This window comes from Glycomyces dulcitolivorans (genome assembly GCF_003265355.1).
In the GTDB taxonomy this organism is placed as follows: Bacteria; Actinomycetota; Actinomycetes; order Mycobacteriales; family Micromonosporaceae; genus Glycomyces; species Glycomyces dulcitolivorans.
The window spans coordinates 1-56,223 of record NZ_QFRW01000330.1; the positions used below are offsets into that span (position 1 = coordinate 1).

Annotated in this window: 55 protein-coding genes (1 of these 55 only partly in view); 31 read left to right on the forward strand and 24 right to left on the reverse strand. The window is 68.6% G+C overall.

The window, feature by feature from the left end; translation table 11 throughout:
* Positions 1-67: 67 nt before the first annotated feature.
* Positions 68-1,918 (reverse strand): ABC transporter ATP-binding protein, encoded by a 1,851-nt coding sequence (locus DI269_RS25855; protein ID WP_232822909.1) that lies wholly within the window; start codon positions 1,916-1,918, stop codon positions 68-70.
* A 2-nt stretch (positions 1,919-1,920) separates the two neighbouring features.
* Positions 1,921-3,729, reverse strand: a complete 1,809-nt coding sequence (locus DI269_RS25860; RefSeq protein ID WP_112141413.1) for an ABC transporter ATP-binding protein — start codon at positions 3,727-3,729, stop codon at positions 1,921-1,923.
* A gap of 93 nt (positions 3,730-3,822) precedes the next feature.
* On the opposite strand from DI269_RS25860, the gene DI269_RS25865 reads away from it, so the two are divergent.
* Positions 3,823-4,614, forward strand: coding sequence for a TetR/AcrR family transcriptional regulator (locus tag DI269_RS25865; protein WP_112141415.1), 792 nt, complete (start codon positions 3,823-3,825; stop codon positions 4,612-4,614).
* Positions 4,615-4,675: 61 nt separating this feature from the next.
* On the forward strand, positions 4,676-5,296 hold the full coding sequence (locus DI269_RS25870) for a VOC family protein (RefSeq protein ID WP_112141417.1): 621 nt from the start codon (positions 4,676-4,678) through the stop codon (positions 5,294-5,296).
* A 51-nt stretch (positions 5,297-5,347) separates the two neighbouring features.
* Here DI269_RS25870 and DI269_RS25875 read toward each other — a convergent pair whose 3' ends face one another.
* From DI269_RS25875 to DI269_RS25885, 3 genes are all read right to left on the reverse strand, one after another.
* Entirely contained in the window at positions 5,348-6,298 is a 951-nt protein-coding gene (locus tag DI269_RS25875; protein WP_112141530.1) for an intradiol ring-cleavage dioxygenase, read from the reverse strand.
* 133 nt (positions 6,299-6,431) lie between these two features.
* Complete coding sequence (locus tag DI269_RS25880) at positions 6,432-7,250, reverse strand: class I SAM-dependent methyltransferase (protein WP_112141419.1); 819 nt, start codon at positions 7,248-7,250, stop codon at positions 6,432-6,434.
* 40 nt (positions 7,251-7,290) lie between these two features.
* Positions 7,291-7,944: a GNAT family N-acetyltransferase gene (locus DI269_RS25885; protein ID WP_198667758.1), complete on the reverse strand. Its 654-nt coding sequence runs from the start codon at positions 7,942-7,944 to the stop codon at positions 7,291-7,293.
* A gap of 155 nt (positions 7,945-8,099) precedes the next feature.
* On the opposite strand from DI269_RS25885, the gene DI269_RS25890 reads away from it, so the two are divergent.
* Entirely contained in the window at positions 8,100-8,675 is a 576-nt protein-coding gene (locus tag DI269_RS25890; protein ID WP_112141421.1) for a DNA-3-methyladenine glycosylase I, read from the forward strand.
* Here DI269_RS25890 and DI269_RS25895 read toward each other — a convergent pair.
* On the reverse strand, positions 8,672-11,932 hold the full coding sequence (locus tag DI269_RS25895; RefSeq protein ID WP_157975213.1) for a phosphodiester glycosidase family protein: 3,261 nt from the start codon (positions 11,930-11,932) through the stop codon (positions 8,672-8,674). The two genes, DI269_RS25890 and DI269_RS25895, sit on opposite strands and share 4 nt — an antisense overlap.
* 271 nt (positions 11,933-12,203) lie before the next feature.
* Between DI269_RS25895 and DI269_RS25900 the strand changes: the two genes are divergently transcribed.
* From DI269_RS25900 to DI269_RS25910, 3 genes are read left to right on the forward strand one after another with little or no spacing between them, the layout of a single operon-like run.
* Positions 12,204-12,461 carry a hypothetical protein gene (locus tag DI269_RS25900; protein WP_112141425.1) on the forward strand — a complete coding sequence of 86 codons (258 nt, stop codon included), beginning with the start codon at positions 12,204-12,206 and terminating at the stop codon, positions 12,459-12,461.
* Between the two features lie 5 nt (positions 12,462-12,466).
* Complete coding sequence (locus DI269_RS25905; RefSeq protein ID WP_112141427.1) at positions 12,467-13,153, forward strand: hypothetical protein; 687 nt, start codon at positions 12,467-12,469, stop codon at positions 13,151-13,153.
* The gene (locus tag DI269_RS25910) at positions 13,150-13,638 is read left to right on the forward strand and encodes a hypothetical protein (RefSeq protein ID WP_112141429.1); all 489 of its coding nucleotides are present in this window, start codon (positions 13,150-13,152) and stop codon (positions 13,636-13,638) included. The genes DI269_RS25905 and DI269_RS25910 overlap by 4 nt, the downstream gene beginning before the upstream one ends.
* Here DI269_RS25910 and DI269_RS25915 read toward each other — a convergent pair.
* A complete protein-coding gene (locus tag DI269_RS25915; protein WP_157975214.1) occupies positions 13,616-14,731 on the reverse strand; it encodes a low temperature requirement protein A in 1,116 nt (371 codons plus the stop codon). The two genes, DI269_RS25910 and DI269_RS25915, sit on opposite strands and share 23 nt — an antisense overlap.
* An 11-nt stretch (positions 14,732-14,742) precedes the next feature.
* Positions 14,743-15,522 (reverse strand): TetR/AcrR family transcriptional regulator, encoded by a 780-nt coding sequence (locus DI269_RS25920; protein WP_232822907.1) that lies wholly within the window; start codon positions 15,520-15,522, stop codon positions 14,743-14,745.
* Positions 15,523-15,643: 121 nt separating this feature from the next.
* Here DI269_RS25920 and DI269_RS25925 point away from each other — a divergent pair, with 121 nt between their 5' ends.
* Positions 15,644-16,528 carry an NmrA family NAD(P)-binding protein gene (locus DI269_RS25925; RefSeq protein ID WP_112141433.1) on the forward strand — a complete coding sequence of 295 codons (885 nt, stop codon included), beginning with the start codon at positions 15,644-15,646 and terminating at the stop codon, positions 16,526-16,528.
* A gap of 19 nt (positions 16,529-16,547) precedes the next feature.
* Here DI269_RS25925 and DI269_RS25930 read toward each other — a convergent pair whose 3' ends face one another.
* Complete coding sequence (locus DI269_RS25930) at positions 16,548-17,576, reverse strand: LacI family DNA-binding transcriptional regulator (protein WP_198667759.1); 1,029 nt, start codon at positions 17,574-17,576, stop codon at positions 16,548-16,550.
* A gap of 257 nt (positions 17,577-17,833) precedes the next feature.
* Here DI269_RS25930 and DI269_RS25935 point away from each other — a divergent pair, with 257 nt between their 5' ends.
* From DI269_RS25935 to DI269_RS25970, 8 genes are all read left to right on the forward strand, one after another.
* Positions 17,834-21,478 carry a discoidin domain-containing protein gene (locus DI269_RS25935; protein ID WP_112141437.1) on the forward strand — a complete coding sequence of 1,215 codons (3,645 nt, stop codon included), beginning with the start codon at positions 17,834-17,836 and terminating at the stop codon, positions 21,476-21,478.
* A 26-nt stretch (positions 21,479-21,504) separates the two neighbouring features.
* Complete coding sequence (locus DI269_RS25940; protein ID WP_198667760.1) at positions 21,505-22,962, forward strand: family 43 glycosylhydrolase; 1,458 nt, start codon at positions 21,505-21,507, stop codon at positions 22,960-22,962.
* Between the two features lie 47 nt (positions 22,963-23,009).
* Positions 23,010-24,290 carry an ABC transporter substrate-binding protein gene (locus DI269_RS25945; RefSeq protein ID WP_112141439.1) on the forward strand — a complete coding sequence of 427 codons (1,281 nt, stop codon included), beginning with the start codon at positions 23,010-23,012 and terminating at the stop codon, positions 24,288-24,290.
* A gap of 13 nt (positions 24,291-24,303) precedes the next feature.
* Positions 24,304-25,167 (forward strand): carbohydrate ABC transporter permease, encoded by an 864-nt coding sequence (locus DI269_RS25950; protein WP_112141441.1) that lies wholly within the window; start codon positions 24,304-24,306, stop codon positions 25,165-25,167.
* Positions 25,167-25,985, forward strand: coding sequence for a carbohydrate ABC transporter permease (locus DI269_RS25955; RefSeq protein WP_198667761.1), 819 nt, complete (start codon positions 25,167-25,169; stop codon positions 25,983-25,985). The genes DI269_RS25950 and DI269_RS25955 overlap by 1 nt, the downstream gene beginning before the upstream one ends.
* Positions 25,982-27,871, forward strand: a complete 1,890-nt coding sequence (locus DI269_RS25960; RefSeq protein WP_112141445.1) for a glycoside hydrolase family 127 protein — start codon at positions 25,982-25,984, stop codon at positions 27,869-27,871. The genes DI269_RS25955 and DI269_RS25960 overlap by 4 nt, the downstream gene beginning before the upstream one ends.
* Before the next feature lie 181 nt (positions 27,872-28,052).
* Complete coding sequence (locus tag DI269_RS25965; RefSeq protein WP_112141447.1) at positions 28,053-28,841, forward strand: inositol monophosphatase family protein; 789 nt, start codon at positions 28,053-28,055, stop codon at positions 28,839-28,841.
* 164 nt (positions 28,842-29,005) lie between these two features.
* On the forward strand, positions 29,006-29,935 hold the full coding sequence (locus DI269_RS25970) for a hypothetical protein (protein WP_157975215.1): 930 nt from the start codon (positions 29,006-29,008) through the stop codon (positions 29,933-29,935).
* 68 nt (positions 29,936-30,003) lie between these two features.
* On the opposite strand, the gene DI269_RS25975 is transcribed toward DI269_RS25970, so the two are convergent.
* Both DI269_RS25975 and DI269_RS25980 read right to left on the reverse strand, forming a co-directional pair.
* Positions 30,004-30,258: a DUF397 domain-containing protein gene (locus DI269_RS25975; protein ID WP_112141451.1), complete on the reverse strand. Its 255-nt coding sequence runs from the start codon at positions 30,256-30,258 to the stop codon at positions 30,004-30,006.
* On the reverse strand, positions 30,230-31,066 hold the full coding sequence (locus DI269_RS25980; protein WP_157975216.1) for a Scr1 family TA system antitoxin-like transcriptional regulator: 837 nt from the start codon (positions 31,064-31,066) through the stop codon (positions 30,230-30,232). The genes DI269_RS25975 and DI269_RS25980 overlap by 29 nt, the downstream gene beginning before the upstream one ends.
* Positions 31,067-31,395: 329 nt before the next feature.
* Between DI269_RS25980 and DI269_RS27345 the strand changes: the two genes are divergently transcribed.
* From DI269_RS27345 to DI269_RS26010, 6 genes are all read left to right on the forward strand, one after another.
* Positions 31,396-31,722, forward strand: coding sequence for a hypothetical protein (locus tag DI269_RS27345; protein ID WP_157975217.1), 327 nt, complete (start codon positions 31,396-31,398; stop codon positions 31,720-31,722).
* Entirely contained in the window at positions 31,715-32,038 is a 324-nt protein-coding gene (locus DI269_RS25990) for a hypothetical protein (RefSeq protein WP_112141457.1), read from the forward strand. The genes DI269_RS27345 and DI269_RS25990 overlap by 8 nt, the downstream gene beginning before the upstream one ends.
* 217 nt (positions 32,039-32,255) lie before the next feature.
* Complete coding sequence (locus tag DI269_RS25995; RefSeq protein WP_112141459.1) at positions 32,256-32,606, forward strand: hypothetical protein; 351 nt, start codon at positions 32,256-32,258, stop codon at positions 32,604-32,606.
* Between the two features lie 102 nt (positions 32,607-32,708).
* On the forward strand, positions 32,709-34,052 hold the full coding sequence (locus tag DI269_RS27350; protein WP_157975218.1) for an RICIN domain-containing protein: 1,344 nt from the start codon (positions 32,709-32,711) through the stop codon (positions 34,050-34,052).
* A gap of 129 nt (positions 34,053-34,181) precedes the next feature.
* Positions 34,182-35,171, forward strand: coding sequence for a trypsin-like serine peptidase (locus DI269_RS26005; protein ID WP_157975219.1), 990 nt, complete (start codon positions 34,182-34,184; stop codon positions 35,169-35,171).
* Between the two features lie 162 nt (positions 35,172-35,333).
* Positions 35,334-38,375: an NACHT domain-containing protein gene (locus DI269_RS26010; RefSeq protein ID WP_112141465.1), complete on the forward strand. Its 3,042-nt coding sequence runs from the start codon at positions 35,334-35,336 to the stop codon at positions 38,373-38,375.
* On the opposite strand, the gene DI269_RS26015 is transcribed toward DI269_RS26010, so the two are convergent.
* Together DI269_RS26015 and DI269_RS26020 are read right to left on the reverse strand one after the other, a co-directional pair.
* Entirely contained in the window at positions 38,356-39,774 is a 1,419-nt protein-coding gene (locus DI269_RS26015; RefSeq protein WP_232822908.1) for a pentapeptide repeat-containing protein, read from the reverse strand. The genes DI269_RS26010 and DI269_RS26015 overlap by 20 nt on opposite strands.
* Before the next feature lie 154 nt (positions 39,775-39,928).
* Entirely contained in the window at positions 39,929-40,324 is a 396-nt protein-coding gene (locus DI269_RS26020; RefSeq protein WP_112141469.1) for a RidA family protein, read from the reverse strand.
* A 100-nt stretch (positions 40,325-40,424) separates the two neighbouring features.
* Here DI269_RS26020 and DI269_RS26025 point away from each other — a divergent pair, with 100 nt between their 5' ends.
* The 3 genes from DI269_RS26025 (at position 40,425) to DI269_RS26035 (ending at position 43,088) form a co-directional block, all read left to right on the forward strand.
* On the forward strand, positions 40,425-41,399 hold the full coding sequence (locus DI269_RS26025; protein ID WP_112141471.1) for a helix-turn-helix transcriptional regulator: 975 nt from the start codon (positions 40,425-40,427) through the stop codon (positions 41,397-41,399).
* Between the two features lie 164 nt (positions 41,400-41,563).
* Complete coding sequence (locus DI269_RS26030) at positions 41,564-42,331, forward strand: SDR family NAD(P)-dependent oxidoreductase (RefSeq protein ID WP_112141473.1); 768 nt, start codon at positions 41,564-41,566, stop codon at positions 42,329-42,331.
* Positions 42,332-42,623: 292 nt separating this feature from the next.
* Positions 42,624-43,088, forward strand: a complete 465-nt coding sequence (locus DI269_RS26035) for a hypothetical protein (RefSeq protein ID WP_112141475.1) — start codon at positions 42,624-42,626, stop codon at positions 43,086-43,088.
* On the opposite strand, the gene DI269_RS27355 is transcribed toward DI269_RS26035, so the two are convergent.
* Positions 43,085-43,297 (reverse strand): hypothetical protein, encoded by a 213-nt coding sequence (locus tag DI269_RS27355; protein ID WP_157975221.1) that lies wholly within the window; start codon positions 43,295-43,297, stop codon positions 43,085-43,087. The genes DI269_RS26035 and DI269_RS27355 overlap by 4 nt on opposite strands.
* A 60-nt stretch (positions 43,298-43,357) precedes the next feature.
* On the opposite strand from DI269_RS27355, the gene DI269_RS27360 reads away from it, so the two are divergent.
* The 3 genes from DI269_RS27360 (at position 43,358) to DI269_RS28745 (ending at position 47,339) form a co-directional block, all read left to right on the forward strand.
* Positions 43,358-43,672, forward strand: a complete 315-nt coding sequence (locus DI269_RS27360; RefSeq protein WP_157975222.1) for a hypothetical protein — start codon at positions 43,358-43,360, stop codon at positions 43,670-43,672.
* 211 nt (positions 43,673-43,883) lie between these two features.
* Entirely contained in the window at positions 43,884-45,257 is a 1,374-nt protein-coding gene (locus DI269_RS26045) for a hypothetical protein (protein WP_112141479.1), read from the forward strand.
* Between the two features lie 108 nt (positions 45,258-45,365).
* Positions 45,366-47,339, forward strand: coding sequence for a hypothetical protein (locus tag DI269_RS28745; RefSeq protein WP_157975223.1), 1,974 nt, complete (start codon positions 45,366-45,368; stop codon positions 47,337-47,339).
* Positions 47,340-47,466: 127 nt separating this feature from the next.
* Here the strand turns inward: DI269_RS28745 and DI269_RS26060 are convergent, their stop codons facing one another.
* On the reverse strand, positions 47,467-47,907 hold the full coding sequence (locus DI269_RS26060) for a VOC family protein (protein ID WP_112141481.1): 441 nt from the start codon (positions 47,905-47,907) through the stop codon (positions 47,467-47,469).
* Positions 47,908-48,083: 176 nt separating this feature from the next.
* Between DI269_RS26060 and DI269_RS26065 the strand changes: the two genes are divergently transcribed.
* Positions 48,084-48,845 carry a hypothetical protein gene (locus tag DI269_RS26065; protein WP_157975224.1) on the forward strand — a complete coding sequence of 254 codons (762 nt, stop codon included), beginning with the start codon at positions 48,084-48,086 and terminating at the stop codon, positions 48,843-48,845.
* A gap of 58 nt (positions 48,846-48,903) precedes the next feature.
* Here the strand turns inward: DI269_RS26065 and DI269_RS26070 are convergent, their stop codons facing one another.
* The 5 genes from DI269_RS26070 to DI269_RS26090 form a co-directional block, all read right to left on the reverse strand.
* Positions 48,904-49,422 (reverse strand): hypothetical protein, encoded by a 519-nt coding sequence (locus DI269_RS26070; protein WP_198667765.1) that lies wholly within the window; start codon positions 49,420-49,422, stop codon positions 48,904-48,906.
* Between the two features lie 65 nt (positions 49,423-49,487).
* A complete protein-coding gene (locus DI269_RS26075) occupies positions 49,488-50,045 on the reverse strand; it encodes an AfsR/SARP family transcriptional regulator (RefSeq protein WP_112141487.1) in 558 nt (185 codons plus the stop codon).
* Positions 50,046-50,165: 120 nt separating this feature from the next.
* The gene (locus DI269_RS26080) at positions 50,166-50,747 is read right to left on the reverse strand and encodes a TetR/AcrR family transcriptional regulator (protein ID WP_112141489.1); all 582 of its coding nucleotides are present in this window, start codon (positions 50,745-50,747) and stop codon (positions 50,166-50,168) included.
* A gap of 15 nt (positions 50,748-50,762) precedes the next feature.
* Positions 50,763-51,209 (reverse strand): VOC family protein, encoded by a 447-nt coding sequence (locus DI269_RS26085; RefSeq protein WP_112141490.1) that lies wholly within the window; start codon positions 51,207-51,209, stop codon positions 50,763-50,765.
* Positions 51,202-51,600, reverse strand: a complete 399-nt coding sequence (locus DI269_RS26090) for a VOC family protein (protein WP_112141492.1) — start codon at positions 51,598-51,600, stop codon at positions 51,202-51,204. The genes DI269_RS26085 and DI269_RS26090 overlap by 8 nt, the downstream gene beginning before the upstream one ends.
* Positions 51,601-51,624: 24 nt before the next feature.
* Here DI269_RS26090 and DI269_RS26095 point away from each other — a divergent pair, with 24 nt between their 5' ends.
* Entirely contained in the window at positions 51,625-52,293 is a 669-nt protein-coding gene (locus DI269_RS26095) for a hypothetical protein (protein WP_112141494.1), read from the forward strand.
* On the opposite strand, the gene DI269_RS26100 is transcribed toward DI269_RS26095, so the two are convergent.
* Entirely contained in the window at positions 52,290-52,679 is a 390-nt protein-coding gene (locus DI269_RS26100) for a winged helix-turn-helix transcriptional regulator (protein ID WP_112141496.1), read from the reverse strand. The genes DI269_RS26095 and DI269_RS26100 overlap by 4 nt on opposite strands.
* 162 nt (positions 52,680-52,841) lie before the next feature.
* On the opposite strand from DI269_RS26100, the gene DI269_RS26105 reads away from it, so the two are divergent.
* Positions 52,842-54,293, forward strand: coding sequence for an MFS transporter (locus tag DI269_RS26105; protein ID WP_112141498.1), 1,452 nt, complete (start codon positions 52,842-52,844; stop codon positions 54,291-54,293).
* Between the two features lie 88 nt (positions 54,294-54,381).
* Positions 54,382-55,056, forward strand: a complete 675-nt coding sequence (locus tag DI269_RS26110) for an NIPSNAP family protein (RefSeq protein WP_112141500.1) — start codon at positions 54,382-54,384, stop codon at positions 55,054-55,056.
* Here DI269_RS26110 and DI269_RS26115 read toward each other — a convergent pair whose 3' ends face one another.
* The 3 genes in view from DI269_RS26115 to DI269_RS26125 are tightly spaced (at most 56 nt apart) and all read right to left on the reverse strand, a layout consistent with a single transcriptional unit that may run on beyond the window.
* A complete protein-coding gene (locus tag DI269_RS26115; RefSeq protein ID WP_112141502.1) occupies positions 55,057-55,599 on the reverse strand; it encodes an RNA 2'-phosphotransferase in 543 nt (180 codons plus the stop codon).
* Positions 55,600-55,605: 6 nt separating this feature from the next.
* A complete protein-coding gene (locus tag DI269_RS26120) occupies positions 55,606-56,028 on the reverse strand; it encodes a hypothetical protein (protein ID WP_112141504.1) in 423 nt (140 codons plus the stop codon).
* A 56-nt stretch (positions 56,029-56,084) separates the two neighbouring features.
* Positions 56,085-56,223, reverse strand: the 3' end of a protein-coding gene (locus DI269_RS26125) for a DUF1304 domain-containing protein (protein ID WP_112141537.1). 242 nt of this gene lie beyond the right edge of the window; 139 of the gene's 381 nt are visible here — the last part of the coding sequence; its start codon lies beyond the right edge, outside the window — the gene reads right to left on this strand; the stop codon is at positions 56,085-56,087.

The following is a 56,223-nucleotide window of genomic DNA, read 5'->3' on the forward strand; positions in this document are numbered from 1 at the left end:
CCGGAGCCTTTCGGCTCCGGGCGCCGCCGTGTTTCTCGGGGCCTGGTTTCCTAGTTCCTCGCTCCGATCAACGGGTACGTCCTGCGCGCGCCGGCACCGCCGTCGCCGCTTCCTCCTCGATCGCGGGCTGCGCGAACTGGGCCTCGTACAGCCGCGCATACGCGCCGCCCGAAGCCAGCAGCTTCTCGTGCGGGCCCTGCTCGACCACGGTCCCGTGCTCCATCACCACGATCACGTCGGCGTCGCGGATCGTCGAGAGCCGGTGGGCGATCACGAAACTCGTGCGCCCCTGCCGCAGCGCCACCATCCCCTGCTGGACGAGCATCTCGGTGCGGGTGTCCACCGAACTGGTCGCCTCGTCGAGGATGAGGATCGACGGGTCGATCAAGAACGCCCGCGCGATCGTCACCAGCTGACGCTCGCCCGCGCTCAACCCGCCCTCATCGGAGTCCACGACCGTGTCGTAGCCGTCCGGCAGCGTCCGGATGAAGTGGTCCGCGTGCGCCGCCTGCGCCGCCGCGCAGACCTCCTCGCGCGTCGCATCCGGCCGCCCGTAGGCGATGTTCTCCGCGATGGTGCCCTCGAACAGCCACGTGTCCTGCAAGACCATGCCGATCCGCCGCCGCAGCCGCTCACGCTCCACCGTGGACACGTCCACGCCGTCGACGGTGATCCGGCCCGCGTCCAGGTCGTAGAACCGCATCAGCAGGTTCACCAGCGTCGTCTTCCCCGCGCCCGTCGGCCCAACGATCGCGACCGTCTGGCCCGGCTCGGCCTCCAGCCACAGGTGCTCGATGAGCGGCTCGTCCTCCAAGTACCGGAACGACACGTCCTCGAACGCCACCCGGCCCTCGACCGACGCCAGCTCCGTCTCGGCCGCGGCCGACTCCGGCGACTGCTCCTCGGCGTCGAGCAGCTCGAACACCCGCTCGCCCGAGGCCACCGCCGACTGCACCTGGCCGAACATCGCCGCCAGCATGTTCAACGGGTTCGAGAACTGGCCCGTGTACTGGATGAACGCCTGGATCTGCCCGAAGGACAGCGCCCCCGCGGCCACCTGGAGCCCGCCGACCACGGCCACGAGCACATAGGTCACCAGCCCCAGGAACGCCATCGCCGGACCCAGCAGCGCCGAGACCCACTGCGCCCGGACCGTGTTCTCGTACAGGTCCTCGTTGTGCCGCTTGAACACCGCCGCGCCCTCGGCCCGGCGCCCGAACAGCGTCACCAGCTGGTGCCCGGTGATCATCTCCTCGACGTGCCCGTTGAGCTTCCCGGTGGTCGCCCACTGCCGCGCGAACCGCGGCTGGCTCCGCTTGCCGATGAGCCGCGCCGCCAGGACCGTCAGCGGCAGCGTCAGCACCACGATGAGCGTCAGCAGCGGCGAGATCGTCAGCATCATGATCGGCACGCCGATCAGGAACAGCAGGCCCTGCACGATCCGCTGGGTCACCTGCCCGACGGTCTGCGTCAGGTTGTCGATGTCGTTGGTGACCCGCGACAGCACCTCGCCCCGCGGCCGCGAGTCGAAGTAGGACAGCGGGAGCGCCGCGACCTTCCGGTCGGCCTCCTCGCGCAGGTTGAACGCCATGTGCTGGGCGAGCTTCGCGATGGTGCGGCCGTTGGAGACCGTGATCCCGAAGGTCACCACCGAGATCGCCACCGCCAGCCCCAGGATGCGCGCCAGGCCCGTGAAGTCGAGGTCGCCCGCGGCCGCCCCCGAGATGACGTGGTCGGTCGCGCGGCCCAGGACCGTGGGGACGGCGAGCATCCCGGCGACCATCAGCAGGCCGAAGCCGATCACGGACGCGAGGCGCAGCCGGTCGCGGCGCATGAGGGAGATGATGCGGCGGGTGGTGCCGCGGAAGTCGTCGGCCTTCTTCAGGACCGGTCCCGAGCCCATGCCGGGTCCACGCATGGTCACAGCGCCTCCTGAAGGGTGAGTTGGGAGTTGACGATCTCGGCGTACACCGGGTTGGCCTCCAGCAGCTCCTCGTGCGTGCCGGTGCCCACGACGCGCCCGGCGTCGAGGACGACGATCCGGTCGGCGTCGCGGATGGTCGAGACCCGCTGGGCCACGATCACCTGCGCTGCGTCGGCGATGTCCGTGGCGAGCGCGGCCCGCAGGGCCGCGTCGGTCGCCGTGTCCAGTGCGGAGAACGAGTCGTCGAACAGGTAGATCCGCGGGTTCGCCACGATCGTGCGGGCGATGGCCAGGCGCTGGCGCTGGCCGCCGGAGACGGTGGTGCCGCCCTGGCCGATGACGGTGTCGAGCCCGTCGGGCATGGCCTGGACGAAGTCCGCGGCCTGCGCGGTCGTCAATGCGCGCCACAGGGTCTCGTCGTCGGCGTCGGGGTTCCCGTAGCGCAGGTTCGAGGCGATGGTGCCCGAGAACAGGTAGGCGCGCTGGGGGACCAGGCCGATGGTGCGGGCGATGAGGGCCCGGTCCATGTCCCGCACGTCGACGCCGTCGACGCGGATCGCGCCGTCGCCGACGTCGAACAGGCGGGGGATCAGGTTGAGGAGCGTGGTCTTGCCGGCTCCGGTGGAGCCGATGACGGCGGTGGTCTGGCCGGGCCGGGCGATGAGGTCGACGCCGTGCAGGACGGCCTCTTCGGCGCCGTCGTAGCGGAAGACGACGCCCTCGACGTCGAGTTCGCCGCGGCCGGGCAGCTCGTGGACGGCGTCGGCGCGGTCGGCGATGGTCGGCTCGGTGTCGAGGACCTCGCGGATGCGTCCGGCGGCGACCTTCGCGCGCGGGGCCATCATGAACACGCCCATCGACATCATGACCGAGCCGAGGATGAGCCCGGCGTAGGTGAGGAAGGCGATGAGGTCGCCGATCTGCATGGTGCCGTCGGCGATGCGGGCGGCGCCGATCCACACGATCGCGATCGAGGTGAGGTTGGCGCTGATCATCGCGGTGGCGCCGAAGAACGCCTGGACGCGGCCGACTCGCAGCGATGCGTCGGTGAGGCGGGCGTTGGCCTCGTTGAAGCGCTGCTGCTCGTGGTCGTCGCGGACGAACGCGCGGATGACGCGGATGCCGGTGATGTGCTCGCGCATGACCTGGTTGATGCCGTCGATCGAGCGCTGCATGGCGCGGCCGGCGGGGATCATCGAGGTGACGATGAAGTAGATGATCACGGCCATGACGGGGATGGCGGCCAGGAGCACGCCGGTCATGGGGACGTCGAGGGTCAGGGCCAGCGACAGGCCGCCGATCGCGGTGATCGGGGCGACCATGAACAGGGTGAGGCCCATGACGAGCATGGTGACGACCTGGGTGACGTCGTTGGTGGTCCGCGTGATGAGCGAGGGCGCGCCGAAGTGGTCCATCTCGGCGGCGGAGAAGCGCTGGACCTGGGTGAAGAGTTCGGCGCGGAGGTCGCGGCCCAGGCCCATGGCGGCGCGGGCGCCGAAGTAGACGCCGAGGGCGGCGGCCGCGAGCTGGACGACGGTGACGGCGAGCATGAAGGCGCCGTGGCGGAGGACGTAGGCGGTGTCCCCGGCGGCGACGCCGTGGTTGATCAGGTCGGCGTTGAGGGTGGGGACGTAGAGGGACGCGATGGTCTGGACGAGTTGGAAGAAGGTCGCCAGGAGCAGCGGTTTGCGGTGGGGGCGCAGGTAGTCGGCGAGGAGGCGGAGGACTGACGCCTCCGGTACGGCCTCCTCGCCTTCCTGTGGCGCCGTCTTGCGGGGCGTGCCGGCGGGTGGGTTTCCTGTCATGCGGCCGAGCGTAGCACTGAAATTTGACCGGGTACAACTTTTTTCCGGGAACAATTTTTGGCCGGGTCCAGGTTCGTCTGCTAGGGTGGAGCGGTGGAACAACGCAGCGGCCTGCGCGAGCGCAAGAAGAACGCCATGTGGGGGCGCCTGAAGTCGACCGCCCTCCAACTGTTCGAGGAGCGCGGGTACGAGAACGTGTCCGTCGCCGAGATCGCCGCCGCGGCGGAGGTCTCCAAGGCGACCGTGTTCAACTACTTCCCGAGCAAGGAAGACCTCGTCATCGGGGGCATGAAGCACCACATCGAGGACCCGGCCCGGGTCGTGCGCGAGCGCGCCCGCGGCAAGACCCCGCACGCGGCCCTGCGCGACCGCTACCTGGAGCTGCTGGAGCACCGCGCCCCGCAGACGGGCCTGAGCGACAGGCCGCTGTTCCTCCAGGTCCAGCGCCTCATCTCCGCCACGCCCGCGCTCATGGTCAGCGCCATGGACTACCGCCGCCGCTCGGGCGCGCTGCTGGCCCAGACGCTCATGGACGAGGGCCACCCCAAGCTCACCTCGCGCCTGGTCTCCTCGCAGCTGCTGCACACCCAGCACATCCTCGTCGAGGCCAACGTCCACCTGATCCTGGAGGGCCGTCCGGTCTTCGAGGTCGCCTCCATGGCCGCGTCCGCGGCCGAGCACGCGTTCGGGCTGCTGGAGAACGGCATCGGCGACGTCATGCGCCGCGACACCGAACCGCCCGCGCCCGACGCGGCCTTCACCCCCGACGGCTGTCGCGTCGGCTACGAGCCCGGCCGTGCCGAGGCCGAGGAGGCGCTCGAACGGTTCATGGGCGGCCCCGGCGACGAGGTCCTGGAGGCCCTGGTCGACCCGCGCAGAGCCTGAGAAAGGTTCGGATTCAGGACGGCTGATGCGCCTGTGGTGCTTCGCCACTAGAATCCGGCCCATGTCCTCACTCGACCACCTCGTCCTCGCCACGCCCGACCTGGCCGCCACCGTGAAGGAGGTCGCCCGCCTGACCGGGACGCAACCCGTCCCCGGCGGCGTCCACCAGGGCCTGGGCACCCGCAACTACCTGCTCGGCATCGGCGAGGGCGCCTACCTCGAGATCATCGGCCCCGACCCGGACCAGGACGCCCCCGACAAGTGGAGACCCTTCGGCATCGACACCCTCACCGAGGCCCGGCTCGTCACCTGGGCCGTCCGGGTCGAGGACGCCGACGCCGCCGTCGCCGCCTCCCGCGAGGCCGGGTACGACCCGGGCGAGCCGTGGGAGATGTCCCGCCAGACCCCCGCCGGCGACACCCTCACCTGGCGCCTCACCCTCGACCGCGAAGGCCGCCACCGCGGCCCCGTCCCCTTCCTCATCGACTGGGGGACCAGCCCGCACCCCGCCGCCGACCTGCCGGTCGTCCCGCTCGTGGGCCTCGAAGCCGTCCACCCCCACCCCGAGCGCGTCGAACCGCACATCGCGGCCGTCGGCGCGAAGCTCCCGATGAAGGCCGGCAACCGCGGCGCCCTCGCCGCCACGCTCTTCGGCGAATCCGGCCTCGTCGTCCTCATCTGAACGCGCGAAAGGCCCGCGACCGCACTGCGGTCGCGGGCCTTTCCCCTGCTCCTAGCCTTCGGTGGACGAGGACTCGGCGTCACCCGGAGGCGTCCCGCCAGGGGCGCCGCCCTCGCCGCCGCCCTCGGGCATCTCGCCGCCGCCGGAGACGCCGCCCGCGGTCGCCTCGGTCGTGGTGTCGACGCCGACCGCCAGCGAGATCGCGTACCCGCTGGAGACGTCGCCGGTGACCGTGGCCAGCTGCGACTCGCCGCCGTCGTCGCTGAAGATCCCGTCGGTCTCCAGCGAGACCTGCGCGAGGTTCTCGACCGACTGCTCGTAGCCCTCCTCGGCGTACACCGTGTCGCACACGTCCTGCGGGAGCGCGATCTGCGAGGTCGCGATCGCGTTGGCGCTGTCGGTGATCGAGGCCTCGTCGGGGTAGACCTCGAAGTGGATGTGCGGCCAGCGGCCGGAGTAGCAGGCCGGGAAGATGCTCGTGAACTTCACGACCCCGTCGGCGTCGGCGATCTGCACGCCGCGCAGGTAGTTCTCGTTCGCGATGGCTTCGGAGTACATCGAGTACTCGCCCTCGCGGTTGCAGTGCCACAGGTAGATGGCCACGCCCTCGAAGCGGGCGTTGTCGTTCGCCATGTCGTAGACGGTCAGCTCGATGTCCATCTGGACGCCCTCGGCGGTGGTGGTGCTGTCGCCGAAGCTGGAGCGGATGTCGCTGCGGACCACGCCGCTCTCCTCCAGCACGTCCGGGCCGTTCGACCCGTCACCGGGGTACGGCCCGGCCGTCTCCTGGGGGATCTCGGTCAGGTCCTCGGCGGAGGTCGTCGTCCCCGAGCCGGTGCTGCTGCTGTCGCTCGTGTTCGTGCACGCCGCCAGCCCCAGGGCCGCGGCCCCGGCTCCGGCGAAGAGCACGCCGCGGCGGCTCAGCAGGGTCCCGATGTCGAACTGAAGGCCCTGGTCGACCAGTTCCTCGTCGGGCTTGGCGTACGGCCGGCCTTCGTACATCGGCGTGACGTCTTGCTTGGCGCTCACTGATCCACTCCTTCTCACCTCGTGGTTCCGCCATTCTTCGGGCGAAACCTCCCCGCACCGCTGCAAGGAGGATCAGAGATGGATGGGAACTAGCGCGCAACAGCGGTCACATCCGGCTCGCCTTCAGCGAGTACATCATCGGCGCCCGCGGCATCCCCTGCGGCTGCCGGAACCGGCCTTCTGCCTGTTCAAGGGACCCGCAGTGCCGGAACAGCGTCCAGTCCCGCTCGTGCAGGAACTCGATCCGCAGCCCGTTCGCCGCCAGCGCCGACACGACCGCGCCGATCGAGTGGTTCCACTCGAAGCTCAGATTGCTCTGAGTTTCGAGCTCGCCGTCGGTGTAGGTGCCCGCCTTGTCGTAGACCGCGGCCTCGCGGTCGAGGTAGCTGCGTTCGAAGCGGGTGCCGGTGTCCCAGTCGAGGACGTTCGCGATCGGGTGGAACTCGGCGAGGTACAGGAATCCGCCCGGCGCGACCAGCGAGGCGGCGACTTCGGCCCAGGCCTCGATGTCGGGGAGCCAGCACAGGGCGCCGATCCCGGTGTACACGATGTCGAACGTGCGCCCGCCGAGCGCGGTGCGGGCGTCGTAGACGTCGGCGGCGACGAACGAGGCGCGCTCGGCGAGCCCGGTGTCGGCGGCGAGGCCGCGCGCGACCTCGACCGCCGGTTCGGAGAAGTCCAGGCCCACGACCTCGGCGGCGCCGCGCCTCGCCCATGAGAGGGTGTCCTGGCCCATGTGGCACTGGAGGTGGACGAGGCGCTTGCCGGTCACGTCGCCGACCTCTTCGGCCTCGAACGCGTTGACGTCGCCGCCGCCGTTCCGGAAGCCGTCCTGGTCGTAGAAGCGGCTGGCGGCGTGGATGGGGACGCGCTCGTCCCACATCATTCGGTTGGCCTCGCGCCAGTCCTCGGATCGGGTGGTCATGGGCCCACTCTCGCAGCGGCCCCGGTGCCCGGCAACCGATTTAGCCTCGTTTGCTGCGCGCCCCGGGGAAGTCGGAGACGAAGGACCAGCCGAGGTGCTCGTACAGGGCGCGGCCCTCGTCGCTGGCGACGAGGAGGCCGAAGCGCATGCCGAGGGCGTGCGCGGTCCCCGAGAGCGCGCGCATCGCGGTCGAGCCGAGGCCGCGGCGCTGGTGCGCGGGGGCGGTGACGACCTTGTCGAACACGCCGAACCCGCCGTCGCGGCCCAGGCGGGCGGAGGCGGCGAGGTCGCCGTTGGCGTGGAAGATCCGGGCCACCGTCAGCGGCCCGTCGGTCTCGACGACGAGCCGGTACTCGGCGGGGACGCCGTAGGGGGCGGGTTCGAACACCGTGGCCATGAGGTGGCCGCCCTCGTCCATCGTCCACGTCGAGGGCACCGAGGCGCGCAGCAGCTCGGAGGGCCCGGCGATCATGAGCTGGTGCCCGGGGGTGTCGAGCCGCTGCGCGGTCGCGGCGAGGACGTCGGGGGTGTAGGTGTGGAGAACCTGCCGGACCTCGGCGCTGGGCGGGCCGACGGCGACTTCGAAGCCGCCGTCGATCGGCTGGGGCTGGGCGGTGACGCGCGAGTGGGCGCGGCCGCGGCCCCAGGCCATGACGAGGTCGGGGAGGGGGTGGCCGGTGGGCGTGCTGGTCATCAGGGGGCTCCTTCGGGGCGGTCGGACTCGGTCAACTCTATTGCAACTATCTTGCAATAGCCGGCGATTTCTCACGTCGTGAAAAGGCGGAGTGTGGCGGAGACCGGTGATGTCGGTCCCGGCGCGTAGGCTCGCGTCGGCCAAGGAGGAGAGCGATGAGCGATGCGGTGACGTCGGCCGAGGACGGCCTGGCGCGGTGCCCTTGGGGCGCCGACCCCGAGATCTACCGCGACTACCACGACCTGGAGTGGGGCCGCCCGGTCCGCGGCGACGACGCGTTGTTCGAACGCGTCAGCCTGGAGGCCTTCCAGTCCGGCCTGTCCTGGTTGGTGATCCTGCGCAAGCGCGAGGGCTTCCGCGCGGCCTTCGACGACTTCCGCATCGCCAAGGTCGCCGAGTACACCGACGACGACGCCGAACGCCTCCTGGGCGACGCCGGCATCGTCCGCAACCGCCTCAAGATCGCCGCGACCATCGCCAACGCGAAGGCCGCCGCCGAACTCGACGGCGGCCTCACCGACCTCGTCTGGTCCTTCGCCCCCGAACCCCGCGAGCGCCCCAAGCGCCTCGCCGACATCGCCGCCGTCACCCCCGAGTCGACCGCCCTGTCCAAGGCCCTCAAGAAGAAAGGATTCCGCTTCGTCGGCCCCACCACCGCCTATGCCATGATGCAGGCCGTCGGCATGGTCGACGACCACCTGGCCGACTGCCACGTCCCCGAGCTGCTCTAGCGCGTGATGACGACCGTGTCGGTGGCGGCGACGCCGTTGACGGTGGCGGTCAGGGTGACCGTGCCCTTTCGCCATGCGAGCAGTTCGCGGGTGGCGGGGTCGAACCAGGCGTCGAAGCGCAGCCAGTCGAGGAGACTCGGCGGGCGCGATCCGATGTAGACGTTCGTGCCGGACCAGTCGACGCCCATCGGGTAGACGACCGGGATGGTCGAACTCCCTTGGGTCAGTTCGGCTTCCACGGCGACTGTGCCACCGGGTGCGAGGTCCGGAGCGGTCACCGCGAGGGCGTCGAGCTGGGGCCGGACCTGGGCGGTGAGCCATTCCTCGCCGGTGGCGCCGAGGCCGAACTCGGTCCAGCCGATGAAGCCGCCGTCCTCGGGAGTCGTCGAAGGGGCCTTCCCGGAGTTGCCGTTGACCCAGTAGGAGACGCCGTCGACCCGGGAGGCGTCGAAGTAGCCCGCGTGCGCGCCGATGTAGACGGCCTCCTTGCCGCTGCCGGTCTCGAAACCGGTGAGCCACTCCTCGACCACCTCCGCTTCGAGCCGGTCGCTCAGCTGGCTGGCGGCCTGCGGGCTCTTGTCGTTGGGCGGCACGTGCGCGACGACGGCGACCGAGTCGATGTCGGGATCGGCGGCGGCCTCGTCCAACGCGTTGCGCAGCATGAGGATCTGCTCCCAGCCGCCCTTGCCGATGGTCAGGCCCGAGGTGTCGAGCGTGATGAACCGGGTGCTCCCGCGGTCGAAGACCTGGTGCGCGGGACCGAACACCGCCGACCAGTCGGCCACCGAGCAGCCCATCGCCTCGTGGTTGCCCGGCACGTACACCCAGTCGAGCTCGTCGCCGAGCTCCTCGTCCAGGATCTGTTCGGCGAGCGCGAGGTCGTCGCTCTCGCACTCGTCCACCAAGTCCCCGTTGATGATCAGCAGTTCGGCGTCAGAGTCCTTGATCTCGCGCAGTGTGCGCCGGGCCGAGGCGACGATCGCGCTGTCGGGGTTCTCGGCCACGAACTGCGCGTCGGACATGACCGCGAACGTCCAGTCGGCCCCGTCGAGGTCCCCGGCGACCATCGCGTCCGGCGCCGCCTCATCCGCGGGGATCTCGACGTCGGGCGCGGTGTACGCGACGAGGTCGGAGATGGTGACCGCACCCTGGTAGAGCGCGGCGGGCCGGGTCTCGGCGACGTAGAAGCGGTACACCGACACCGGGTAGTTCACGCCGTCGGGCACGTCGAACTCGACCTGCGTCCAGCCCGGCTCGGTGAGGTAGTCCCCGCGCAGGACCAGGTCGGTGCCGTTGGCGTCCTTGAGTTGCAGCGACGGCCATTCGCCGTCGCCCTCGGCGTTCACCCACAGGCTGAAGCGCTGCGGCTGCCCCGCGACGGGGATGTTGGCCGGGGGCCGGGCGTAGGCGGCGCGGGTGGCGGTGGACTGGGTGAAGTCGTAGGTCAGGGCCAGACCCGCGCTGCCGTCGTGTCCGGCGGCGGGCGCCATCGAGCCGGTCGCACGGGCGGTCGAGAAGATCCACTGTGAACCGTTGCTGAAGTCCGCGACGGTCTGCGCTTCGAGCCCGACCGTGACCGCGAGCGCGGTCGTGATCCCGCCGGCGCTCAACTCGATCGTGCCCGACCCGCCGGCCTTCGCGGTGATCGTGAACCCGCCCAGGCCGTCAGCGGCGACGGTGAACAGGTCCTCGTCGTAGGTCAGATCGACGTCGCCCGGATCGATGGGCGCGGTGAACCCGGCCGCATCGGATCCGATCAGCTGGAACCCGGCGGCCGCCCCTGCTTCAGAGAGCGAGACGAGCCGCTGCGAGGGCTCCAGGGCCGCAAGCGAACCGAGCACGGTCAACTCGGTCGAACCCCTGGCGCCGCCGTCCTTGGCCGTCACCTCCACGGTCCCAGAACGACTTCGCGCATGGAAAACACCATCATCGGAGACCCAACCCAGCCGCGAAGGCGAAGTCTTCCAACGAGGATCGCCCTCAGCGGGCCCATACGCCTCATCAAAAGCGTCCACTGAAAGCGGCCGCGTCAGACCAGGAAAGACCCGATCAAAGTCAGCGCCTTCGATCGCGCCGGGGCTGAAGGGCGCCTGCGGCGCGACCGCGAACCCGGCCGGATTGCCGTCGCCGGCCGGGACGGTGAACGCGAGGCCGTTGCCGACCGCGCGTTCGGTCCCGTCCGAGGGCGCATTGACGGTGACCAGGTCGTCAGTGCCCGGCGCGCGGGCGATGAGCGTGGAGGAGCCGCCGCCGTCGAGGTTGAGGGCGCTGTGCGCGCCCATCGCCAGGAGCTCCTCGGCGGTCTCTTCGAGGGTGTACCCGCCGCTCGCCGCCTGACGGCCGTCGACGGTGAGCACGTACAGAGTGCGGCCATCCTCGGAAACGCCCACAGCGGTCCGCGGGTGCCGGGCCTGGTCGGTCTGGTCGACGACCTGCCCATCCGTGATGAGGATCTGACGACCGGAAACGGCGGTCTCGGGCAAGTCCCCGTCGACCACGGCCCCGTACTCGACGGCGACCGAGTCCCCGACCTGCAACGCGCTGAGCGCCTGCGCCCCGGCGTCGCGCCCGACAAGACTGATCGAGCCCTCGGCGATAGCCCCTTCTTGCGGTGCATCGGTCACCGCAGTGACAACCCCATCAACGAGGGTCACCTCGGTTACGGAAGCCCCATCCACGACCCGGGCACGACTGGCCGTCCCCCAAGCGTTGTCGTACACGCCGATACGTCCGCTCGGAAGAGCAGTCGTGTTGAGCCCGTACAGATCCAGAGTCCCCGCATCACTGGTGGCAGTACCATCGAAGCCGATCGACTCGATAGAGGCGGTCCCGTCGGCGTCGAACCCGATCACATTGGACGATCCCGCAGCGGCCGACTTGACCAGCTCACCGTCGGCGATCGCCACGCCCTCGGCCCCGCCGGTGTCGTTGATGTCGAAGAAGTCCGCGTTGAACGCCAGGACCGCGTCCTCCACGCCCTCCAACTGCCCGCGCACCGGCTCGGCCGCGGCGACCGACCCGGGGGACAGGTACTCGGGCCTCGCACCCGCGCCCAGGTCCACGACGGCCGCGTCGCCGCGGATCCATCCCTGGTCCTCCCACCGGTCGAAGGATTCGAGCGTGATGCCCGGAGCGATGACCGCCGAACCCTCGGCGATGGGCACCGCGCTCTCACCGCCCTCTTGAGCACTCGCGGGCGGGACAGTCGCAAGCACGGCCGCCAGCACGGCGGCGGCGATCCACGGGGTCGTTCGCACGATGGGACCTGGCCTTCGGAGGAGCACGATACGGGAACCCGTCCAAGGTCCCATGAAAACAAGTTCCATGCATAGTCCCCAGCATGAAAATAATCGCCAAACTTGCGGCGAACCAAGTGCGCCACTCTCCTAACTGGAGTCACTCGCTACTTCTGAAACCTCAACAATCACGGCATTTCAGTCTGAAGACCATGCACGCCAACGAAATATGCCAAACTGAAATCGACCGGTACCGACCATCCGGTCCCGCACCAGTCCCATGGAGCACCCAATGGCCTCGCTCGACGACCTCATCGCCGCCATCACCGCCAACAAGGACGCCACCGACGAACTGTCCGCGCGCATCGAGAACACCAAGCAGCAAGCCGAGGAATTACTCGGCGCCGTGACGGCCCTCGGCGCCGAAGGCGTCGCCAACGCCGTCATGAGCGTCAAGGACCGCCTCGAACAGTCCGCGTCCCAGAACCACGCCACCGCCCTCCAACTCGAAGAGGCCGTCAACGCCGCCGTGGCTGCCAAGCAGGCCTAGCCGCCATGACCCAGCTCTCCGAACTGGCCGCCTACATCGGCGCCGACAAGAGCGAGGCCGAAGCCCTGGAGTCCTACCTCCTCGGCAGCCGCGACATCGCCAACGACCTCCGCGCCGCCTTCGCCCACCTCGGCGCCGAACGCAAGACCGGCCAACTCGGCACCGTCGCCGACCTCCTCGGCGCCGCCCAGAACTCCCGCTGGCTCACCGTCGGCCACCTCGAAGACGCCCTCCTGATCATCAAGGGCGCCATGACCGGCGACTACTCCGGCAGCGGCGCTCTGACGCCCCGGACGAACCCGGACGGGAGCCGAGTGCTGCTGGGCGACTACGGCGAATCGAGCGTGTCGCTGCGAGTCGTCACGACGCGCCTGCCGCCCAACATCGCCAGACTCCGCGCCCATCTGGGCATGCCGACGACCGCTCCAGAAGCGCTGGACACCACCGGTGATGAGGGCGTGCGGAAACTGGGCCAAGTGGGCCGCAAGGTCATTCGCAACGGCTCCGACCTGCACGCCCAGGCCAAAGAGACAGCAAATACGAACCTCGTCCTCAGCACCCGCGGCGAGCGACCCGCCAACGACACGCCGCACGTTACCCCCGACGGCGTGGCGACCATCGTAATCATTTCGGCGATGACAGTTGACGGGATCACCCGCTTGATAAGAGACTCGCCTCGGAGGACCCCATGAACGAACGCACCGCATTCCGAACCGTCCTGCACGGAGTCGCGTTCGGGCAGCTCGAACCCGCACAGCAGATCAACGACGAACTCGACGAGGACGCTCACGGTCGGCTGTTCGCGCTCTCCACCGCCCTCATGGCCGTCTGCCTCGAACGCCGATTCCGCACTGACGCGTCCCACCAGGCGATCCGGGTCTTCGTCCACGAGATGCGCCTGAGCTACCAGAACGCCGAACCATCGATCCAACCGCTCATGATCGAGGCCATCATCCGCGCCTTCGCCGGCGAGGAGCACCTCATCGACGAGGTCCCGTTCAAGGCGCAGCTGGCCTCCCAGTACCCGATCATCCGGCAGATCTTCGCCGAGGACCCCGAGTTCCTGGCCGATTTCGACGGTGCACTCGACCAAGCCGAGCGGCTGCTGGAGCGCTGGGCCGACGACGAGGAGGACGACGACTACGTCGGGCCCTCTAGGCCGTGGATCGCCGATTGAAGTAGACGACGAAGCCTGCTACCGCCGCTGCCAGGACGAGGACCACCGTCACGGCCGACAGGGCGGAGCCGAAGGCCGCCAGTGCCAGCGGCGCGGCGAGGATCGCGAAGGCCCACCAAGCGCGGTTGGCGAGGGCGCACAAGGCCAGGCACAGGACGAGGGCCGCGCACAAGAGCCAGCGGTGGAGGTTCGGGAGCGGGTCGGTCGCGTGTTCGGCGGCGGTGCCGAGGCCGAAGGCGATCAAGGTGATCGAGACGGCGACGACCAGGTGGGCGGGCAGGAGGATCCGGGGCGGGGTCTGGTTCTCCTCGTCGAAGCCGAAGCGGAAGTTGAGCCACCACAGTCCGATGAGGAGCCCGAAACCGGCGAGGCCGATGCCCACCTGGCTCCAGCCCCACTCGACCTCCCCGATCGCGCCGATCAGTTGGAGGACGGCTTCGCCGAGGACGATGATGATGAACAGGCCCAGCCGCTCGCCCAGGTGCGAAGCGTGCGGGTCCCACGCCTGGAAGACCGGGAGCGGGCGCCCGTGCCGCTCGGCGCGCTCGTCCATGCGCTCCTGGAACTGCCGCATCCGCTCGGGGTCGTTGTTGTCCACGACCATCGCGAAGCACAGCGTCATCGCCACGCCCAGCGCCCACAGAGCGAGCTTCCAGCGCGGGTCGTCGACCCAGAACGCGACGATGAACGGCAGCAGCCCCGCGTTGCGCTGCGCCGCCGACCAGCCCTTGACGATCCGGCCGGTCCGGTTGAGCCCCTGGGAGGCCACCCCGCTCGTGTACAGGTACGCGGCCGCGAAGACCGCCGAGTGCGCGCCCGTCGCCTCCGGGATCGCCGCGGCCATGGCCGCGAGGCCGACCATGCCCAGCAGCATCGTGCGGGTGTGCGTCGCCTCCGAGGCCACATTGGAGTAGATCGTGAACGAGGTCCACACCAGCCAGATCGCGGTGTACAGCACGAAGAACGCCGCCACGTGCACGCCGCTCGGGTGGACCAGCAGGTGCGTCAGCTGGGAGACGGCCGCGACGACGACGAGGTCGAAGAACAGTTCGAGCCAGGTCGCGTGCCGTTCGGAGGTCATCTGTTCGCTCACGAACCGATAAGTTACTCCTGCTCCACCGCTCCCGGCGGCGAGCCCGCGGAACCGAGGACGCGGCGCTGACGGTACGCCTTCTGCCGGCAGGCCGATCCGCAATAGCGCGCCGGACGCCCGGGCCCGGTCCGATCGATCGGAGCTCCACAGGAGGCGCAAGTCGCGTTATGTTTCTCGGCCGAAGGCGGGGTTCCGTAACGGAGATTCGGGTCGCGCAGCGCGTCGATCACCAAAGCGCTCATCGGCGCCAGCACGCCGCGGTCCTCGCGCATCTGCTGGATCGCCACGCACGCGGTGAAGATCGCCGTGACGTCCTCCACGCCGAGTTCGGGCCGCACGGCCCCCGCCCGCTGGGCCGCGCCCAGCAGCGAAGCGAGCGCCTCCGAGAACCGCCGCCCCGAGGCCAGGAGCCCCGCTCGCGGCCAGCCGTCCTTGCCTTGCAGCAGCTCGCACATGTCCCTGTTGCCCGGGGTCGCGACGACCACCTCGGTCACGAACGCGAAGAACGCCGCACCCGGGTCCGGCGACGCCGCGTACCCCTCCGCCAGGCGGCTCAACCGCTCGATCCGCTGCGACAGCACGGCTTCGAGCAGCACCTCCTTGGTCGGGAAGTGCCGGTACACGGTCCCCGCGCCCACCCCCGCCCGGCGCGCGACCTCGCCCAGCGACACCCCGGTGCCCGCCGTCGCGAACGCGGCCTGCGCCGCGGCCAGGACCTTCGCGCGGTTGCGGCGCGCGTCGGCGCGGGACGCCTCGGTGAGGGCGGGAGCGGCGGTGTCGGTGCGCTGCACGTTACGAATCCCCGATTCGACGGCTGGACGGGTCGGCGACCTCAGCTCTACCTTGATCAAGCGGGTCGCTCCACCCGATTCTACCGGCCCGCGCACCACCGATCCACTCTGAGAGGACCTCATGACCGACGGCACGATTCTCGTCACCGGCGCCACCGGCAAGCAGGGCGGCGCCGCCGCCCGCCACCTCCTGCACCACGGCTGGACCGTCCGCGCCCTGGTCCGCGACCCCGGCGCCCCCGCCGCTCAGGCGCTCGCCGCCGCAGGCGCCGAACTCGCCACCGGCGACTTCGAAGACCCCGACTCCCTCGCGGCCGCAGTGAAGGGCGCCCACGGCGTCTTCGGCGTCCCCCCGGCCGCCTACGGCCCCAACGGCTGGGACACCGACCTCGAATACGCGCGCGGCGCCGCCCTCGTCGACGCCGCCGTCCAAGCCGGCGTCGCCCACTTCGTGTTCACCTCGATCGCCACCCTCCCCGGCAAGCAGCTCATGGGCTCGGATGGCAAGCGCCGCATCGAGAACCGCATCGAAGCCAGCGGCATGGCCTGGACCCACCTCCGGCCGGTCCGGTTCATGGAGAACTACCTCCTGCGCGACTCCCCGATCGACGGCATCAACAACGGACTCCACCGCCACCTCTTCCGCCCCGACCACCGCATGCAGGTCATCGCCGTCGACGACATCGGCGCCTTCGCGGCGCTGGCCTTCGCCGACCCCGACCGCCTGGCCGGACAGACCCTGGAACTCGCCGGGGACGAACCGACGCCGCAGGCCGCCGCCGCGGCCATCAGCGCGGCCACCGGCGCCACGGTCGCGTACGAGCAGATCCCGCAGGAGGAGGCCGCCGGCCTCGGTCCGCAGGTCGCCGCCACCTGGGAGCTGATGGCCGAGGGCGCGTCCTGGGACGCCGACATCGCCCACCTGCGCCAGCTCCTGCCGGGCCTGCGGTCCTTCGACATGTGGCTCAAGGAAGGCGGCGCCGACCTGATCGCCGCCCTGCCCTAGGCGCCGGCCGCGCCGGAGCCTACGCCTCCGGCGCGGTGGAGCCCCGCACGACGACCCGGCACTGGACGGTGCGCACGCCCCGTCCGTGCTCGGCGTCGATCGCCTCGAACAGAGCACGAGCGGCGGTGCGGCCCAGCTCCTCCAAGTTCATGTCCACACTGGTCAGTTGCGGGCGGGCACCGGTGGTCATGACCTTCCAGTCGTCGAAGCCCATGACCGCCACGTCCTCGGGGACGCGGCGCCCGCGCTCCCGCAGCGTGTCGAGCACGCCCCGCGCGACCTGGTCGGAGCCGCACAGGACGGCGTCCACGTCCGGCTCGCGGTCCAGGAGCATCGAGGCCGCCGCGCGGCCCCAGCCCTCTTCCCAAGTGCCGTAAGCGACCTGGCCGACCAGGGCGATCCCGGCGTCGTCGAGCGCCGCCAAAGCGCCGGTGACGCGGTCGCGCGCGGCCGAGTAGCCGCGGTCGCCGGAGATGTGCGCGATCCTGGTGCGCCCGCAGGCGATCAGGTGCTCCACGGCCATCCGCCCCGCGCCCACGTTGTCGGGCACGATCGACAGGTCGTCGGGGTTCTCCGAAGGCGCGTAGGCGTACACGACCGGGACGTCCACCGCCGCGGCCAGCGGCGGCCGCGGATCGGTCGAGGAGCCCACCACGATCAGCCCGTCCACGCGGCGGCTCAAGAGCGCCTGCACGTGGTGCCGTTCGCGGATCGCGTCGCCGCGGGCGTCGCACAGGAACACCGACATCTCGCCGGCGCCGAACGCGTCCTCGGCGCCCATGAGGATCGGGAGGCTGAAGCGCCCCACCAGGTCCGAGGTCAGGAGCCCGACCGTCCCGGTCCGCCCGGCGAGGAGCCCGCGCGCGAGCGAGTTGGGGGAGAACGACAGCTGCGCGGCCGCCTCCAGGACCCGCTCGCGGGTGGCGGCGCTGACGTGGTTGCGGCCGTTGAGGGCCTTGGAGGCGGTGGCCACCGAGACGCCCGCCAGCCGCGCCACGTCGGTGAGCGTGGGGGCGCGGGTGCCGCGCGGTGCCGGGGGTCGGGCCACCTGGTCCTCCTTCGGGGTCCCGGCCGCGACCGGCCGGAACGGATCGACTGTAGCCGACGGGCCGAAACATCGCCAAACCCGCTTTCGGTCACAGCGCCGCAGGTCCCGACCCATGCATCGATTCACTTCGATCGATGCATTGACAGGGCCTGGACGGGACCCCTAACATCGTCTCGACGGCGTTCCGAAAAGGTTTTCGGAGGCTTTCGGCACCGGTCCCCCCGACCCGGCACACCTCAAGCGCACGGAGGCGCGCAATGCAGCAACGCCCCCCGTCCACCCGACTCCTCGCCACCGCCGCCGCGACCGCGCTCGCCGCCGGCCTCCTCGTCATCGGCGCGGGGACCGCCCAGGCCCAGCAGACCATCGGCTACCCCGAGTTCACCGGCGGCGACGCCGTCCCCGACGAGCCCGTCCCCTTCGACCTCGACGGCATGATGCCCGCGATGTACGAGGAGGAGCTCGACGGCGGCGCCGGCACCGACTTCTGGATGGACCGCCTCCTCGCCCGCGAAGGCGCCGACCCCTCCGGCGACCAGTGGCTCATGACCCGCGGCCGCGCCCTGCTCATGCGCGTCCACGACCCCGACGTGATCGGCTTCGGCGGCCAGTTCGCCTACTACGACCCGACCTTCGACCGCGCCTCGAACACCGACGGCTTCACGGTCGACATCGGCGAGGGCGGCTTCACCGAGGACGCGGACGCGCGCCGCCAGACCCCCAGCCACTGGACCTCCGTGCACGACAACGGCACCCTCACCGCCGAGGTCCAGAAGTTCATCACCCACAACAACACCGCGGTCGCGAACATCACCGTGACCAACCACGGCACCGTCGCCACCGTCCCACTCCGCGTCGAATCCGACTTCGCCTGGACGGCTGACGGCGACGAGCTCACCGGCGTCCTCGACGTCCAGAACTCCCGCCGAGAGCGCCTCACCACCGTCTTCCCGCGCCTCTCCGGCACCGGCCTCACCCCCGCCGACGGCGCCCTCACCGGCGAACTCGAACTCGCCCAAGGCGAATCGGCGACATTCAAGGTCCAGCTCGGCATGATCGCCGATGAGATCCCCGAATCGGCCACCGAGTACGAGGCCTACCGCGACGCCGCCCCCGCGGCTGCCTTCGCGACCCACGTCCAGACCTACAACAAGTGGTGGGCCGACAACCTCCCCTACTTCGACGTTCCCGACGAGGCCCACAAGAAGTTCATCTACTACCGCTGGTGGCTGATGCGCTACAACTACCTCGACGCCGACATCCCGGGCAACGACTTCCAGTTCCCCACCTCCATCGAGGGCGTCACCGGCTACAACAACGCCATCGCCCTCACCGTCCCGATGTTCATCGACGACCTCAAGTACCTGCGCGACCCCGCGTACTCCTACGGCCCCTGGGTCTCCACCGGCGAGTCCTCCGAGGGCGGCCGCTTCATGGACAACCCCGGCGACCCCGAGAACTGGTCGAACTCCTACGCGCAGTACATCGCCGAGGCCGCCTGGCGCTCCTACCAGATCCACGGTGGACCGACCGAGGTCGCCGAGAATCTCGCCCGCTACGCCGAAGGCGACGTCAAGGGCCAGCTGGAGACCTTCGACTCGAACGGCAACTGGCTCATCGAGTACGACTGGGGCGCCATGACCGGCAACGACGCCGACGCCGTCTCCTTCCACTGGCGCGAAGGCGATCTCGACCGAGCCGAGTCCGCCTACCAGTACTCCGGCGCCCTCGCCGCCGCCGAGGCCTACGAGCTCGCCGGGAACACCGCCAAGGCCGACGAGATGCGCACGATCGCCGAGAACATCCAGGCCGCCATTACCGACGTCCTGTGGAACCCCGACACCCAGCTCTTCGAGCACGTCCACGTCGAATCCGGCGACCACGTGCCGTGGAAGGAGATCAACAACTACTACCCCTTCGCGGTCGGCGCCGTCCCGAACGAGGAGCCCTACACCGACGCGCTGCGCCTGTTCGCCGACCCCGACGAGTACCCCGTGTTCCCTTTCTACACCGCGAACCAGGCCGACAAGGCCGAAGCGGCCGAACAGGGCAACCCCGGCTCCAACAACTTCTCCCAGATCAACTCCACCGTCCAGTTCAGACTCTTCTCGTCGGCCCTGCGCGACTACGACCAGGACGCCATCACCACCGACGACTACAAGAAGCTCCTGTACTGGAACGCCTGGTCCACCTACATCGGCGGCGACACCGCCTGGCCGGACTCCAACGAGTTCTGGGCCGACTGGGACGGCGAGGAGATCGACTACCGCTCCTGGATCCACCACACCACGCTCGGCTCCAGCATCTGGACCTATGTGGAGGACGTCGCGGGCCTGCGACCCCGCTCGGACGATCGAATCGAACTCGCCCCCATCGACATCGGTTGGGACCACTTCACCGTCAACGACCTCCGCTACCGCGACAGCGACCTGACGATCATCTGGGACGAGCCCGGCGACGGCACCGACCACTACCCCGGCGCCCCCGAGGGCTACTCCGTCTACATCGACGGCACCCGCGCCTTCACCCTCGACAGCCTCGTCCCGGCCGTCTGGGACCCCGATACCGGCCGCGTCCAGCTCTCCGAGGGCGGCTGCGTCCTCAAGAGCCGCAAGATGAAGCATCTCTCCGAGCCCCAGGACGTGGAACTCGACGGGCGCGTCGTCGACGTCTTCGCCAAGGCCGGCGCCGACCTCACCGGCGACGCCGAGAACCTCGCCGAAGGCCAGCCCGCCACCGCCTCCTTCACCGCCGAAGGCTCCACCGTGGACGGCGCGGTTGACGGCACCACCGTCAACGCCCCCTACTGGTCCAGCGAAGGCTCCGGCACCGACACCGACTGGTACGAAGTGGACCTCGGCTCCGAGGTGGACATAGACGAACTCCGCCTCTACTTCTACCGCGACAGATCCGTCGACGGCCTCGCCGAACCCGCCGTCTACCAGGTCCAATACCACGACGGCACCGACTGGACCACCGTCGAGGACCAGACCAAGACCCCCGCGATCCCGCGAGCCAACTACAACCAGGTCCAGTTCCCCGAGGTCACCACCGACCGCGTCCGCGTCCTCCTCGACCACCAGGACGGCCACGCCACCGGACTCAAGGAAGTCCAAGTCCTGCACACCGGCCACGACGCCGACCCGCCCGAGAACGTCGCCCCCTACACCCTTGCCAGGCAGGACCTCTCCTACCGCCGGCCCATGCAGGCCCTGCTCACCGGCACGGTCAAAGACGACGGCCTCCCCCTCGACGGCGCGCTGACCGCGTCGTGGGCGGCCGTTGACGGGCCCGGCGCGGTCGTCTTCGAGGACCCGACCGCGTCGAGCACCGTCGCCACCTTCACCGAGCCCGGCGCGTACACGCTCCAGCTCACCGCCACCGACGGCGAAGCCACCACCACCTCCACAGTGGAAATCCAAGTGGCCGAACCGGACGACCGCAACAACGCCGCTCTCTTCGCCACCCCCACGGCCTCCTACACCTCGCCATGGGAGGACACCACCGCTATCAACGATGGGCTGGAACCGCCCAGCTCCAACGACGCCGTGAACCCCCGCTGGGGCACCTGGCCCGAAGAGGGCGAGCAGTGGGTCCGACTCGACTGGGACACACCGGTCCGCGTCAACGCCTCCGACATGTACTTCTTCGACGACGGCGGCGGCGTCCTCGCCCCGGCCGCCTGGAAGATCCAGTACCTCGTCGGCGACCAGTGGACCGACGTCACCGCCCACGGCCTCTACGGCACCGAGACCGACCAGTACAACCAGGTCGCCTTCGACCCCGTCACCACCACCGCCGTCCGCGCCGTCCTCACCAGCGGCGACGCCTCAGTCGGCGTCCTCGAATGGAAGGTCTTCACCGAGACGCCCGAACCGACCCCCACCAACCCCGTCAGCTGACTCCCACCGGCACTAGGAGATTCACCATGCTGCGCAACGCAACCAGACGCCTCCTCGCCATAGCCGCGGCCGCGGCCCTGGCCTGGACCCTCTTCCTCATCGCGACCCCGGCCCAGGCCCAGGCCGTGAACGTCGCCCGCTCGGCGACCCCGACCGCCTCCTACACCTCCTCGTGGGAGTCCATCGCCGCGATCAACGACGGCATCGAGCCGCCCGGCTCCAACGACACCGCCAACCCCCGCTGGGGCACCTGGCCCCAGACCGGCCAGCAGTGGGTCCAGCTCACCTGGCCCAGCGCCGTCACCGTGTCCTCATCGGACATGTACTTCTTCGACGACTCGTTCAACTCCGGCCCCGGCGGTGTCCGCGTCCCCGCCAGCTGGCGCATCGAGTACCTCAACAACGGGACCTGGACCGCCGTGACCGGCGCCAGCGCCTACGGCGTCGCCGCGAACGCCTACAACCACACCAACTTCAACGCCGTCACCACCACGGCCGTCCGCGCGGTCCTCCAGAGCGGCGCCGCCAGCGTCGGCGTCCTCGAATGGAAGGTCTGGGGCACGGGCTCGACCACTCCCTCGGGCAACCCGATCGTGCGCAACATCTACACCGCCGACCCGGCCACGCTCGTCGTCGGCAACACCATGTACATCTTCTCGGGCCGCGACCAGGCCGCCGCCGGCCAGCAGTCGTTCGTCATGAACGAATGGCACGTTTTCTCTTCCACCGCACCGGCGAGCAACCAGTCCGCGTGGACCGCGCACGGCGCGCGCCTCTCGCTCTCCACCTTCGCGTGGGCCGGCGCCAACGCCTGGGCGTCCGAAGTGGTCAGAGGTCCGGACGGCCGCTACTACTGGTTCGTCTCCGTCGACGGCAGCACCGACAACGGCTGGATGAACATCGGCGTCGCGGTCTCGGACAACCCGCTCGGCCCGTACGTCGACGCCATCGGCGGCCCGCTCATCTCCGACTCGACCCCGAACTCCTCGGCGCTCAACATCGACCCGACCGTGTTCATCGACGACGACGGCCAGATCTACCTCTACTGGGGCTCCTACTGGCAGCCGCGCATGGCGAGGCTCAACCAGAACATGACCTCCCTCGCGAGCGCGGTCACCACCCCGACCGGCCTCACCGAGTTCTGGGAGGCGCCGTGGATGTTCAAACGCAATGGCGTCTACTACATGGCCTACGCCTCCAACGGCGGCTCGGGCTGCGTCACCAGCTCCTCCTACGCGTGCATCCGCTACGCGACCGCCTCGAACCCGGCCGGCCCCTGGACGCACCGCGGCGTCGTCCTCGGCCAGGTCACCTCGACCACCAACCACCCCGCGATCGAGCAGTTCAACGGCCAGTGGTGGATGGTCTACCACACCGCCGACGCCCCTGGCGGCGGCAACTTCCGCCGCTCGGTCGCCATCGACCCCTTGTACTTCAACGCCGACGGGACGATCCAGCAGGTCGTCCAGACCCGGGGGACCTGATGCGCCCCAACCCAACCCCTTGACCCCTGTTCAGTGAGGAGTAGGCCATGAGATTCCCGAAACGCCGCGCGGCGGTGGTGCTCGCCGCCGCCACGGCACTGGTCGCCGCCGCCTGCAACGGCGGCGGCGGAGGCGGCGACCAGGAGGTCGTCCTCGAAGGCGTCGACGACGGCACCACGTTGACCATGTGGACCCGCGCCGCCACCGAGGCCCAGTCGCAGGCCCTTGTGGACGCCTACAACGCGGGCCACGAGAACCAGATCGAGCTCACCGTCATCCCCACCGACGACTACCAGACCCGCGTCGGCACCGCCGCGGGCAACCAGGAGCTGCCCGACCTGTTCGCCCTTGACGTGGTCTTCGCCCCGAACTTCACCACGGCCGGGGCCTACCTCGATATCACCGACCGCATCGAGGCCCTCGACTTCGCCGACGCCCTCGCCCCGTCGCACATCGACGTCGGCACCGTGGACGGCGCGAAGTACCTCGTCCCGCACACCCTCGACCTCTCGGTCCTGTTCTACAACAAGGATTTGTACACGCAGGCGCGCCTCGACCCCGAGGCCCCACCGACGACCCTCGCCGAGTTCGCCGAGCACGCTCGCGCGGTCGACGCCCTCGGTGGCGACGTCAACGGCACGTTCTTCGGCGGCAATTGCGGCGGCTGCTTCGTCTTCACCTGGTGGCCCACGATCTGGGCCTCGGGAGCCGAGGTCATGAATGAGGACGGCACGGAATCCCTCCTCGATTCCCCTGAGGCCCTTGAGGTCTACTCGACCTACCGCGGCCTCGTGGAGGACGAGGTCGTCGCGCCCGGCCACGCCGAGGAGACCGGCGCGACCTGGGTGTCGTACTTCCCCGAAGGGAACATCGGGGTCATGCCGATGCCCTCGACGATGCTCGGCCTCATGCCCGAGGACCTGAACGTCGGCGTCGCGCCCATCCCGGGCATCGACGGCGGCGAGTCCACGTTCGTCGGCGGCGACTCCATCGGCATCAGCGCCAACTCCGAGCACGCCAACCAGGCGTGGGACTTCCTGCGCTGGAGCCTCGAAGAGGAGCAGCAGGTCGAGCTCCTCGCCGCCAACGGCGACGTCATGGCCCGCACCGACCTCGCCGACAACGAGTACTACGCCGAGAACCCGAACGCGGTCGTGATGAACGACCTCGTCCAGGTCGGCCGTACCCCCTACTCGCTCAACTTCGGGCAGACGTTCAACGACCCGCAGGGCCCCTGGCTCCCGCTGGTCCGCGAAGCCGTCTACGGCGACCCGGACGCGGACCTGAGCGCGCTCAACGACGACGTGACGGCCTCCCTGGGAAGTTAGGAACGACAACTCAATGCGACATTCGCGCAAGCTGGCCGGCGCCCTCTACGCCGCCCCCGTGGCGGTGTTCGTGCTGGTCTTCTTCGTCGCGCCGCTGCTGCTGGTCGGACGCATGTCCGCGTCCGACTGGCCGCTGCTGGCCGGCGACCGGGGGATCAACCTCCCTCAGAACTATGAGGGGATCGCGGACAACCCGCTGTTCTGGCCCGCGGTCGGGTTCACCCTCAAGTACACCGGGATCGTCGTCGTCATCCTCATCGGACTCTCCCTGCTCCTGGCGGTCATCGTCGCCGACAACCGCAGGGGCTCAGGGTTCTTCCGAAGCGCGTACTTCCTGCCGACCACCCTCGGGCTCGCCTCGGCCTCGCTGCTGTTCTTCGGCTTCTACAGCCCCGCGATCGGCCCCCTCGACCCGCTCCTGGAATGGGTCGGCCTCGAACCGGTCTCGTGGCTCGGCACCCCCAACGCGGCCCTCTGGTCCACAGTGGCGCTGATCGTGTGGAAGTTCGCCGGGTTCTTCATGATCATCCTGCTCGTGGGCCTCCAGGCGATCCCCCCGGACGTCTACGAGGCCGCCCGCCTCGACGGCGCGAACCGCTGGCAGTCGTTCTGGCACGTCACGGTCCCGCTCCTGCGGCCCGCGCTCGGCCTCGTCCTCATCCTCTCGGTCACCGGCTCGCTCCTGGCCTTCGACCAGTTCTTCATCCTCACCAAGGGCGGCCCCGACAACTCCACCGTCACCGTCGTCCAGCTGATCTACCGGGAAGCCTTCCAGCGCTTCGACCTCGGCGCCGCGGCCGCGATCTCCGTGGTCGTCCTCGCCGCGCTCCTGGTCCTCAACATCGTCCAGTTCCGGGCCCTCAGAAGGGACGCGTGATGAGCACCAAGCTCTGGAGCACCTCCTACTACGTCCTGGCCGGGTCCCTCGCCGTCCTCTTCCTGTTCCCGCTCATCTGGACCGGCTACGCCTCGGTCGCCCCGCACGGCGCCACCAACCAGCAGGACGGCTACGGCTTCGGCAACTACGCGAGCCTCCTCGAATACGACGCCGGGCTCCTCCAGTACCTGTGGAACTCCACGTTTGTCTCAGTCCTCACCGTCGCGTTCACCCTCGCGCTCTCGATCGCCGGCGGCTACGCCTTCGCCCGGTTCACCTTCCGCGGCAAGGACACCCTGTTCCTGCTCACCCTCGCGATCCTCATGGTCCCGTACTCGACCCTGCTGATCCCGCTCTACTCGATGCTCGGCGACATCGGTCTGCGCGACTCCCTCATCGGCCTGTCCCTGGTGCTCACCCTCTACCAGCTGCCGTTCGCGGTCTTCATGATGCGCATCAGCTTCGAGGCCGTCCCCAAGGAGATCGAGGAGTCCGCGATGTGCGACGGCGCCGGCACCTTCGGCGTCCTCACCCGCATCATGCTCTTCGCCGTCTGGCCCGGCCTGATCACCGTCGGCCTCTTCTCGTTCCTCGCCGCCTGGAACGACTTCATCGCCCCTCTCATTCTCGTCAGCTCGGCCGACAAGGCCGTGCTGCCGGTGGCCATCGCCAACCTCCGCCAGCAGTCCATGGGCGCCGTCGACTTCGGCGCGACCCAGGCGGGCGTGGTCGTCATGGCGCTGCCGTGCCTCGTGCTCTTCGCACTGCTGCAACGCCACTATGTCCGAGGATTCATGTCAGGAGCTATCAAAGGATGACTGTGAGAACACCCGTAATGCCCTCCACCGGAGCCCTGCGACCCCTGGGGACGGAGGAAGTCCGCCTCACCGGCGGCCACTGGAGCGAACGGCAGGCGGTCAATGCCGAAGCCACCATCCGGCACTGCCTGCACTGGCTCGAAGAGCTCGGCTGGATCGCCAACTTCGACCGCGTCGCCTCCGGCGACCCGGCGGGCAGGCCCTTCGAGCGGGCCGGGCGCGAGTTCTCCGACTCGGAGATCTACAAGCTCGCCGAGGCCATGGCCTGGGAGATCGGCCGTACCGGCGACGAAGCGCTCGAAGAACAGTTCGTCAAACTGACTAACCGAATCGGCGCCGCCCAGCACGAGGACGGCTACCTGTCCACCGCCTTCGGCAACCCCGGCCAGGAACCCCGCTACACCAACCTCGAATGGGGCCACGAGCTCTACTGCTACGGCCACCTCATCCAGGCCGCCGTCGCGCGGCTGCGCAACCACGGCGAGGACGACTTCGTCCGCATCGCCCGCCGCGTCGCCGACCACGTCTGCGACACGTTCGGCCCCGGCGGCATCGAGCGCATCTGCGGCCACGCCGAGATCGAGGTGGCCCTCGCCGAGTTCTCCCGCGCCACCGGCGAGCCCCGCTACCTCGAACAGGCCCGCCTCTTCATCGAGCGCCACGGCCAGAAGACCCTCCGCGAGAACGGCTTCTACTACCAGGACGACGTCGCCGTCCGCGACGCCGACGTCCTGCGCGGCCACGCGGTTCGCGCGCTCTACCTCTCCTCGGGCGCCATCGACGTCGCCGTCGAGACCGGCGACACCGAACTCCTCGAAGCGGTCGAGCGCCAATGGAACCGCACCGTCGCCCGCCGCACCCACCTCACCGGCGGCATGGGCTCCCAGTACGCCGACGAGGCCTTCGGCGGCGACTTCGCCCTCGGCCCCGACCGCGCCTACGCCGAGTCCTGCGCCGGCATCGGCGCGGTCATGACCGCCTGGCGCCTCACCCTCGCCACCGGCGAGGCCCGCCACGGCGACATGATCGAGCGCATCGCCTGGAACGTCCTCTCCGGCGCGGTCGCCCCCGACGGCAGGGCGTTCTTCTACGCCAACCCGCTCCACCAGCGCACCGCCGACCCCGAGCCGCCCACCGACCGCGCCCTCAACCACGTCCGCGCCGGCGGCCACCGCGCCCAGTGGTTCGACGTCTCCTGCTGCCCGACCAACCTCGCCCGCACCTTCGCCCAGTTCGCCGTCTACGTCGCCACCGCGAACGACAGCGGCATCCAGATCCACCAGTTCACGCCCTGCACCATCGACACCGAAGTCGACGGCGCCCGCCTCGCCCTCACCGTCGAGACGAACTACCCCGAGGACGGCCGCATCACGGTCCGCGTCGACGCCAACGAGGGCGGCGACCGCGAGATCACCCTCCGCGTCCCCGCCTGGGCCCAGGGCGCCAAGCTCGTCCACCCCGACGGCAGCGTCCACGACGTCGACCCCGGCGCGGTCTCGGTCGGCCGCATCGCCGACTTCGCGCCCGGCGAGGAGTTCCACCTCGACCTCCCGGTCGCCCCGCGCTGGACCTTCCCCGACCCGCGCGTCGACGCCGTCCGCGGCTGCGCCGCCGTCGAACGCGGCCCGGTCGTCCTGTGTGCCGAATCGGTCGACCTCCCCGGCGGCGACCTCGACGAACTCACCGTCGACACCGCCGCCGCCCCGGTCGAACGCGACGGCCGCGTCTACATCGCCGCCCAGGTCCACGACCGCGCCGAAGGCTGGCCCTACGGGACCGCGACCACCGACGACGACGGCAAAGCAGCCGAACTCGCCCTCCAGCCGTTCAGGCTCCGCGCCACGCGCGGACCCGCCTCGATGCGCGTGTGGCTGCCCATCGGATAAATCGTGAAATGAGTCAGTCGCCTGAGTGATTTGGGCCGGTGCGCGCCGCTTTGCGCGCGCACCGGCCTGCGATTCGTGTGGATTGCCGGGAAAATCGCACTGGGAGTCCAAGAGCCGCTTGGTCTTGCACGTCTAGGATGTGGCACGTCGGGTGGGTTCGGACGAATAGAGGAACCGAATAATGAGCGATCTGCTGGATTTCCTGGGCACGGCCGAGCAAGCGGTCGCGACGGCCGCAGAGGTCATCCGCACCGGGCTCGGACGCGAACGCTCCATCAGCGGCAAGGGCGACCGCGACTACGCCACGGACCTCGACTACGCCGTCGAGGACGCGGTCCGCGAGTTCCTCGCCGCCGAGACCCCCGACATCCCGCTGCTGGGGGAGGAGCGCGGCCGCACCGGCAACACCGACTCCCACTACGAGTGGGTCCTCGACCCGATCGACGGCACCGTCAACTTCGCCCACGGCTCGCCCCTCTACGCCATCTCCCTCGCCCTCACCCAGAACGGCGTCTCCGTGGTCGGCGTCGTCGAGGCCCCCGTCAGCGAAGAGCGCTTCACCGCCGCCCTCGGCCACGGCGCCGCCCTCAACAAGCACCCGCTCGCCGTCCGCGGCCCCGCCAAGCTCTCCGACGCGGTGGTCGCCTTCGGCGACTTCGGCGTCAACCCCGAGTCCGACCGCCGCAACGCCCAGCGCCTGGAGCTGTTCCGCCGCCTCGTCCCCAAGATCCAGCGCGTCCGCATGCTCGGCACGGCCGCCCTCGACATGTGCTGGACCGCCGCCGGCCGCGTCGACGCCGCCTACCACTCCTTCATCAACCCGTGGGACGTCGCCGCCGGCGTGGTCATCGCCCGCGAAGCCGGCGCGCTGGTCACCGACATCGACGGCGTCGACTACGACACCAGCGCCACCTCGATCCTGGCCTGCAACCCGGCCCTCCACAGGGCCCTCCTGGCCGAGATCGCGTAGCGGAGGAGCTCGCGGAACCCGACCGGCCGCCGAGACGGCGGGAGGAGACAACGCTCTGACCTGTCCGGATGACGCACCGGTGTTAGTGTTCACTTTGCGTCCACCTTGAGCGGAGTCCCCAGTATCGTTGCGGCTCAAGGATTCAGACCCTCCTGGAGGTTCATTTGGACGTGTATGCCGCACCGCCGTTCGTGCCGCCTGCAAAGCCAGCCGGGTCGTTCGAGGTGATGTTCCTTCGGGTCGTGCTGATCGTGCACGCCGCGCTCATCCCGTTCACGGCCGTCTTCTTTCTCGTGGTCCTGTACTTCTTCGGCGGTATCGTGCCGGAGCGCCAGATATTCACTCAGGTCGCGATGACCGCACTGGTCGTTCTGGACTGCACGTTCAAGGTGGCCGCGGCCGTCACGGTCAAGTCCGCTCCACCGCGTCTGGCTTGGTATCTAGGCGGTTCGGTGGCCATTTTCGTCGGCTACCTGTCGGTCCTCATCACTCACTTCCAGGCGATCATCCCGTTCGCATACCTGCCGTTGGGAATCGAGATCCTGCTGGTCGTTGAACTGGCGTTCTACTTCTCGATCCGGAGACGGTTCCCGGAACTCCTGAAGTCGCCGCAGCCGCAGCATCGGGCCCGTGCCGACCTCATTCTCCTCGGCTCGGGGGTGGCGGTCGCCTGCCTGCTCGGCTTGCAGCAAGGCGTCCACCTCAGCAACTGGCTTCCCGAGTACACCAGGGACGACGCGGATGGGCTCATCGACGACGCCTATGCCGAGATCGCGGCGGAACTGGAAGAACCTCCGCAGGATTTCAGCGGTTCACCCCAGTCGTGGGAATGCGATGACGAGTTCGTGCTCACTCAGTTCTGGAAGCACTACAAGTTCGAGACCGGCACGTTCGAGGAGATCGCGCCCGAGATGCGCGACATCTGGACCGAGCTCGGATACGACGTCAACGAGTCGATCACCGAGGAGGACGGCGTTCCGTACATGGAGGCCACTCGATCCGACGGTGTCGAGGTCGTGCTGACCATGGGGCACAACGACCAGATTGAGGACAACGTCATCCTGACCGTGAACAGCGGCTGTGTGAACGGCTGAACCGAGAGCAGACGGGAGGAGGGGCGACCGCTCGGCGGTCGCCCCTCCTGCTGTCTGGTCTGTAGTGCTTAGCCCGCGGCCTTCACCAGCGCGGTGAAGTCGGCGGAAGCCAAGTCGAACACCGGGGAATCGGTGTCCAGCTTCGAGTCCCGCAGATGGAAGCCGGCGTCGTCGGCGCAGAAGGCGACCTCGACGCAGTCGGTGTTGTTCCCCGAACCGCTGCGGGTGCTCTTGCGCCAGGCCCGGCGAACTTCAACGCAGTCCGTGTTGTTGCCGCCGCCGCTGCGGGTGCTCTTACGCCAGACGGTAACGCCAGTCGTCATCGTTGTAGACCTCGATCCGGATCGCCTTTTTCCAAAGCATCTTGCGGATCTCATCGTAACCCGTGATACGGGTTTCGTCATCGATGAGCCAGCTGGAGTCGGCGATCTCGGAGTACGCGATCTGGGGACCGGCGAGCTTGCTCTTTCCCGGAAGGTAGGTGCTGAATCCGCTCAGGTGCGCGGGGACCGGACCGCGAAGGATGCGAATGGAGACCCCAGGCTTCCTTGCCCACCTGCGGAGGTGGCGCATCTGGTCCTGGTAGAGCTCCTCCGAGATCATCCGGAGTTGGAGGAGCGCGGTCTCCCCGATGAGGAACTGCATCACCGGCCGATCTGTGCGAGCCTCGACGGCGAGCTGGCGCTCCTCCTTGAAGTCCCAACCGCCGTCCATGAAGTCATCGGTTCCGAACGGCTCCGCCTGGCGGACAACGGTGTAGTGGTACTCCTGGAGCTGAAGCAGCCCTGGGATCATCAGGGCATCGAACTTGAAGAAGATGCCGTAATAGCGCTCGGCCAGAGCGATATACAGCCCGTTGAAGCGCATCTCGGCCTCCAGGGCCTCCCCTTCCTTGCGGCCCAGTGCGGCTCGCGCCATGTACTTGGCCTTCTCCTCGTCGTGGCCGCACGCCTCGGCGAGCGCCTTCATGTTCTTGGCGGGCGGGCTGGATCGGCCCGCCTCGTAGTCGCGGTAGGTATCCGTTGCCATGAACACCTCTTCCGCGATCTCTCGTTGTGTCTTTCCCTTTGCCTGGCGGCCGGTTCTCAGCATCATCTGGATGAACCAGATTCCGGATTCCGTCTTCGCCATGCATGCCCCCAAGGTGGATTGGTTCTTGATGCGAACTCTCACTATCGCATAGTCCACGGCCACTCTGCATCTGTGAGAATCGTTGCGGGGGAGAACGACCGCGGGGATTCCACGGTCAGATCCTCACGCAAAAATTCCCACAGTCTCGTTGGGCCGCAACAATTCTCATCTTGTGACCTGCGGTTTTACCGTCTAGAGTCATGATGTCGCGAGTTCGAAAGTCGTCTCGCGATGTGCGGAGTGGTTCGGCGGATCGCTCCATGTTCGCCCGGAGGTGCGCGACACGCCGGGGAGATGTCAGAAATTTGACAGTCTGAAATGGAGTTACGATGCAAACAAGAAGACTTACGAGTGGAGAGCCCGATCCGGCGGCATCACTCGATCGGGGGACCTTTCAAGACGACTACCGGTCCTACACGGTCCGCGCCTCAAGCGCAGTCGCGCCCGACTCGTTCCAAGTGATCACCGGAGTGCAGCAGAACGACGTCGTCCTGGTCATCTCCGGCCTCAACTCCGGTGACCTCAAAGCGACTTGGGGCCGGTTCTGGAACGGCCTCAAGCCACACGCCAAGGTCTGGCTGGAGGAGCAGGCGTTCCGGATCTTCTACCGCGACCGGCTCGACTCCGCGAAGTTCTTCAGGCACTGCGATGGCTGACGGCACCCGTCCGGACAAGGACCCGTACAACCTGCGCTCCGACGGCAAGCCCGGCGTCGACGGCTACCTGGGCGACTTCCGGCGCGGCCCTGCGACGTTCACGCTCTACTCGCTCGGTTCGCATCCAGCTCGCACGCCCAAGATCATCGACTACCTCCTCGACGTCAACGACGGCGCCGGCGCCCGCGAGTGCTGCCGCTTCACCGACGACCCCGAGGACGTACCCGAATGGTCGGCCGCCTGGGCCGGCGACGAGTGGTGCCCCTGGCTCCTGGAGCAGTGCCGCGCCCTGATCGCCGAACCCGACACCACCTGACCCCCTGACCGCTCCGCGGCCGGAGATTAATTTCCGGACCGGCCGCGGAGCTCCCAGAGGGACGGCGGCGGAGGGCCATCGCCTCCCGCGACAAATGGCCCACACCCGCCGCCGTCCCTCCTCCCGGGGCCGGGCGATCTCTTGGTGGAGGATCGCCCGGCCCTTCTCCTGGCCGTCTACTTTAGGTTGCGCAGGCAATTCGAAGGAGCGTGCCCGCGTGAACGCATGGAGGGCCCGCCTGGTCAGCATCCTGATCACGATCGCCGCGGCCGTCGCGGTCCTGGGGTTCGTACCCCCGGCTGCGGCCGCGGCACCTGGCCTGGACGCCTTCCCCACGGACGGGAGCAGGTTCAGAATCGTCGACATCGGGGGCGGATGTCTGCGCGACCGCACTATGGATGTCATATCGGTGAAATGCGATATGGTCGACGCCGCACAGGAATGGGTTTACGATCCGATCTCCCAGCAGCTCAAGCGGGGCAGTATGTGCCTCAAACTGGCGGCGGCCAAACGCGCCATATCCCTCGAAGGGTGCGGAATCTCCTCTGGCGCAGGCGACCGGAAGTGAGTTACCGATCCCGGGCCGACGCCCGGGACGGTTCGGATCAAAGCGGCTGGCGGCCAGTACTACATCAGTAGCAGCGGACCGGGCTATTGGCCTGGTGCGTACATGAACATCAACTTGCCGGGAAACGTGCTCACCCTTCTGCCCGCGAAGCCGAACGATCTTCCGACCGATGGGAGCACGTTTACCCTTTACAGCCCCTGGTATGCCGCCGCCACCTGCCCTTCCCGAATCGAGGGCCAGGACCGTATCGTGACAGGTTCGTGCAGGGCGGAGAACGCGTGGAACCGGTGGACCTACGACCCAGCGACCAAGCAGTTGACCCTCGGTGGCATGTTGTGTGCTGAAACAGCGGGCAGCCAGGTCAATGTCGCCCACTGCGATTCAAGCAAAGCGGAGCAGCAATGGGCGTCTCAGGGATCTCCGGGCCGAGAGCTCTACGAAGTCCTGATCTTTCAGGAATCAGGAGCCGCTGCGAGGTACTGGACCGCTTCCAAGGACGGCAAGTCGATCTCGCTGGAGGCTCCCGGTGCTGGCGAGAGCGCGAAGGACTGGCAGCGATTTCTGCCCCAGCGGTCTGCGCCGGTGCCGTCCGAAGCGCTCCCCGGGGGCTGGACCACGTTTCAGATCGTGACCGACTCGGGCGAATGCACTTCCCGCGACACGGCCGTGGGCGGACTCCGGCGCGAGGCGTGCGACGACCTGAACGCGAACCAGCAGTGGATCTACGACGATCAGTTGAAGCGCCTTGAGAGCCCCGTCGGGGACTACTGTGCCGAACGCACGACGGGTTCCACGCCGGGCCTCGCCATCAAGGCATGCACCAGCGGGGCCGACCAGCAGTGGGTGGCCGCTCCTGCGGCGACGGGACCGCTCGACGCGATCGCAATCATCAATGCCGATGCGGCACAGCACCAGTACTGGTCCGCGAACGGGTCCGCACTCGCCGTCGCCGACAGCAACACCGCCGCAGGGACCTCGTTCACGATCAAGCCGGTCCCCGGCCTGCCGAGTGACGGCAAGACCGTCTGCGACCCGCCCAGCGGCGACCGGGAACAGGAGACGGAGGATGCGAACTACATGGCCGCCGGCCACGCCTGCGTCAGGCTCAACGGCATAGCCGGCGACTCGACCAACTACCGGCTTGAGATGTCCGCCGTCGCGACTCCGTGGCGCTTCGCCATCGGCTGGTGGCCCGAGCGGAACTACATCGGGCAGCTTTCCTGCTCGGTGTCGAAGAAGGGTGTCAACGGCGCTGCGGACTCCCTGGTCGCTTCGGGCGGGATCGTCAACGTCCAGATGAGCGGGACCGTGACCGCCTGCCAGGAAGTCACGGCCACCATCCCGATCAGGGAGGTCGCGAACTACTACGTCGAGTGGAACTTCGTGAATGCGGCCTCTCCGAGCGGCCCGGGCTCGGGCGTCAACGGGAAGTTCAGCCTCGGATAACGATGGTTCGGGGGTCTCGTCACCGAGGCCCCCGAACTAGTACACAACGGAACTCGGGACCGTGATCTTGTAAGTCGATCGATACGCTGTGCCAGTTCGCCGAAATACCCGAATCACCGGAGGATGTTCATGGCGCACAAGGGCTTCCGCTCCGCAATCCAAGTAGTGATCGCTGCCGTCTTCGCACTCTTGATGTCGGTCGTCGCCGTCCCGTCCAGCGCGAGTGCGGCATCAGAGACCGAATCCGACCCGCGGGACTCGCTGGCGTCCCCCACCGATGCCCCTCTGCTCCAAGCAGACGACCTCGACGCGTTCTGGACGCCCGAGCGCATGGCCGCCGCGACGCCCCCTGAGATCGACGAGCCCGTCCTCGACACCGCCCTGCTCCAGGACCTCGACCTCGGCGAGCCGCGACTGGTCGAACCGGTCGCGCCCGACTCGGCGCCGGCGGCCCCGATGCTCGACCACTCGTACGCGACCGGCCGCATGTTCTACCTCGACGTCCTCGGCGGTTCCCACAGCTGCTCGGCGTCCGCGATCGCGAGCGGCAACCAGAGCCTCGTCCTGACCGCCGCGCACTGCCTCTACGACATCCAATGGAACTTCAATGTCGCCTTCGTCCCCGGATACGACAACGGCTACAAGCCGTACGGGACCTGGTCCGGGATCTACCACACCCAGACCGTCCCGACCTCGTGGATCGAGGATCGCGACTTCCAGCGCGATGTCGGCATGCTCCTCGTGCGCCCCAACTCGAACGGCCAGACTCTCAACCAGGTGGTCGGCGGCCACGGCTTCGCCACCGGGCAAGGCCACGAGGTCGACCTCCACGTCATCGGCTACCCGGAGAACCACGGCGACAACCAGTTCCAGTGGCACTGCTGGGGCCGCAGCGGAGCCACCGGCGTCATCTGGGACGACCGCATCACGATGAACTGCAACTTCACCAAGGGCGCCAGCGGCGGCCCCTGGCTCCTGAACTATTCCGCCACCTTTCCTGGTCTCGGCCTGGCCAACGGCACCCTCAGCACGTTCCGCGACGACGGACTGAATTTCAGCCCCTACTTCGACGACTACGTCTGGAACTTCCAGGAGCAGATGAGCAACCTCGCTCCTTAACCCGAAAGGCCCGGCAGGCCGCCACCCGGCGGCCCGCCGGGACCGCCACCGACGTTTCGCCCGGAACCTCCAGAACCCCTCTTGTCGCCCCGCTCCGCTACCCTCGTCATAACCCTTGGCAGTCCTGCCATGCCATCTCCGTGAGCCCGTAGGAGTCGGCGGATGTCCCTCGCTGGTAAGGCAATCACCACGATCCTCGGCCTGTCGGGGCTCCCGCTCACCTGGCTGCTGATCGACCGGAACCTGGCCGAGACCTGGCTGGCGGTCCTGCTCCTGGTCCTCTACGAGGCGGTCATCGGCTTGGGCGCCATGCTGCTCTCGGTCGCCCAGCAGACCGTCCGCCGCCGCCTCGAACAACTCGCCAACGTCGCCGACCTCGCCTTGGGCCGCAAGGTCTCCCGTTACGCCCGCCACTATCGCCGCTACGTGCTCGAACAGAACGCCCGCATCAACGCCCGGGACCTCGCCCACACCCCGAGCCACATCCCGGAACTCGACGCGGTCTATGTGGACGTCGGCCTGGTCCCGGGGTCTCCCGGTCCGAAGTCGGGCGGCCTGCTGCCGACCTTCAGCGACGTCTCCACCGAGCGCCGATCGATCCACGAACTCCTCGACCAGGAACGGCCCGCGGTCTTCGCCGTCATCGGCGCGCCCGGAAGCGGCAAGTCCACTCTGCTCCGCCACACCGCCCGCCGGTCGGCCTCCAGCGGGAAGGAGCAGCGCCGACGCATCCCGGTCCTGCTCGCGCTCCGGGACCACGCGGAGTCGTTGTCCGCCAATTCCTCCCAGACTCTCGCCGACCTGATTCGCACGGACGTCGGCCGCCTCGCGATCTCAGAGCCGTCCGGCTGGTGGGAGGTCCGGCTCCGCGAGGGCGACTGCCTGATCCTGTTTGACGGCCTCGACGAGGTCGCCCGCAAGGAGGACCGCACGCTCGTCTCCGAGTGGATCGAGAAGCAGATCGCCAAGCACCCGCGCAACGACTTCGTGATCACCTCCCGCCCCCACGGCTACCAGACCGCGGTCATCCCCCAAGCGACCGCGCTTCAGGTGCGGCCCTTCACCACCGAGGAGATCCGCCGGTTCGTCCACGGCTGGTGCCTGGCCAGCGAGCGCCTCGCGACCCAGTCGACCGGGCCCGAGATCGACCGGCGCGCCGCCGAAGAGGCGACTGATCTTCTCGACCAGCTCGCGACGGCTCCAGTGCTTCAGGACCTCGCCGTCAATCCGCTCCTTCTCACCATGATGGTCCTGGTCCACAGGGAGCGCCGGGCGCTTCCGGCAGGCCGTGCAGACCTGTACGGCCAGGTCTGCGACGTGATGCTCTGGCGCCGACAGGAGTCGAAGAAGCTCGAAGTGAAGCCGAACGGCGCGATCAGGCAGCGGATCCTCGCGGCCCTCGCCTACGAGATGATGACCGCGGAGACCCGCGACTTCTCCAGATCTCAGGTCGTCGAGGTCTTCGACGGCCTGCTGAGCGGCCTCGACGTCGACGTCACCGCCGGGATCCTGATGGACAGCATCATCGAGTCGAGCGGCCTCCTCGCCGAGCGCGAGAAGGACCGCTTCGGGTTCGCGCACCACACCATCGGCGAATACCTTGCTTCCGTGCACATCCGCAACAACAACCTCGTGAAGACTCTGATTCGGGAAGTCGACAACCCCTGGTGGCGCGAGACGACGCTCCTCTACATCGCCGACTCCGACGCCGACCGCATCGTCGAGGTCTGCCTCGAACGCAATACCGGGGCCTCACTCTCGCTTGCGTTCGCGTGCATCGCGAACCAGGGTCAGATCCACCGCGACCTCCGGCAGCGGGTCGAGGACCTCAAGGCAGCGGCGTTTGAGGACGACGCCGACCCGCAACTCCGATACCAGGTTGCGTTGGCGCTGGTGGCCGAACATCTGACCAAATTCGTGTCGCTTGACAATGGCACCCTCGTCTGCCCGGATCCGATTCCAGCGGATCTTTATTGGTTGTTCTGCAAGGACTTCGGCAATCTGCAGCCGGACGGGTTCACCAACCCCGTCGGTATCCTTCCGGCCAAGGGGATGTGGGGACACGAAGCCATAGGATTCGTCGAATGGTTCAACAGCGCAGCGACGGTTAAGAACACCGCCACATATCGGCTCGTTACTCCGGAGGAGGTGAGGGCGCTTGTATACCGTGATGCTAAATCGATGACGAGAGACTCGCGAATCGGCCCAGTCTGGACTCTGGGGCCATCTGATGGTGTTGAAGTAAAGGCCTGCTTCGTCGGTTCGCCACCCATGTACCCCGTCGATGAGTTGGGGATCCAGCTGTACCTCACGGAAGATGTTGCTACGAAACGCGTGGTTGCGAACCTGCTTCTCGCAGACGCCATCAGAGTAGCGAAGGTGCTCAAGCGCGATCGCGAGGGTTCCGCTTCGCTCGATACTGACAAGCTACTCGGCCTGATCCATGCGGAGATCTCCGTGGCCACGAAGAGTCTTGGTTTCGACTTCTACGATGCCGCTTCCGCCCACCGGGATCTCGGTCTGGTGGATCTGCTTCGGTCCGCCTTCAGCAGTCAGTTCTTCTCAGGTCCGTCGTTCGAAGTATCCATGATGAACTCGATTTTGGACCCGCTTGTGAGGACGTTCAAGCGCTTCCACAATGCCGAACTAGGCCTGAGCCTTGAAGATCCGTATCCGGATGACACTGGAAGCCAGGATATGCAGCCGCGCTACTTCGGAATCGCCCTTTCGCGTGCGCTGCGTGTCGTTATCTCAGGGCATCGGACAATTGAGCCGGGGGCGCTCATTGAAGTCGGGCATTCGACCGATCTCAACCGAATCTTTGCTAAAGCAATCTGTGCTCAAGCGGAACTCGTGGGCTATCGTGGCTCGGCGGCGCTGAGCAAGCTTTGGGACCATCTTGTTTTCGTCAGGCATGCCGCACTTGGCCAAATTGAAGAGGGGGTGGCCGAGCAGTGGGTTGCCGACGCGACTTTGCGGCTGGTTGACCGGGCTTCGGCGGTCCTGGGGCGAGTGGACTCCGCCCGGCTAGATGTACTCCGGGACATTCGTTTCTCCGCTGCGGTCCTGGCAGCCGAAACAGAGATACTCGGTTATTGGGGAACAGCCGAGCACTTCCGGGAAATCGCCTATGGGGCCGCCCGTCTCCAGGACCGTATCGAAGGCAAAGTACCCCTGGAACAGATCATCCTCGCTCGCGAGTAGCGACCGGTTCCGGTTGGTCGGCCGCTGGGACCGGGCCGGCGGCCGGTTCGGGTTCGCGGACCAGGTAGCGGTAGCGGCTCGGTGAGGGGAGTTTTTCGAGATTCCAGCCGGTCGGGAGTTGCGAGGGGTTGAGGGGCCGCCAGAAGGAGACCAGGTCGAAGATGTCGGGTTCGTGGAGGGCCGTGCCCTCGAAGTTCGCGTCGCCGTTGAAGGTCGATCCCCAGAAGGTGGTCGGGCCCCGGAAGTCGGTGCCTTGGAAGTGGGCGTCCTTCTCGAAGGTGGAGGAGAGGATGGTCGCTCTGCGCTCGAAAACTGTGGCGTCAAAGCGCGCGTCGCCGCGGAACTTCGTGAACTCGAAGGCGGCCGTGCCGGAGAAGACGACCTCATGGAAAGCCGCCCTCTCCCGGAACAGGGCGTGCTCGAACCCCGTGTCGGCATTGAACCGGGTGCCGTGGGCGTTGAATTCGCTTAGGAAGCTGGTCTGTTCGAAGTCCACTGGACTGCGGAATATCGCATGTTGGAACTCCGCCGCCGAGCCGAAGCCTGCCCGGGAGAAGAACGCGATGTCCCCGAACTCGGCGAACTTGAAGTCGGCGCCTGACAAGAAGGTCGAATGGTTGAACTCGGCTGAGCCTTCGAACTTCGTTGCAAGGAATGTGGTGTACCCGTTGAACGAGCTCTCGATGAATGAGGCATCTCCCGCGAACACGGCGCTGAAGAAGTTAGCGGCGACCAGATGGCAGTCACCGAAATCGACACGTTCGAGGTGGGCGCCGCTCAGGTCCAGGCGATCATGGCTCCAGTACTCGCGGGGGCCGAGGGTCCGTTTGAGTTTTCGTTGGAGGATCTCCTGTGCCTTCCGCCGGACCTCGCGCTCGGGGTCTGTGGAGCCGGGATGGTCGTCGGGATCGAAGGGTTGGCGCAGATAGGTGCAGATCTCGTCCAGGACCGAACTCCGCAGCTCCTCGTGCTGCTCGCCGAGCCGTTCGAGCGTCAGGAGTCCGTTCTTGCGGACCGTCGCGTTCTCCGAGGTGAGCTGCTCGACCGCATGGACTCTGAGGTCCATGATGCGCTGCTGGGTGGTGTGAAACTCCTCGTGCTGCTGCTTGCGGAAGCCGAGGACCAGTGCCGCAGCGCCACCCAGGCCCGCTGCCACCGTCAGGGTGCTGCGGATGGCGTCCAGGCGCATCTTAGTGACTTCGAGTTCGGCCTGCGCATCGCCGGGGATCCGCGCCGCCTCGATCTGGCCTGCCTGAACGCGGTAGTAGATCCAAGCGGCGACCGCGATGAGCACCAGCGCGATCGGCAGAATCCGGGTCGGAATCTGCCTCGGCCGCCACGGTGTGCGCGGGGCGCGCTCCAGCCGCTTGAGGCGCAGGCGGAACGGGACCCGCTTCAAGGACCGGAGTCGGTCGTCGATGCTCGTCTTCGCATCGTCGAGAAGCGACTCGATCGCCGGTTTGAGGAGGGGCATGCGACCAGGTTAGGGGAGTGGCGCACCCAAGCGGGCCCCGCTCGTCGAGCGGGACCGGCCTGCCGCCGTTCGTATCCCGCTAGCCGACCGCGGTGCCCTCCAGCTCGATCAGCTGGCCCGGGATCGCCAGGCGGGTGACGCCGAGCATCGTGGTGGCCGGGGCGACTCGGGCGGCGCCGAGTTTGGCGGCTAGGACGCCGTAGTGTTGGAAGAGGAGGTCGACGTCGGTGGTGAAGACGTTGAGCCGCACCAGGTTCGACAGCGACATTCCCGCTTCGGCGAGGACGGCCTCCAGGTTGGCGAGGCTCAGGGCGAGCTGGGCGGCCATGTCGCCCTCGTGCTCGGGCTTGCCGTCCCCGGTCATCGCGGTCTGGCCGGAGCAGTAGAGGGTCCGGGTGTGGCCGGAGACGAGTTCGCCCTGGTTGAAGCCCATCTCGACCGACCAGGTCACCGGGTTGATCGCGGTACGTTCCATCGTCACAGCTGTTCCATTCGTTTCGTCGGGACACTTCCTGCTCATGAGCCTGCCAAGAAATCACGACATCATCGGTCATGATTTTTGATAGATTTTCGGAATGCGCGCGGACAGGCTGGTCTCGCTGGTGCTCCTCCTGCGCCAGCGCGGCAGGTTGACCGCCGAGACGCTGGCCAGCGAGCTGGAGGTCTCCACCCGGACCGTGCTCCGCGACATCGAGGCGCTCTCGGCGGCCGGCGTTCCGGTCTACGCCGAGCGCGGCCGCAACGGCGGGTTCGTGCTGCTGCCGGGGTTCCGGACCGAGCTGACCGGGTTGAACCACGAGGAGGCGCTGGCGCTCTTGACGGCCGGGTCGCAGCGCGGCGAGCAGGTGTTCGGGCTCGGGACGGCGCTGGCGTCGGCGATGCGGAAGGTCGTCGACGCGCTGCCTGAGAGCCATCAGGCGACGGTGAGCGATGCGGCGCAGCGGTTCCTGGTGGAGCCCGAGACCGATCTGCTGTCGCGGCGTCAGGTGACCGAGGACGTTCCGGGCGCTGCGATGGTCGAGGTCCGGCGGGCGGTCCTCGCGGGCCGGAAGCTGCGGATCCGCTATGCAGCAACGGATCAGGAGCCTCGGTGGCGCACGGTCGACCCGATCGGGCTGGTCACGGTCCGGGACCGGGGCTATCTGTTGGCGACGAGGTCGGGTGCGGACCGGACCTACCGGCTTTCGCGTGTCCTGGAGGCCGAGGCGCTGCCGGACCCTGCCGAGCGGCCGGACCGGGTGGACCTGGACCGGATCTGGCGGGAGCGGTCGGCGCAGTTCCTTTCCGGCAGTGCCCATCTGACCGCGCTGGTGCGGGTCGATCCGGCGCGGCGCGAGGAGCTGCTGGACACCGCGCTCGCGGTGCGGGCCGAGGAACCCGGACCCGACGGGTGGCCGCGTCTCGAACTGACCTATCAGGATGCGCGCCATGCCGAGTGGGCCTTGTGGCAGCTGGAGGCCGACGCCGAGGCACTGGCTCCGCCGTCGCTGCGGGCGGCTTTGCGCGACCGCGCGGCGGCGGTCGCCGCCCGCTACCGTGCAGCGGACTGAGCGGGGCCGGGCCGCGGCGGTCCGACGCCCGCTACCGCCCCCGCGAATTGGCCGAGATCGCGCCGAGTCTGCGGTCGCTGCCGGTTGCAGGGCCGCGAACTGACCGCGGTCGGGCCTGGACCGCGATCGCCGTCAGCGACCAACCTTCCCCCTACACTCGGCGCATGAGCATTGACCCACCTCGGCCCACCGCGCTCGTCACCGGCGCCGCTTCGGGAATCGGTGCGGCCCTAGCAAAGCGACTCTCCTCCGCGGGCTATCGGCTCATCCTCGTCGACCGTGATGGCGATCGCCTCCGTCAGAGCGCCGAGTCGCTGCCCGACATCGAACTCCTCACCGCCGACCTCACGGCCGAGGCCGACCTCGCGGGAATCGAGCAGCGCTGCCGCGACGGCGTGGACCTGCTCGTCAACAACGCGGGATTCGGTCACCCGACCGAATTCCTCGCCACCCCGATCGAGGCCGAGATCGCGATGTCGCGGCTGCACATGGAGACCGTGCTGCGACTGACGCATGCCGCGCTGCCGTCAATGCTGAACAACGGCCGCGGGGGAGTGGTCAACACGGCCTCGCTGCTCGGGTTCTTCCCCACCTCGACCTACTCCGCCACGAAAGCGTGGGTGATCAACTTCAGCCAGGCGACGGCCAAGATGGCTCGGCGGGAAGGGGTCACGGTCATGGCGCTGTGCCCCGGCTTCACGCGCACCGGGTTCCACGGCAGCGCAGGCATGGACATGTCGACGATCCCGGATTTCCTGTGGCTCGACCCCGACACCGTCGCCGCCGCAGCCCTGCGCGACTGGCGCAAGGGCAAAGCCCTCAGCGTCCCCGGCTGGCAGTACAAGCTGGTCGCGGCCTTCGGCCGCGCCCTCCCGCCCGGCATCGCCGGTCGCATCCTCTCCGGAACCGACATGCGCGCGAGCGGGCGCTAGACCGCGTTCAGGTATGTCGATGACGGATGGCCCTGGTCGAAGTGATCCCGCCGATCTGCGGCAAGCGCGGTCGGCCTCGAAGGCGCCCGGTCCCGCAACAGGTTTGGAGTTGCGTCGAGGAATCCGGTGTCGGGCGTGACTGGTACTCTCCGCGTCGGGCGCCGACTGCGCCTGTTGGTAGGGAATTGCTTGCGCCGCAGCGGAATTCGCTTGCGCAGCGTCCCGCTCAAGAAGGGATACGCCATTGCATTCGTCGATGATCGGCCGAATCCGTGTCAAGCCTCGACACGCATTGCGCGCAGCGGTGCTCAGCCTGATCGCCGCAGTCGTCGCGGTGTTCGCTGTGCAGTCGCCGAGCTGGGCCGATGAGGACTACCACCAGAGCTGCCCCAACGACTGGGTCACCTGTCAGACCGGCGTCCAGGTCGCCGGGCCCCCCAGCAGCGGCGGTGACTGCGGGACGTCTGGCGCCGATACAGGCCACACGGTCGTCTGCGTCGTCTACGACGGCGACTACGTCTACGTCAAGGACGGTTCGGCGGACGGGATGGCGGCCATGGCGCGGATCGCGTATGAGAACGTCGACGTCGACAGCAAGAACATCCGGTTCTGCCGCAACAACTACGGCAACGGCTCCTGGGCGAGGTGCAACTTCGACTGGAACGAAGGCGTCACCAAGTCCGTCGGTGGAGGCGTCAAGCAGCGTTACGCCGGCTTCATCCTCACCGACCGCCTCTGGACTTTCTCCGGCAACTAGCACCGACTCGCCTCCTGGCGAGGGCAGGTACCGGTGCGGATCGGCGGGGCGGCGGCGAAGACCTCGGCCAGCCAGTCGAAGACGCGCTGGGCTTCGCGGATGCGGTCGGCGCGGGAGGTGTCGGCGCCGAGCGGGTCGAGCCCGGTGGCGGTGACGTCGCGGAAGGAGGCACCATCGGATCGACCGATTGACGGCCCGGCGTCGGACACCGGCGAAATGGTCGGAGCGGCCGTGCCGGCCCCCCTGAACCCGACCCGAAGGCGGTACCGATGTCGATTCCCGAATCCTTCGAACCTGAGATGCACGGCAAGACCCTCGCGCCGCCCGGCTACAGCCTGGTCCTCGCCGAGTGGGAGGCCGAAGGCGCGACCGGCGAACGCCTCGAACAGGCACCGCTCCACCGTCACACCGAGGACGAAGCCTGGTACGTCCTCGAAGGGGCCCTCGGCGTCCGTATCGACGAGGTCGAGGTCCCGTCGGCGGCGCGGCGATCGTCCCCGGCGGCACCGCCCACACCTACTGGAACTCGCGCCCCGAACCCGCCCGGTCTCTTCTCGTCATGGGCGCCAAGACGAACGCGCTGATCAACGCCGTCCACGCCACCGCCAACCGCTCTCCTGAGACGATGCGCTGCCTATTCGAGCAGCACGACGCTGAACTCCTCACCTAGGGTTGCTTAAGCCCGGTGACGACTGCGTTTGCGAACTGCGTTGCGCGCCAATGTGTGCCAAGCTGGAAGTTATGTACCGTTTCGGCCTCGAACCCGACCCGATGACAATTCCTCCCGATCCTCCGGTGCGCGCACGTCGGCGCCGGTGGGTCGGACGTGCCCAGATCCTCAGCGCCGTCCGCACCCGCACGACCCCGCCGCGCTCGACGAAGGCCGTCATCTGGCTCGCCGTCCTCTACATCGCGGCCGGCATCGTGTACGTGGCCGCGACGCTCCCGAACCTGCCTGCAACCGTGGCGGCCGCAGGTGTCGGACCCGGCTACATGACGGCCGCGTTCGAGGCACTCGCGCGAGTGGCGTCGTCATGGGCGGCGACGTTCAAGACGCTCTCGTACGGCGACCTGGGCCGGGGCCTGCTGCAAGCGGCGATGTTCGGCATTCCCGTGCTGTGGCTCGCGGCGGCCGGATGGTCCGCGCGGGCAAGAACCTGGCGGCCCTTCACCATCGTCGTCATCGCGAGTCTCGCCGGTCTGGTCGGCGTCCCGATCGCCATGTGGCTGTACTGGATCCTCCGCTGGCTGTACAGCCTCCTCACCGTCATCGGCGGCTTCATCGGCACCGTCCTGACCTGGGTCCTCACGATCGCGCTGGTCGCAGGCGTCGCCGTCGCCATCGGTTTCGGAATCTATGCGGCGTTCGCGGCCGTCGGCGATGCTCGCTCGCGCAGCCGGGTCAGGCGTTTGGCGTACGCCCCCTATCGCGAGTTCCGGTACGCCGCCGGCTACTCGACCGCCGCTCGACTCCGGCGGCCGCTTACGGTGGCCGCGGCCGCGCTCGCCGTCGCGGTCGTCGGAGCCCTCGTAGTCGTGGACCTGCTCGGGGGCGGCGCGGTCATCGGTTCGATCTGGGACGCGATCGCCGCCGCCTTCCTGTGGCTGCTGCACGGCATCGGCGCGGTCCTGTCCTGGGTCGGGCGCCTGCTGACCGTCGTCGCAGGCTTCGTGATCGTCCACCTCGTCGTCCTGCTCGTCTGCAACCAGTTCGGCAGAATGGCATGCGTGCCAATGCGATCGGCCACGCTCGCCGCCGTCGACGAGGGGAAGTGCGCCGACATCGCCGCCGGTGTCGGCATGGCCTGGTCGCTGCTGCTGGCCGCGGCCGCGTTCGATCCGGTGTTCGGCGAGTGGTTCACCGGCGTGTGGCACCAGACGCCGGTCGTCGGGTCGGTGCCCGCTCCGGTCGGATTGTGGGAACTGGCCTTGTCTGACAGCGCCGAGGGCGTGCTGCGCCCCGTGTTCACCGGCTTCGCGCCCTTTGTGGACCTCGCGATGATGCTCGCGGTCACCGGACTCGCCGTGCTGAGTCCGATCCTGCGCCGCGGCGCCTGGAAGCCGTCGCGCCCGATGGACATCGTCGTGCCCGCGGCCGCGGCGATGGCGACGGGTCTGGTCGCGCCGGTGATCGCGTTCGGGCTGTGGGTGGCCGGCCGGAGCGACTAGGCCGCGTTCGGCAAGTGGGACAGTTGATCCGGGTGACAACCTTTTGGTCCGTCGGCTACGTCTTGTGAGTGGTGCGCGCTTTTTCAGTCGATTCAGAGGAGACTCTCCATGCGGAGACGAAAGAGCATTGCGGCGGTGGCGGCCGTCGGCGGATTCGCGGTGGCCGGGCTGGCCGTGACTCCGTTCGCGAACGCGAACGAGCCCGACCAGCCGGTCGCGGCCGAGGCGGTATCGGCGGCGGCGGTGGGCACCGTGGTTCTTCCGACCGGTGACCGGGTGACGGTGGCGCCGAACGGTGTCAAGGGGTTCGAGCCGGCCGCGGGTCGCGAGGACGTGGGGCACCTGGTGCTCGACGACCTGGTGGTCCCGGTCGACCGGGTCGAGGCGATCGAATCGGGTGCGGAGGATGCGCGGCGCTATGACGTGGCGCAGCTGCTGGCGGGCGGTCACACCGACGCCGCCGCGGTCCCCGAGGCCGACCTCGACCCGCGCGAGTACGACGGCCTCGTCCCGGCCGACGACCGGGCCGTGTCGGCGGCCGAGACCCAGACCGTCACCGTGACCACCGCCGACCACGCGGACGCCGTTCCCGAGTGGGCCTGGCTCAACTGGTACGACGCTGCGACCGGGGACCGGGGCCCCGTCATGTTCGACGAGACCGGCAACGGGACCGGGACCGCGGAACTCCCTTCGGGCGAGTACCTGATCTACGGAGGCGTCTGGAACGAGCGCAACCTCGTGGCGACGGAAATGGTGTCCGGCGTCGTCGCCGTGACCGTCGCAGACGACCCCGTCGACGTCCGCTACGGCGGGTCGGAGGCATCGCCGGTGACCGTCGACGTCGAGCAGCCGGATGCGGTGTACGACGGGGCGCACGCCGCCGCCGGGTTCCGGAGCCCGTTCGACGAACCGGGGAGAGGCAGGGGGTTGACCTCCATGCTCGGCCCGGACGCCGATTTCTATGTCCTGCCCGAGCCGGAGCTGCCGGACGGGTTCGAGCTCGACTTCATGTACCAGCCGCGGCTGGTCAGTCCTGCGGGCGCGGAAGAGCCGTACCGGTACGACCTCTCGTTCGCCGAGACCGGCGGGTACCCCGAGGACCTGTCGTTCACCGTGGCGGACGAGGAGCTCTCCATCGAGGAGACCACCTACAACGGCTTCGGCATCGTGACCCGGGGCAGGACCTGCGACAACGGCGACGCGGGTTCGTTCTTCGCCGAATGGTGCCGCGAGACCTGGACCCAGGCCCCTTCCACCCGCACCAACTACCGCAGCGCCGGGCCCGAGGTCAGCTGGGCGGGCTACAGCGAGTTCGGCGTCTTCGACGAGGAGGGCTTCTACCTGCTCGACGGCTTCAGCAGGACTTACCAGGACCGGGTGCTCGAAGTGGGCAGGACCGCCTTCTCCGAGAACCACGGCCCGATCGGCGGAGGGACCGCCCAGATGCTCGTCGAGTCCGAAAGCGACCTCGCATACACGGAGTTGTCGCTCTGGGCGGCCGGAGGCCACAACGGCGAGACCCTCGACCTCCTCGGCTACGAGGGCACGGTGAAGCTGAGCCTCGACGGCGAAGTCCTGGGCAGCTTCGACGACGCCAACCGGGTGATGGGGCTCTATGCCGAACTGCCCGATGCCGGCCGCTACTCGCTGACCTCCAAGTCGAGCCGCGGCACTGACGTGGTCCCGTTCGGCACCAACAACACCCTGGCGTGGGAGTTCGACTTCGACCCGGCCGAGATCGCCGAGGGCGAGCCCTCGGTCCTGTCGATTCCGGTGGTGGGAATGAGCGCCGACGGTGTTCAGGGCGGCTACGCGGATGCCTCCGAGCCGCTTGACGTGACCCTGGACCTGGCCGTCGATCGGAATGCCGAACCGGTCACCGCGGAGTCGATGACCTTCCAGGTCTCGTACGACGAGGGCGGGACCTGGATCGACGTGCCGATCGACCTCGACTGCGGCACCGCGACGGCGACCCTCGACTTCCCCGAGGGCGCCGAGTTCGTCTCGACCCGCTTCTTCGCGACCGACGACGCCGGAACCGAGGTCGAGCAGACCACGATCCGGTCCTTCGGCCTGAAGTAGTGGGAAAAGGGGCCCGGCGGGTTGCTCCCGCCGGGCCACCGCCGGCGCATGAAGTCCGCGACTTCGGGCAAACCTTGTTGCAACACAACGGATCTTCCCGAAATCGTTCTCCACTCTCGAACGCGGCCTAGGAGCCGAGTTCCTGGACCAGGCCGATGATGACGCCGGCGGGGCCGCGGACGTAGCCGTACCGGTAGATCTCCTCGTACTGCGCGACCTCGCCGACGAGTTCGGCGCCGTGGGGAACCAGGCGGGCGAAGACCTCGTCCACCTCGTCGACGACGAACGTGAGCCGGGGGATGCCCGGGACGTTCACCGGCGCGCGCGGCGCGGGCGTGGCGGACACCGGGTGCTGGAACTCCGAGACCTCGATGCGGTTGCGGCCGTCCGGGGTCTTGAGCATCGCGATGTCGGCCTTGGCGTCGGCGAGGCCGATGAGCCGGTCGACCCAGGCGCCCTCGACGGTCGCCTGGCCCTCCAGCTCCAGGCCGAGCTCGGTGAAGAACGCGATGGCGGCGGCGAGGTCCTCGACGACGATGCCGGCGTGGTCCATGCGGATGACGGTCACTGCTGCCTCCTCGGGCGCGGGCCGCGCCTTTCGCGGCCCCGTACCCAGGGAACGGAGCCGACCGGCGGTCCTCGACATCAATCAGTCAAATGTGGCACAGGACACTCGACGGGAGTGAACGGGTGCCGGATTCGCGGACCCCGAGCGGGTTGGTGCCGCGTTGTTACGATCCCGGAATGACCGCCCAAACACCCCCGTCCGGCCAGTCGATGACCTTCCGCGCGTGGCTCGCGGCGAACTACAGCATCCCGGCGCGGATCGTCGCCGTCATCGGCGCGCTCGCGAGCGCCTGGGGCCTGGTCGTCGCGGTCGGCGACATGGACGGCGAGAACCCCGTCAGCTGGCTGATGTTCCTCGGCCCCGCGCTGGCCGGCGCGTTCCCGACCCTCGAACTCGCGTGGCGGCGCGGCCACGATCTGTCGATGGCGACGGTGAAGCCGCGCTGGTTCATCTTCCCGCTCTTCGGCGCGCTCGGCGCCGTCGTCGCCATGGGCGTCGCCGAGATCGTCATGCGCGCATCAGGAGAGATCGCCGCCGCGCAGGCCGCCGACAAGTGGCACTACTGGTTCGCCGTCGACGGACCGCAGGTCGTCTCGGTGCTGTTCGGCCTGCTCGGGTACGGCGCGGGGCTGCTGCTCGCCGTCGTGTTCTACGTCGTGGTCCTGTGGCCGCTCCAGATCATCCTCCGCCCCAGGCAGGCCATCGCGGAGAACATGATGGACACCTCCGAGGCCAACTTCCGCCGCAACCGGATCGCCTTGGCGCTCATGCCGCTCATCGTGATCGGCGCCGTCGCGATGGCCATCGGCTTCACGCAGGGGATCGGCTGGCTCGCGGTGCTCGCGACCGCGGTGGAGGTCGCGCTGGTCGTCACCGCCGTCGTCCTCCAAAAGATCGACAAGAAGCGCCGCGCGGAGACCGGCGCCGTCTCGGACTGAGGCGCGTGACGGGCCCCGCCGTATGGCAGGACGGCGGGGCCCGGGGTCGGAGAGCAGATTAGGGGACGGACGGGGAGCCGGTGAGGTACCAGTAGTAGTCGCCGTTGCCGTCGTCGTTGATGTTGTAGATGATCCAGCCGTCGCCGGTCCAGCTGCCGTTGGTGTTGTAGTACTTGAACGGCTGGAGGCAGTCGTCGCTGGCCTCGGTCAGGTTGTTGATCTCGCCGGTGAAGTCGCAGCTGTAGACCGTGCCTTGGATCTTCTGGTTGCGCTCGCGGTAGACCTCGGGCTTGAACTTGTCGAAGCGGTCGCCGTAGAGGTTGACGTTGCCGCCGTCCCAGTAGACGGTGATCCACGCGGCGTAGTAGTCGGCGCCGTTGTTCTCGATGCATACGATGGCGTTGACGGTGACGTCGGGCTTGCCGGGCAGGTTGAACGTCTTCTCGTTCGTGTCCCAGTCCGTGCATTCGACGACTCTCGCCTGCGCGGGCGAGCCGACGGCGAACACGATGCCGGCGGCGATCGCGAGGGTGGCGAGCACGGATGCCAGTCGTGACCTGCGGAATGTCCATTTCATGAGTGGAGGCCTCCTCAATCGGAACCATTGTGGAAGGAGTCTCGCACCCGGTCTTTAGCGGGCGATTAGTGAACGTTTAGTCGCCCGGCCGTGCCGAGGAGCCGTTGGTGCTCGCCGCGAAGGGCGGCGCTCGGTTCGATGCCGAGTTCGTCGACCAGGCGCTTTCGCATGCGCCGGAACACTTCCAGGCCTTCGGCGGTGCGGCCGCCGCGGTGGAGGGCGGTCATGAGCAGTTGCGCGAGGCGCTTGCGGAGCAGGCCGCCCGCCTGGTCGGCCGGACCGGAGCGGGCGCGGGCGACGAGGTCGCGGAAGCGGTACAGGTCGACGCGCTCGGCGTCGCACGACAGGCGCCAGCCCTCGCCGACCGTCACGAGCTCGACGGCCGGATCGGCCGCGATCAGCTTGCGCAGCTTGGTGACGTAGACGCGGATGGAGTTGCGGGCGGCCGCGGGCGGGTCGGAGGCCCACAGGGCCGAGACCAGGCGTCCGGTCGGCACGACGTGGTCGAGGTCGAGCAGGAGCATCGCGAGGACGCAGCGCTGCTGCGCCGTGGTGGGGCCCTGCTTCTGTCCGTTATGGAGGATCTCGACCGGTCCGAGGATCCGGAACCCGATTCCCGTCATTTGGAGCCCGCCTTCCACTCGACCGCTGGAGTTCGTTGCGCGCCAGAAGGATCGGAACCGACTCTACTCCCGATTGTGAGTCAGGACACGTTGGATCCGATCGGATGGCGAAACGGCCGGTCAGTGCCCGAGAACGCCCGCGATGATCGCATCCAGCTGCGCCGCAACACGGTCGAGCGGACCGGTGTCGCGCTGGGCCCGGCACATGGCGACCGTCCCCTCCACCGAGGCGACGATGAGCGTGGCGATCTGCGCCGCCTGCGTGCCCTCGGCACCGTGGGCCGCAAGCGATTCGGCCAGCAGCCGCTCCCAGTCGGCGAACACCTCGGCCGCCGCGAGCACCGCCTCCGGCACGTCCCCGACCGGCGGCTCCTCGACCGCGACCGCCAGCACCGGGCACCCGGCGCGGAAGTCGGTCCCGGTCACGATGTCCCGCCACAGCGCCAGGAACGCGGCCACACCCTTGCGCGGGCCGACCCGCAGCTCCTTGCGCAGGCTCCGCGCGACGCTCTCCCCGGCGAACCGCACCGCCTCGGTCGCCAACTGCCCCTTGCCACCAGGAAAATAATGGTAGGTCGACCCGAGTGGCGCATGCGCGTGCTTCGACAGCTCCCGAATACTCGTGGCGTTCAGCCCGCGCCGGCTGATCATCTCGGCCGCACCGGCCACGATCCGCTCGCGGGGCGCTTCAACCTGCGCCAACGGAACCTCCTCGGGCTATGACGACTGTAATAGCCTACCGCCGGAACCTGTGGCCCCGACGATCTCGGCCACCAGCTCCACCTCGAACCCGTCCGCGTTCTCGAGGTAAGCCGCATAATGCTCCGGGCCGCCCGCGAACGGATGCCGGTCCGTGAACATCAAAGCCCACCCGTGTCGGGCCCCCTCGACCGCCAGCCGCTCGACCTCCCGGTCGTCGCTGACATGGAACGCCAGGTGATTCAACCCCGGCGCGAGCCGGTCATGCCGCCGTCCCGACATCGCCGACGACTCCTCGACCACCACATAGGTCGGCCCGAACCGCCAACTGCGCCCGGCCTCCCAATCCTGAAACCGCTCGTACCCCAATGACTCCAGCAGCCACCCGAACGACTCAACGGCCCGCCCGAGATCCGGCACCCACAACTCGACATGGTGCAGATGCCCGGCCCTGGAATCACCCATGTCCCTCGCCGCTCTCGCTCCACCAGTCTCGGACCAGGCAGAACGGATGCCCGGCCGGATCGGCGTAGACGCGCCAGCCCTGCTGGTCGTCCAGCAGCACTGCACCGTTCGCCAGCACCTCCGCCTGGGCCTCCTCAAGGTCGGGCACGGCGAAGTCGAGATGGAACTGCTGCGGATACGCCGGATCGGGCCACCGCGGCGGCCGGTAGTCCTCGACCGGTTGGAACAGCAGCACGAACCCGGACTCCAGATGCAGCGTCGCGCTCCCGTCCCCGAGCGACCACCGCCGATCCGGCCGGTTCACGTCTCCGCCGAGAACCGACTGATAGAACCGGGCCAGCGCGGTCGGCTCCGGGCAGTCCAAGACCACGCATTCAAAGTGCGCCTTCATATCGGCAGCCTACTATCGACCCCCGTGACCACCACATGGATTTCCCGCGCCGCCCGCAACAACGCCGACTGGTGCGCCGCGATGAGCCGCGCCCACGGCATCACGGGAGACTTCGGCACCGACGCCTGGACATCTCCACTTCGGACACCACTGTTCTACCCCGACGCGGTCACCCTCACCCCGAACGCCGACCCCGCCGCACTGATCACTCGAATCGATGCCGGCCCAGGCGCCTCCGTCAAAGACAGCTTCGCCGACCTCGACCTGCGCCCCTACGGCTTCGACATCCTCTTCGAAGCCCAATGGATCCACCACCCCGCCACCACACCCGCGACGACCGCCCCCTGGACCCTGGTCAAAGACCCCGCCACCCTCCACGCCTGGGCGACCACCTGGGACAACGACAACGCCGAACTCTTCCGCCCAGAACTCCTCGACGACCCCGACATCTCAGTGATCGCGAAAACCACCCCTGACGGCCGAATCATCGCGGGCGCAGTGCTGAACCAGAGCGAAGACGTCATCGGCGTCTCGAACATCTTTGCGGCAGAGGGCGATTCACCCTGGCCGATCGCGCTCGCCGCGGCGTCAGGCAACCCACTGGTCGGCTACGAACACGGCGAAGCACTGGAGTCGGCCATTGCGCATGGCTTCAAGCCGGTCGGACCGCTCCGGGTCTGGTTGCGCGGCTAAGCGGCGGCGACGAGGGCGTCGTAGGTCTTGCGGGCCTCGATGATGTCGGGGCGGTGGCGTTCGGCCCATTCGAGGAGGCCGGTGAGGTGGCCGTAGAGCTCGCGGGCGGAGTCGGTGGCGGTGTACTCGACCTTGGGCGGGACGGTGGGGTAGACGGTGCGGGTGAGGAGGCCGTCGCGTTCGAGGTTGCGGAGGGTCAGGGTGAGCATGCGGCGGCTGATGCCGGGGATGCTGCGCTCCAGCTCGGTGTAGCGGACCGGCTGGCGGATGGCCGCGACCAGGATCGAGACGGACCACTTGCCGGCGACCCGGTCGATGATCTGGACGATCGGGCACGCCTCGACTTGCACGTCGGACATCGGGACGTCGTCGCACTCGTCTGCCATGGCATGTGCTCCAGTTCATATTGGGGCGATCAGGCGGATGACCTGGACAGGAACATCCGTGTATCCCCCGGTACATGAAAGTGCCTTCTTCCGGACGGCTCCATTGGAACACATGATTGCTCCAGGAACAAATCGTTCCCCGTGAGCTGAAGGAGCCCCGACATGTCCACCGCAACCGAAGCGAGTCTCAGCCGCCGCTGGCTGACCGTCATGGTCCTGCTCGCCGCGCAGGTCATGATCATCCTCGACCAGAACATCGTCACGATTGCTCTGCCTGCGATTCGGGACGACCTTGGGTTTTCGTCCGCCAACTTGGTTTGGACCGTCAACGCTTATGTGATTCCGTTCGGTGGGCTCCTGTTGCTCGCCGGGCGTCTTGGGGATCTCCTCAGCCGGAAGTGGGTGTTCATCGTCGGCCTGGCACTATTCACGCTCTCCTCGGCGGCCATCGGGTTCGCCGACACGCAAGGGCTCCTGCTCGCGGGCCGGTTCGTGCAGGGCATCGGCGGCGCGGTCGCCTCGGCCGGGTTGCTGGGCATGGTCGTGATGCTGCTGCCCGAGCCGGCGCAGCAGGCGAAGGGCATCGGCGCCTTCGGGTTCGCGTCCGCCGGTGGCGGCGCGCTCGGGAGTGTCGTCGGTGGGGTCCTGACCGAGGCCGTGGGCTGGGAGTCGATCTTCTTCATCAACGTGCCGCTCGGCGTCATCGTGGCCGTCCTCGCCTGGCGCCTGCTGGAGAACGACCGCGGCATCGGCCTCAAGGCCGGGGCCGACGTGCTCGGCGCGGTGCTCGTGACCGCCGGGGTCATGCTCGCCGTCTACACCCTCATCGAAGTCGAGCACCAGGGCTGGAACTCGCTGCGCACCATCGGCTTCGGCGCCGTCGCCGCCCTGCTGCTGGCCGGGTTCCTCGTTCGCCAGGCCAAGGCCGCGACCCCGCTGGTCCCGCTGCGGATCATGTTCTCCCGCAGCGTCGCCGGGGCGAACCTCGCCCAGGCGCTCATGGTCGGCGCCGCGTTCGGGTTCATGTACTTCACGGTCCTGTACCTCCAGCAGGTCCTCGACTACCGGCCGCTGACCGCGGGCCTGGCGTTCCTGCCCGCGCCGCTGGTGATCGCCGCGGTGTCGCTGTGGGTCGCCCCGCAGCTGCTGACGCGGGTCGCGCCGCGCAAGCTCGCGATCGTCGGCCTCGCCGTGATGGTCGCCGGGTTCGTGCTCTTCGCCCAGATGCGCGCCGACGGCTCCTACCTGGTCGACGTCCTCCCCGGCATGATCACCGCCCCGCTCGGCTTCGGCCTGACCATGCCCGCCCTCATGACCCTCGGCATGGCCGACTCCAAACCCGAGGACGCCGGCGTCACCTCCGGCCTGTTCAACACCGCCCAGCAGGTCGGCGGCGCGGTCGGCCTCGCGGTCATCAGCACCGCGGTCTCCTCCCGCACCGCCACCCTCCTGGACGGCGGCACCGGCCAGGCCGAGGCCCTGACGGCGGGCTACCGGCTCGGCTACACCATCGCCGCGGTCATGGTCGCCATCGCGCTGGTCGTCGCGGTCACCGTGATCCGGGCCCGTAAAACCGATGCGGCCCAGGCGGAAGCGGTTCCCGTCGCCGTCTAGCCCCACTGAAACAGGGCCGCCGTCCGAGAGGACGGCGGCCCTTCGCGGTCTCTAGAATCGAACAGAACTTCGAACAGCTGGAGACTGAATGACCACCGACGAATGCACCGTGTTCGAGCTGCGCCAGTACACCCTCCACCGGGGACGGCGCGACGAGCTCATCGACCTGTTCGACCGCGAGTTCGTCGAGAGCCAGGAAGCGGTCGGGATGCGGATCGTCGGCCAGTTCCGGGACCTCGACCGGCCCGACCACTTCGTGTGGGTGCGCGGCTTCCGCGACATGGAGTCCCGCGCCGAAGCGCTTGAGGCCTTCTACGGCGGTCCAGTGTGGAAAGCCAACCGCGACAAGGCGAACGCCACCATGATCGACTCCGACGACGTACTCCTGCTCCGCCCGCCCTTCGACGGCGCCGGATTCGCGGCCCCGGACCAGCCCCGGCCCGGGCGCCACGAGGAGCCCTCGCCGACGCGCATCACCGCCGCGGTCCACCGCATCGACCCGGCCGCCGAGGACGCCTCGGTCGAAGCCGCCGTCGACCGGCTGCGCCCCGAACTCCAGGCGCGAGGACTCCGGCCCCTCGCCCTGCTGACGACCGAGCCCGCCGAGAACACCTTCCCGGCCCTGCCGGTCCGCACCGGCGAGCACGTGCTGGCCTGGTTCGCCCAAGGTGAGGTGGACGCCGAAGCCATTGCGTCGGAAGCGCTTTCGAGCCCGATCCAGACGCTCCGGCTCGAAACCACCGCCCGGTCGCGCCTGCGCTGATCAGTCGGGGAACGCGATGGCCCAGGCCGGGACGGACTCGGTCAGCCACACGCCGTTCTCCGAGCGGTAGAACACGTGCCCCTCCGCGGCCATGCGGCCCGCGTCGACCACCAGGACCACCGGCCTGCCGCGCCGCGAACCGACGCGCACCGCGGTCGCGTAGTCGGGGGAGAGATGCACGTCGTGGCGGGCCATCGCCTTCAGGCCCTCCGCGCGGATCGCGTCGAGATAGCCCTCGGCGGTGCCGTGGAACAGCTCCGCCGGGGGCTCGACCGGCTCCAGGGCCAGGTCGACGTCGACCGTGTGGCCCTGGCTGGCGCGGATGCGGCCGTCGCGGATCACGTACCGCCGCTTGTCATTGCGCTCGACGACCTCGTCGAGTTCCTCGCGGGTGAGGCGGAAGTTCTGCCGGGCGAGGGCCGCGAGGAGCACGTCCACGTCGACCCAGCCCTGCTCGTCCAGCTCGATTCCGAGCCGCTGCGGGTCGTGCCGCAGGTGCCGCGACAGGTACTTCGAGACCTTGACCAGCCGCCGGTCGTCCATCGCGGCCTACTGGACCTGCTGCTGCGCGGCCGCGACCGCCTGGACCAGCTGCGCCGCGTCCTCGGGCCGGACGAGCTTCAGGTTCACGCGCTTCTGCTTGCCGTCCGCCTTGACCCGCACCAGGTTCACGCCGTCGTACCACAGTCGCTCGCCCTTCGGCGGGCCGTAGGTCCCGGCCCGGAAGCCGAGCGGCGAGTGGATGCTCAGGCCGCCGGTCGCGTACTCGTACGAGTAGTACGGGTTCACGAACGTCAGGATGCCGATGAGCAGGAACAGCGGCCCGGTCACGAGGCCGATGCCGAACGCGCCGGCCATCAGGGTCAGCAGGTTGGCGACGAGCCATACCGAGCCGAGCACGGTGAACAGCACCGGATACCAGGTCTTGTAGCGAAGCTTGAGCACGTGCTGCGGGGCGGGCGGGTAGGCCATCGGGTCACTCCAGTCATCGAGGGGAACTCACTCAGGGGCGCCGCCAGCCTACAAGATCACAGCTGCGTCAACGCGAACACCAGTGCGAGCAGCGGGAACCCGCCCTGCTTGGCCGCCGCCGGGACCATCGACCGGTCCGTCGCGACCAGCACCAGCGCCGCGAGCAGCATCGACCCGCACGCCGTCACCATCAGC

Excerpts from the sequence above, each read along its gene's own strand:
- DI269_RS25855 (WP_232822909.1), bottom strand. The coding sequence starts at position 1,918 with ATGCGTGGACCCGGCATGGGCTCGGGACCGGTCCTGAAGAAGGCCGAC.
- DI269_RS25860 (WP_112141413.1), bottom strand. The coding sequence starts at position 3,729 with ATGACAGGAAACCCACCCGCCGGCACGCCCCGCAAGACGGCGCCACAG.
- DI269_RS25870 (WP_112141417.1), top strand. The coding sequence starts at position 4,676 with ATGTCCTCACTCGACCACCTCGTCCTCGCCACGCCCGACCTGGCCGCC.
- DI269_RS25875 (WP_112141530.1), bottom strand. The coding sequence starts at position 6,298 with ATGTACGAAGGCCGGCCGTACGCCAAGCCCGACGAGGAACTGGTCGAC.
- DI269_RS25880 (WP_112141419.1), bottom strand. The coding sequence starts at position 7,250 with ATGACCACCCGATCCGAGGACTGGCGCGAGGCCAACCGAATGATGTGG.
- DI269_RS25885 (WP_198667758.1), bottom strand. The coding sequence starts at position 7,944 with ATGACCAGCACGCCCACCGGCCACCCCCTCCCCGACCTCGTCATGGCC.
- DI269_RS25890 (WP_112141421.1), top strand. The coding sequence starts at position 8,100 with ATGAGCGATGCGGTGACGTCGGCCGAGGACGGCCTGGCGCGGTGCCCT.
- DI269_RS25900 (WP_112141425.1), top strand. The coding sequence starts at position 12,204 with ATGGCCTCGCTCGACGACCTCATCGCCGCCATCACCGCCAACAAGGAC.
- DI269_RS25905 (WP_112141427.1), top strand. The coding sequence starts at position 12,467 with ATGACCCAGCTCTCCGAACTGGCCGCCTACATCGGCGCCGACAAGAGC.
- DI269_RS25910 (WP_112141429.1), top strand. The coding sequence starts at position 13,150 with ATGAACGAACGCACCGCATTCCGAACCGTCCTGCACGGAGTCGCGTTC.
- DI269_RS25925 (WP_112141433.1), top strand. The coding sequence starts at position 15,644 with ATGACCGACGGCACGATTCTCGTCACCGGCGCCACCGGCAAGCAGGGC.
- DI269_RS25935 (WP_112141437.1), top strand. The coding sequence starts at position 17,834 with ATGCAGCAACGCCCCCCGTCCACCCGACTCCTCGCCACCGCCGCCGCG.
- DI269_RS25940 (WP_198667760.1), top strand. The coding sequence starts at position 21,505 with ATGCTGCGCAACGCAACCAGACGCCTCCTCGCCATAGCCGCGGCCGCG.
- DI269_RS25945 (WP_112141439.1), top strand. The coding sequence starts at position 23,010 with ATGAGATTCCCGAAACGCCGCGCGGCGGTGGTGCTCGCCGCCGCCACG.
- DI269_RS25950 (WP_112141441.1), top strand. The coding sequence starts at position 24,304 with ATGCGACATTCGCGCAAGCTGGCCGGCGCCCTCTACGCCGCCCCCGTG.
- DI269_RS25955 (WP_198667761.1), top strand. The coding sequence starts at position 25,167 with ATGAGCACCAAGCTCTGGAGCACCTCCTACTACGTCCTGGCCGGGTCC.
- DI269_RS25960 (WP_112141445.1), top strand. The coding sequence starts at position 25,982 with ATGACTGTGAGAACACCCGTAATGCCCTCCACCGGAGCCCTGCGACCC.
- DI269_RS25965 (WP_112141447.1), top strand. The coding sequence starts at position 28,053 with ATGAGCGATCTGCTGGATTTCCTGGGCACGGCCGAGCAAGCGGTCGCG.
- DI269_RS25975 (WP_112141451.1), bottom strand. The coding sequence starts at position 30,258 with ATGACGACTGGCGTTACCGTCTGGCGTAAGAGCACCCGCAGCGGCGGC.
- DI269_RS25980 (WP_157975216.1), bottom strand. The coding sequence starts at position 31,066 with ATGGCGAAGACGGAATCCGGAATCTGGTTCATCCAGATGATGCTGAGA.
- DI269_RS27345 (WP_157975217.1), top strand. The coding sequence starts at position 31,396 with ATGCAAACAAGAAGACTTACGAGTGGAGAGCCCGATCCGGCGGCATCA.
- DI269_RS25990 (WP_112141457.1), top strand. The coding sequence starts at position 31,715 with ATGGCTGACGGCACCCGTCCGGACAAGGACCCGTACAACCTGCGCTCC.
- DI269_RS27350 (WP_157975218.1), top strand. The coding sequence starts at position 32,709 with ATGAACATCAACTTGCCGGGAAACGTGCTCACCCTTCTGCCCGCGAAG.
- DI269_RS26005 (WP_157975219.1), top strand. The coding sequence starts at position 34,182 with ATGGCGCACAAGGGCTTCCGCTCCGCAATCCAAGTAGTGATCGCTGCC.
- DI269_RS26010 (WP_112141465.1), top strand. The coding sequence starts at position 35,334 with ATGTCCCTCGCTGGTAAGGCAATCACCACGATCCTCGGCCTGTCGGGG.
- DI269_RS26020 (WP_112141469.1), bottom strand. The coding sequence starts at position 40,324 with ATGGAACGTACCGCGATCAACCCGGTGACCTGGTCGGTCGAGATGGGC.
- DI269_RS26025 (WP_112141471.1), top strand. The coding sequence starts at position 40,425 with ATGCGCGCGGACAGGCTGGTCTCGCTGGTGCTCCTCCTGCGCCAGCGC.
- DI269_RS26030 (WP_112141473.1), top strand. The coding sequence starts at position 41,564 with ATGAGCATTGACCCACCTCGGCCCACCGCGCTCGTCACCGGCGCCGCT.
- DI269_RS27360 (WP_157975222.1), top strand. The coding sequence starts at position 43,358 with ATGTCGATTCCCGAATCCTTCGAACCTGAGATGCACGGCAAGACCCTC.
- DI269_RS28745 (WP_157975223.1), top strand. The coding sequence starts at position 45,366 with ATGCGGAGACGAAAGAGCATTGCGGCGGTGGCGGCCGTCGGCGGATTC.
- DI269_RS26065 (WP_157975224.1), top strand. The coding sequence starts at position 48,084 with ATGACCGCCCAAACACCCCCGTCCGGCCAGTCGATGACCTTCCGCGCG.
- DI269_RS26070 (WP_198667765.1), bottom strand. The coding sequence starts at position 49,422 with ATGAAATGGACATTCCGCAGGTCACGACTGGCATCCGTGCTCGCCACC.
- DI269_RS26075 (WP_112141487.1), bottom strand. The coding sequence starts at position 50,045 with ATGACGGGAATCGGGTTCCGGATCCTCGGACCGGTCGAGATCCTCCAT.
- DI269_RS26085 (WP_112141490.1), bottom strand. The coding sequence starts at position 51,209 with ATGGGTGATTCCAGGGCCGGGCATCTGCACCATGTCGAGTTGTGGGTG.
- DI269_RS26090 (WP_112141492.1), bottom strand. The coding sequence starts at position 51,600 with ATGAAGGCGCACTTTGAATGCGTGGTCTTGGACTGCCCGGAGCCGACC.
- DI269_RS26100 (WP_112141496.1), bottom strand. The coding sequence starts at position 52,679 with ATGGCAGACGAGTGCGACGACGTCCCGATGTCCGACGTGCAAGTCGAG.
- DI269_RS26105 (WP_112141498.1), top strand. The coding sequence starts at position 52,842 with ATGTCCACCGCAACCGAAGCGAGTCTCAGCCGCCGCTGGCTGACCGTC.
- DI269_RS26110 (WP_112141500.1), top strand. The coding sequence starts at position 54,382 with ATGACCACCGACGAATGCACCGTGTTCGAGCTGCGCCAGTACACCCTC.
- DI269_RS26115 (WP_112141502.1), bottom strand. The coding sequence starts at position 55,599 with ATGGACGACCGGCGGCTGGTCAAGGTCTCGAAGTACCTGTCGCGGCAC.
- DI269_RS26120 (WP_112141504.1), bottom strand. The coding sequence starts at position 56,028 with ATGGCCTACCCGCCCGCCCCGCAGCACGTGCTCAAGCTTCGCTACAAG.